The organism is Methanofollis fontis (assembly GCF_004297185.1).
Classification (GTDB): Archaea; Halobacteriota; Methanomicrobia; order Methanomicrobiales; family Methanofollaceae; genus Methanofollis; species Methanofollis fontis.
This window is the reverse complement of record NZ_PGCL01000003.1, coordinates 1-55359: the sequence shown is the minus strand read 5'-3', so window position 1 is coordinate 55359 and position 55359 is coordinate 1. Positions and strand designations below refer to the sequence as shown.

General features: G+C 62.1%; 53 protein-coding genes and 1 other RNA gene (1 of these 54 only partly in view). 31 read left to right on the top strand and 23 right to left on the bottom strand.

Annotation, left to right across the window (positions count from 1 at the left end):
* The 4 genes from CUJ86_RS07190 to uvrA form a co-directional block, all read right to left on the bottom strand.
* Window positions 1-1118, bottom strand: partial view of an MBL fold metallo-hydrolase gene (locus CUJ86_RS07190; protein WP_130646904.1) — the 5' portion only. Its footprint begins 511 nt before the window's first position; 1118 of the gene's 1629 nt are visible here — the first part of the coding sequence; it begins with the start codon at window positions 1116-1118; the stop codon falls past the left edge of the window.
* A gap of 1173 nt (window positions 1119-2291) precedes the next feature.
* Entirely contained in the window at window positions 2292-4229 is a 1938-nt protein-coding gene (uvrB, locus tag CUJ86_RS07185; RefSeq protein ID WP_130646903.1) for an excinuclease ABC subunit UvrB, read from the bottom strand.
* Window positions 4226-5776 carry an excinuclease ABC subunit UvrC gene (gene uvrC, locus CUJ86_RS07180; protein WP_130646902.1) on the bottom strand — a complete coding sequence of 517 codons (1551 nt, stop codon included), beginning with the start codon at window positions 5774-5776 and terminating at the stop codon, window positions 4226-4228. Before uvrC ends, uvrB begins: the two co-directional genes overlap by 4 nt.
* Window positions 5773-8634 (bottom strand): excinuclease ABC subunit UvrA, encoded by a 2862-nt coding sequence (uvrA, locus tag CUJ86_RS07175; protein WP_130646901.1) that lies wholly within the window; start codon window positions 8632-8634, stop codon window positions 5773-5775. Before uvrA ends, uvrC begins: the two co-directional genes overlap by 4 nt.
* A 38-nt stretch (window positions 8635-8672) precedes the next feature.
* On the opposite strand from uvrA, the gene CUJ86_RS07170 reads away from it, so the two are divergent.
* The 6 genes from CUJ86_RS07170 (at window position 8673) to CUJ86_RS07145 (ending at window position 14162) form a co-directional block, all read left to right on the top strand.
* Window positions 8673-10901, top strand: coding sequence for a Tex family protein (locus tag CUJ86_RS07170; RefSeq protein ID WP_207231390.1), 2229 nt, complete (start codon window positions 8673-8675; stop codon window positions 10899-10901).
* Window positions 10888-11067, top strand: a complete 180-nt coding sequence (locus CUJ86_RS07165; protein ID WP_130646900.1) for a hypothetical protein — start codon at window positions 10888-10890, stop codon at window positions 11065-11067. The genes CUJ86_RS07170 and CUJ86_RS07165 overlap by 14 nt, the downstream gene beginning before the upstream one ends.
* Entirely contained in the window at window positions 11064-11561 is a 498-nt protein-coding gene (locus CUJ86_RS07160; RefSeq protein WP_130646899.1) for a DNA-deoxyinosine glycosylase, read from the top strand. Before CUJ86_RS07165 ends, CUJ86_RS07160 begins: the two co-directional genes overlap by 4 nt.
* Window positions 11562-11592: 31 nt before the next feature.
* Window positions 11593-12177, top strand: a complete 585-nt coding sequence (locus CUJ86_RS07155) for a hypothetical protein (RefSeq protein ID WP_130646898.1) — start codon at window positions 11593-11595, stop codon at window positions 12175-12177.
* Between the two features lie 149 nt (window positions 12178-12326).
* Window positions 12327-13337, top strand: a complete 1011-nt coding sequence (locus CUJ86_RS07150; RefSeq protein WP_130646897.1) for a hypothetical protein — start codon at window positions 12327-12329, stop codon at window positions 13335-13337.
* Window positions 13338-14162 carry a mechanosensitive ion channel family protein gene (locus CUJ86_RS07145; RefSeq protein ID WP_130646896.1) on the top strand — a complete coding sequence of 275 codons (825 nt, stop codon included), beginning with the start codon at window positions 13338-13340 and terminating at the stop codon, window positions 14160-14162.
* Here CUJ86_RS07145 and CUJ86_RS07140 read toward each other — a convergent pair.
* From CUJ86_RS07140 to CUJ86_RS07130, 3 genes are read right to left on the bottom strand one after another with little or no spacing between them, the layout of a single operon-like run.
* Window positions 14148-15269, bottom strand: coding sequence for a sugar-specific transcriptional regulator TrmB (locus CUJ86_RS07140; protein WP_130646895.1), 1122 nt, complete (start codon window positions 15267-15269; stop codon window positions 14148-14150). The genes CUJ86_RS07145 and CUJ86_RS07140 overlap by 15 nt on opposite strands.
* Complete coding sequence (locus tag CUJ86_RS07135; protein ID WP_130646894.1) at window positions 15253-16239, bottom strand: homoserine dehydrogenase; 987 nt, start codon at window positions 16237-16239, stop codon at window positions 15253-15255. The genes CUJ86_RS07140 and CUJ86_RS07135 overlap by 17 nt, the downstream gene beginning before the upstream one ends.
* Window positions 16236-16727, bottom strand: coding sequence for an amino acid-binding protein (locus CUJ86_RS07130; protein ID WP_130646893.1), 492 nt, complete (start codon window positions 16725-16727; stop codon window positions 16236-16238). Before CUJ86_RS07130 ends, CUJ86_RS07135 begins: the two co-directional genes overlap by 4 nt.
* Window positions 16728-17165: 438 nt before the next feature.
* On the opposite strand from CUJ86_RS07130, the gene CUJ86_RS07125 reads away from it, so the two are divergent.
* From CUJ86_RS07125 to CUJ86_RS07110, 4 genes are all read left to right on the top strand, one after another.
* Window positions 17166-18260, top strand: coding sequence for a quaternary amine ABC transporter ATP-binding protein (locus tag CUJ86_RS07125; RefSeq protein ID WP_328590960.1), 1095 nt, complete (start codon window positions 17166-17168; stop codon window positions 18258-18260).
* Entirely contained in the window at window positions 18257-19105 is an 849-nt protein-coding gene (locus CUJ86_RS07120; RefSeq protein WP_130646891.1) for an ABC transporter permease, read from the top strand. Before CUJ86_RS07125 ends, CUJ86_RS07120 begins: the two co-directional genes overlap by 4 nt.
* Window positions 19106-19139: 34 nt before the next feature.
* A complete protein-coding gene (locus CUJ86_RS07115) occupies window positions 19140-19994 on the top strand; it encodes a glycine betaine ABC transporter substrate-binding protein (RefSeq protein WP_235855606.1) in 855 nt (284 codons plus the stop codon).
* 1098 nt (window positions 19995-21092) lie between these two features.
* Window positions 21093-21539 carry a hydrogenase maturation protease gene (locus CUJ86_RS07110; protein ID WP_130646889.1) on the top strand — a complete coding sequence of 149 codons (447 nt, stop codon included), beginning with the start codon at window positions 21093-21095 and terminating at the stop codon, window positions 21537-21539.
* Here the strand turns inward: CUJ86_RS07110 and CUJ86_RS07105 are convergent.
* The 3 genes from CUJ86_RS07105 to CUJ86_RS07095 form a co-directional block, all read right to left on the bottom strand.
* Window positions 21536-22246, bottom strand: a complete 711-nt coding sequence (locus CUJ86_RS07105; protein ID WP_130646888.1) for a DUF169 domain-containing protein — start codon at window positions 22244-22246, stop codon at window positions 21536-21538. The genes CUJ86_RS07110 and CUJ86_RS07105 overlap by 4 nt on opposite strands.
* 62 nt (window positions 22247-22308) lie before the next feature.
* Window positions 22309-23127, bottom strand: a complete 819-nt coding sequence (locus tag CUJ86_RS07100; RefSeq protein ID WP_130646887.1) for an NAD(+)/NADH kinase — start codon at window positions 23125-23127, stop codon at window positions 22309-22311.
* Between the two features lie 4 nt (window positions 23128-23131).
* Window positions 23132-23908: a bifunctional fructose-bisphosphatase/inositol-phosphate phosphatase gene (locus tag CUJ86_RS07095; protein WP_130646886.1), complete on the bottom strand. Its 777-nt coding sequence runs from the start codon at window positions 23906-23908 to the stop codon at window positions 23132-23134.
* 67 nt (window positions 23909-23975) lie between these two features.
* Between CUJ86_RS07095 and CUJ86_RS07090 the strand changes: the two genes are divergently transcribed.
* Both CUJ86_RS07090 and speB read left to right on the top strand, forming a co-directional pair.
* Window positions 23976-24356: a translation initiation factor IF-5A gene (locus CUJ86_RS07090; protein ID WP_130646885.1), complete on the top strand. Its 381-nt coding sequence runs from the start codon at window positions 23976-23978 to the stop codon at window positions 24354-24356.
* A gap of 7 nt (window positions 24357-24363) precedes the next feature.
* The gene (gene speB / locus CUJ86_RS07085) at window positions 24364-25221 is read left to right on the top strand and encodes an agmatinase (RefSeq protein WP_130646884.1); all 858 of its coding nucleotides are present in this window, start codon (window positions 24364-24366) and stop codon (window positions 25219-25221) included.
* A gap of 123 nt (window positions 25222-25344) precedes the next feature.
* Here the strand turns inward: speB and CUJ86_RS12280 are convergent, their stop codons facing one another.
* The 3 genes from CUJ86_RS12280 to CUJ86_RS07075 form a co-directional block, all read right to left on the bottom strand.
* Window positions 25345-25470 carry a hypothetical protein gene (locus CUJ86_RS12280; protein WP_268878243.1) on the bottom strand — a complete coding sequence of 42 codons (126 nt, stop codon included), beginning with the start codon at window positions 25468-25470 and terminating at the stop codon, window positions 25345-25347.
* Between the two features lie 233 nt (window positions 25471-25703).
* The gene (locus CUJ86_RS07080) at window positions 25704-27473 is read right to left on the bottom strand and encodes a ribosome biogenesis/translation initiation ATPase RLI (RefSeq protein WP_130646883.1); all 1770 of its coding nucleotides are present in this window, start codon (window positions 27471-27473) and stop codon (window positions 25704-25706) included.
* 6 nt (window positions 27474-27479) lie between these two features.
* Window positions 27480-27857: an EMC6-like membrane protein gene (locus tag CUJ86_RS07075; RefSeq protein ID WP_130646882.1), complete on the bottom strand. Its 378-nt coding sequence runs from the start codon at window positions 27855-27857 to the stop codon at window positions 27480-27482.
* A 52-nt stretch (window positions 27858-27909) separates the two neighbouring features.
* On the opposite strand from CUJ86_RS07075, the gene rqcH reads away from it, so the two are divergent.
* Window positions 27910-29817, top strand: coding sequence for a ribosome rescue protein RqcH (rqcH, locus tag CUJ86_RS07070; protein WP_130646881.1), 1908 nt, complete (start codon window positions 27910-27912; stop codon window positions 29815-29817).
* Window positions 29807-30832 carry an mRNA surveillance protein pelota gene (locus tag CUJ86_RS07065; RefSeq protein ID WP_130646880.1) on the top strand — a complete coding sequence of 342 codons (1026 nt, stop codon included), beginning with the start codon at window positions 29807-29809 and terminating at the stop codon, window positions 30830-30832. Before rqcH ends, CUJ86_RS07065 begins: the two co-directional genes overlap by 11 nt.
* 53 nt (window positions 30833-30885) lie before the next feature.
* Here CUJ86_RS07065 and CUJ86_RS07060 read toward each other — a convergent pair whose 3' ends face one another.
* A complete protein-coding gene (locus CUJ86_RS07060) occupies window positions 30886-31602 on the bottom strand; it encodes an FKBP-type peptidyl-prolyl cis-trans isomerase (protein WP_130646879.1) in 717 nt (238 codons plus the stop codon).
* 55 nt (window positions 31603-31657) lie between these two features.
* Between CUJ86_RS07060 and cyaB the strand changes: the two genes are divergently transcribed.
* Window positions 31658-32179 (top strand): class IV adenylate cyclase, encoded by a 522-nt coding sequence (gene cyaB / locus CUJ86_RS07055; RefSeq protein ID WP_130646878.1) that lies wholly within the window; start codon window positions 31658-31660, stop codon window positions 32177-32179.
* Here cyaB and CUJ86_RS07050 read toward each other — a convergent pair.
* Genes CUJ86_RS07050 through CUJ86_RS07040 form a run of 3 tightly spaced genes read right to left on the bottom strand, consistent with a single transcriptional unit; the run spans window position 32169 to window position 34350 of the window.
* Window positions 32169-32810, bottom strand: a complete 642-nt coding sequence (locus tag CUJ86_RS07050; protein ID WP_130646877.1) for a metallophosphoesterase family protein — start codon at window positions 32808-32810, stop codon at window positions 32169-32171. The genes cyaB and CUJ86_RS07050 overlap by 11 nt on opposite strands.
* A 12-nt stretch (window positions 32811-32822) precedes the next feature.
* Window positions 32823-33932 carry a TIGR04013 family B12-binding domain/radical SAM domain-containing protein gene (locus tag CUJ86_RS07045; protein ID WP_130646876.1) on the bottom strand — a complete coding sequence of 370 codons (1110 nt, stop codon included), beginning with the start codon at window positions 33930-33932 and terminating at the stop codon, window positions 32823-32825.
* Between the two features lie 19 nt (window positions 33933-33951).
* A complete protein-coding gene (locus CUJ86_RS07040) occupies window positions 33952-34350 on the bottom strand; it encodes a DUF126 domain-containing protein (protein ID WP_130646875.1) in 399 nt (132 codons plus the stop codon).
* 44 nt (window positions 34351-34394) lie between these two features.
* Between CUJ86_RS07040 and CUJ86_RS07035 the strand changes: the two genes are divergently transcribed.
* Together CUJ86_RS07035 and CUJ86_RS07030 are read left to right on the top strand one after the other, a co-directional pair.
* A complete protein-coding gene (locus tag CUJ86_RS07035) occupies window positions 34395-35552 on the top strand; it encodes a proteasome-activating nucleotidase (protein ID WP_130646874.1) in 1158 nt (385 codons plus the stop codon).
* Between the two features lie 6 nt (window positions 35553-35558).
* Window positions 35559-35942, top strand: a complete 384-nt coding sequence (locus CUJ86_RS07030; RefSeq protein WP_130646873.1) for a DUF5804 family protein — start codon at window positions 35559-35561, stop codon at window positions 35940-35942.
* Window positions 35943-35980: 38 nt separating this feature from the next.
* Here CUJ86_RS07030 and CUJ86_RS07025 read toward each other — a convergent pair whose 3' ends face one another.
* Window positions 35981-37219, bottom strand: coding sequence for a proteasome-activating nucleotidase (locus CUJ86_RS07025; RefSeq protein ID WP_130646872.1), 1239 nt, complete (start codon window positions 37217-37219; stop codon window positions 35981-35983).
* Between the two features lie 57 nt (window positions 37220-37276).
* Here CUJ86_RS07025 and CUJ86_RS07020 point away from each other — a divergent pair, with 57 nt between their 5' ends.
* Entirely contained in the window at window positions 37277-37756 is a 480-nt protein-coding gene (locus CUJ86_RS07020; protein WP_130646871.1) for a multiprotein bridging factor aMBF1, read from the top strand.
* Window positions 37757-37758: 2 nt separating this feature from the next.
* Window positions 37759-38427 carry a triose-phosphate isomerase gene (gene tpiA / locus CUJ86_RS07015; RefSeq protein WP_130646870.1) on the top strand — a complete coding sequence of 223 codons (669 nt, stop codon included), beginning with the start codon at window positions 37759-37761 and terminating at the stop codon, window positions 38425-38427.
* On the opposite strand, the gene CUJ86_RS07010 is transcribed toward tpiA, so the two are convergent.
* Window positions 38424-38978 (bottom strand): CBS domain-containing protein, encoded by a 555-nt coding sequence (locus tag CUJ86_RS07010; protein WP_130646869.1) that lies wholly within the window; start codon window positions 38976-38978, stop codon window positions 38424-38426. The genes tpiA and CUJ86_RS07010 overlap by 4 nt on opposite strands.
* 123 nt (window positions 38979-39101) lie before the next feature.
* Here CUJ86_RS07010 and CUJ86_RS07005 point away from each other — a divergent pair, with 123 nt between their 5' ends.
* Complete coding sequence (locus CUJ86_RS07005; protein WP_130646868.1) at window positions 39102-39581, top strand: trypco2 family protein; 480 nt, start codon at window positions 39102-39104, stop codon at window positions 39579-39581.
* Window positions 39582-39627: 46 nt separating this feature from the next.
* Here the strand turns inward: CUJ86_RS07005 and rnpB are convergent.
* Window positions 39628-39961, bottom strand: an RNA gene (gene rnpB / locus CUJ86_RS07000) — RNase P RNA component.
* A 36-nt stretch (window positions 39962-39997) separates the two neighbouring features.
* Between rnpB and CUJ86_RS06995 the strand changes: the two genes are divergently transcribed.
* The 6 genes from CUJ86_RS06995 to CUJ86_RS06970 are packed head-to-tail and all read left to right on the top strand — an operon-like array spanning window position 39998 to window position 46371.
* Window positions 39998-40564, top strand: coding sequence for a TIGR00296 family protein (locus CUJ86_RS06995; protein ID WP_130646867.1), 567 nt, complete (start codon window positions 39998-40000; stop codon window positions 40562-40564).
* Window positions 40565-42022 carry a tRNA guanosine(15) transglycosylase TgtA gene (tgtA, locus tag CUJ86_RS06990; protein WP_130646866.1) on the top strand — a complete coding sequence of 486 codons (1458 nt, stop codon included), beginning with the start codon at window positions 40565-40567 and terminating at the stop codon, window positions 42020-42022.
* A complete protein-coding gene (gene arcS, locus CUJ86_RS06985) occupies window positions 42006-43646 on the top strand; it encodes an archaeosine synthase subunit alpha (RefSeq protein WP_130646865.1) in 1641 nt (546 codons plus the stop codon). Before tgtA ends, arcS begins: the two co-directional genes overlap by 17 nt.
* Before the next feature lie 36 nt (window positions 43647-43682).
* The gene (locus tag CUJ86_RS06980; RefSeq protein WP_130646864.1) at window positions 43683-44525 is read left to right on the top strand and encodes a sulfide/dihydroorotate dehydrogenase-like FAD/NAD-binding protein; all 843 of its coding nucleotides are present in this window, start codon (window positions 43683-43685) and stop codon (window positions 44523-44525) included.
* Window positions 44525-45853, top strand: coding sequence for an NADPH-dependent glutamate synthase (gltA, locus tag CUJ86_RS06975; protein WP_130646863.1), 1329 nt, complete (start codon window positions 44525-44527; stop codon window positions 45851-45853). Before CUJ86_RS06980 ends, gltA begins: the two co-directional genes overlap by 1 nt.
* On the top strand, window positions 45850-46371 hold the full coding sequence (locus CUJ86_RS06970) for a class I SAM-dependent methyltransferase (RefSeq protein ID WP_130646862.1): 522 nt from the start codon (window positions 45850-45852) through the stop codon (window positions 46369-46371). Before gltA ends, CUJ86_RS06970 begins: the two co-directional genes overlap by 4 nt.
* Window positions 46372-46847: 476 nt before the next feature.
* Here the strand turns inward: CUJ86_RS06970 and CUJ86_RS06965 are convergent, their stop codons facing one another.
* Complete coding sequence (locus tag CUJ86_RS06965; RefSeq protein ID WP_165394818.1) at window positions 46848-48125, bottom strand: hypothetical protein; 1278 nt, start codon at window positions 48123-48125, stop codon at window positions 46848-46850.
* Window positions 48126-48242: 117 nt separating this feature from the next.
* Between CUJ86_RS06965 and CUJ86_RS06960 the strand changes: the two genes are divergently transcribed.
* Window positions 48243-49319, top strand: a complete 1077-nt coding sequence (locus tag CUJ86_RS06960) for an NAD(P)/FAD-dependent oxidoreductase (RefSeq protein ID WP_165394817.1) — start codon at window positions 48243-48245, stop codon at window positions 49317-49319.
* A 5-nt stretch (window positions 49320-49324) separates the two neighbouring features.
* Here the strand turns inward: CUJ86_RS06960 and codB are convergent, their stop codons facing one another.
* On the bottom strand, window positions 49325-50587 hold the full coding sequence (codB, locus tag CUJ86_RS06955; protein ID WP_130646859.1) for a cytosine permease: 1263 nt from the start codon (window positions 50585-50587) through the stop codon (window positions 49325-49327).
* A gap of 127 nt (window positions 50588-50714) precedes the next feature.
* Between codB and CUJ86_RS06950 the strand changes: the two genes are divergently transcribed.
* On the top strand, window positions 50715-51632 hold the full coding sequence (locus CUJ86_RS06950) for a flavodoxin family protein (RefSeq protein ID WP_130646858.1): 918 nt from the start codon (window positions 50715-50717) through the stop codon (window positions 51630-51632).
* 45 nt (window positions 51633-51677) lie between these two features.
* A complete protein-coding gene (locus tag CUJ86_RS06945) occupies window positions 51678-52163 on the top strand; it encodes a universal stress protein (protein WP_130646857.1) in 486 nt (161 codons plus the stop codon).
* Between the two features lie 19 nt (window positions 52164-52182).
* Here the strand turns inward: CUJ86_RS06945 and CUJ86_RS06940 are convergent, their stop codons facing one another.
* Window positions 52183-53295, bottom strand: a complete 1113-nt coding sequence (locus CUJ86_RS06940) for an aminotransferase class I/II-fold pyridoxal phosphate-dependent enzyme (protein WP_130646856.1) — start codon at window positions 53293-53295, stop codon at window positions 52183-52185.
* Between the two features lie 106 nt (window positions 53296-53401).
* Between CUJ86_RS06940 and CUJ86_RS06935 the strand changes: the two genes are divergently transcribed.
* The gene (locus CUJ86_RS06935) at window positions 53402-54715 is read left to right on the top strand and encodes an acetyl ornithine aminotransferase family protein (protein ID WP_130646855.1); all 1314 of its coding nucleotides are present in this window, start codon (window positions 53402-53404) and stop codon (window positions 54713-54715) included.
* A gap of 12 nt (window positions 54716-54727) precedes the next feature.
* Entirely contained in the window at window positions 54728-55264 is a 537-nt protein-coding gene (locus CUJ86_RS06930; protein WP_130646854.1) for an aldehyde dehydrogenase family protein, read from the top strand.
* Window positions 55265-55359: the final 95 nt, after the last annotated feature.

Below are 55359 nucleotides of genomic sequence, written 5' to 3'. Positions count from 1 at the left end.
GCCCGTCTGATGAGTGACACATCTATTCCCGGCACGTCCGACCCGTTCTTCATCGCCGCCTCGATTCTGCCGACCACCTGCGCCGCCTTCAGCACGAACTGGATATCGATCTTCTCCCCCTCCCTGAACTGCTCGGCGAACGATTGAAACTGCGTGAGGACCTGATCGATTGTATCGTTCTCCAGCAGGGTCCGGTATTTTTCCGCCTCCTCCGTTTCGCCCAGGAGGTCGAGATAATAGGAGAGGTAATAGAGTCTCCCGGCGATGATCGGAAAGATCCGGCCTGCCTCATCCAGGAGATCGACGGCATACCCGGTCGAGGCATCCAGGCGGGCCCGGTCGAATCGGATGATATTCGGGAGGTGTTCTGCCTCCTCTTCCAGCCTTTCGAGGGCCCTGATGGCGTCAGGGACGGCGATCCCCCTGCCGTGCCCGCTCCAGCAGTAGGAGATCATGCCTGATGAGAGGAGGTGGCGCACACCTGCCGCTGTTTCCAGGAGATGCTGCCGGTTCCAGCCGTGGAGACCGGCGACACCCGGATTGGCGGCGAACAGAAGGTCTCCGAGGAAGAGGTGGCCGCCGACCCGGACACAGATCGAGTCCGGACTGTGACCGGGTGCGTGGTAGGCGGTGACGGAGAGACCGGAGGGGAAGAGGATCTCCTGGGAGCGGAGCGTTCCTGCGGTCCCCGCCCCCGTACAGATCGGACCGGAGCAATCTTCTGTGCCAAGGAGCGGAATATCGACCGACACCGACGCTATCTCCGTGCCGAACATATCGGCAAGGGTCGGTGCCGGATCGGCATCCTCCAGAGCGCATGCCCCCTCCTCCTGGGCATAGACGAGAACACCGGCAGCAGAAAAGCGGTCCCGGTGCCGGATCAGGTTGCCGACATGGTCGAAGTGGCAGTGGGTGAGCACCAGATATCCCTGCTCTGACTCCCCGAGGGCCTGCTCTATCGCCGCCATCTGGTCGTCGCCTGATCCGGCATCGATGATCAGGCAGTCCGCATCCCTGCGGATCACGAAGACGTTTGAGCAGGTGACGTCTGGATAGCGTGTCAGGGGGAGAAGACGTGCACCATCGGTGCCGGGTATCTCAGTCCAGTCGGTGTCCATGGGCGATTTCTCTCAGGATCCTCGCACCGGCAGGTTATATCCGCGTCGATTCGGCCCGAACGTTCGAGGGCGGATCACTATTCCCGAAACGCACTGGACGGGGGGTTCCACCCCCCGCTCCCCCCGGTCGATGCGATAGGGGCGGGGGTGGTTCCAGGGGACATTCGGGGATGAAGAGAGTGATTTTGTGCATCCATCCGGAATGCATTCAACCGTTTGCCAGAAACATCTGCATCAACCACTTTTCCATGGTTTCAACGATCCGCTCCCTATCCCATCGAGGGGGAGGGTCGGGAGGGGTCTCCCCTCCCGGTCTGGAGCAGATCACTAATCTCGCAAAGCATTGGACGGGGGGTTCCACCCCCCGCTCCCCCCGGTCGATGCGATAGGGACGGGGGTGGTTCCAGGGGACATTCGGGGATGAAGAGAGTGATTTTGTGCATCCATCCGGAATGCATTCAACCGTTTGCCAGAAACATCTGCATCAACCACTTTTCCATGGTTTCAACGATCCGCTCCCTATCCCATCGAGGGGGTGGGTCGGGAGGGGTCTCCCCTCCCGGTCTGGAGCAGATCACTATTCACGCAAAGCACGGGACCGGGGGTTCCACCCCCCGCTCCCCCCGGTCGATGCGATAGGGAGGGGGACGGTTCTCTGTGAGATCTCCGGATGCGAGAGCGTCCCGGATACCATTCTGGAGGGAAGACACACCCGGGGAAAAATCACATGGAACTCCCCCAAATGCATGATTCCATCAATCCCGCCCCTATCCCATCGAGGGGGTGGGTCCGGGAGGGGTCTCCCCTCCCGGTCTGGAGCAGATCACTAATCTCGCAAAGCACGGGACGGGGGGTTCCACCCCCCGCTCCCCCCGGTCGATGCGATGGGGGCGGGGGTGGTTCCAGGGGACATTCGGGGATGAAGAGAGTGATTTTGTGCATCCATCTGGGGGAGATGCTCCGATCCCGGGAGTGAACAAGAGAGTATTCAGCGCTCAATGCCGTATCTGAGGAGACGTTCATGCGGATCTGCCGTCCAAATCCAGACCTGACGGCGGCGGGGGTGAACGCAAGGGTCCGGCAGCAGGACGGATCACGAGTGTCGGGCGCAATTGAACAGTCATTGAGACATCGCCCCAGGTTCCGGTTTTCATTCCCGTATATCCATCGAAATCATTCTCCCCCACCCCGCTCCTCCTTCAACCGCTGCGCCCGGTCCCGCAGTTCGATCGCCCGCTCGAAATCGAGCGCCTCCGCCGCCTCGTACATCCGCGTCTCCAGTTCGATGATCAGGTTCGGGATCTCCGACGTCGGGACGTGCTTTGTATCGGTGAGGTCGACCTCCTTCTCGGGGACCGGTTTTCTGATCGTCTGCGGGACGATGCCGTGCTCGGCGTTGTAGGCGACCTGCATCGCCCGTCTCCGTTCGGTCTCTGTTACGGCGGTGCGGATCGAGTCGGTGAGGGTGTCGGCATAGAGCACCACATGGGCATCGGCGTTCCGCGCCGCCCGCCCGATGATCTGGATCAGGCTGCGGGCGTCCCGCAGGAAGCCCTCCTTGTCGGCGTCCAGGATGCCGATGAAGCCCACCTCGGGGATGTCCAGGCCCTCCCTGAGCAGGTTGATCCCGACGAGGACGTCGAAGCGCCCGAGACGGAGCTGCCTGATGATCTCGGTCCGCTCGATCGCATTGATCTCGGAGTGGAGGTAACGCGTCTTTATGCCCTGTTCGGCCAGATAATCGGTCATCTCCTCGGCAAGACGTTTGGTGAGCGTGGTGACCAGCACCCGCTCCCCCCGCCCGACCGCCGCCCTGATCTCGCGGATCACGTCGTCGGTCTGCCCCTGGATCGGGCGCACCTCCACGACCGGGTCAACCAGACCGGTCGGACGGATGATCTGTTCGACCACATGGGACGAATGCCGCAGTTCGTAGTCGCCGGGCGTGGCCGAGACGAAGATGGCGTTCTGCATATAGCCCTCGAACTCATGGAACTTCAGCGGGCGGTTGTCGAAGGCAGAGGGGAGCCTGAACCCGTATTTCACGAGCGATTCCTTGCGTGACCGGTCGCCGTTGTACATCCCCCGCACCTGCGGCAGGGTCTGGTGACTCTCGTCGATGACCATCAGGAAGTCGTCGGGGAAATAGTCCAGGAGGCAGTAGGGCTTTTCACCGGGTTTTCTCCCGTCGAAGTGGCGGGAATAGTTCTCGATCCCCTTGCAGCTCCCGGTCTCCTCGATCATCTCAATATCGAAGCGGGTCCGCTGCGCCAGGCGGTGGGCCTCGATCATCCCCAGGGAGGGGAGGGTCTCCTCGAGCTCCCGCTCGATCGATGCGATGGCGCGTTTCCGTTCGCTCTCCGGGGTGACGAAGTGGCGGGCCGGATACACATAGAAATAATCAAGCGTTTCCTTCCGCCTGCCGCTCCGCCGGTCGATCTCCGATATCCGGTCCACCTCGTCCCCGAAGAGTTCGATCCTGATGATATTGTTGAAATACCCGGGGATCAGGTCGATGGTGTCGCCCTTCACCCTGAAGCGTCCGGGCATCAGTTCGATGTCGTTGCGTTCATAGAGGATGTCCACCAGTCGCTCGAGGAGATCGGCGCGGCGCAGGCGGTCGCCCCGCTTCACCTCGAACCCCATCCCCTGGAAGTTCTCCGGGTTGCCGAGACCATAGATGCAGGAGACCGATGCCACGATGATGGTGTCCGGGCGGGAGAGCACCGAGGCGGTGGCCGCAAGCCGCATCTGCTCGATCTTCGGGTTGATCGAGGCGTCCTTCTCGATATACTGGTCCTTTGCGGCGATATAGGACTCGGGCTGGTAATAGTCGTAGTAGGAGACGAAGTACTCCACCCGGTTCTCCGGGAAAAACCCCGAAAACTCGTTGTAGAGCTGCGCCGCAAGCGTCTTGTTGTGCGCCACCACCAGCGTCGGGCGCTGCGCCTCCTCGACCACATGGGCGACCGTGAAGGTCTTTCCAGACCCGGTCACGCCGAGCAGCGTCTGAAAGCGCTCCCCTCCCTCGAGCCCCCCGCTCAGCGCCCTGATGGCCCCGGGCTGGGAACCGGCCGGGGAAAAATCCGCATGAACTGAAAATTCCGTCATTGTATCATCGCCTTCTTCCTGAGCAGACGGTTGTAGGTGATGGCGAACCGGTGCGCCTCGTTCCTGATCTCCTGCACGAACAGGGAGGCCTTCTCGTCCCGCCCGATCGGGATCGGGTGGGGGAAGCCCGGCACAAAGATCTCCTCCTCCCGTTTGGCGATGGAGATGATCGGGATCCTGGTGTCGAGACGTTTCAGTTCTGCCATCGCCGCTCCAAGCTGCCCCTTCCCGCCGTCGATGATGATCAGGTCGGGAAACTCCCCGCCCTCCTCCTTCAGGCGGGTGTAGCGCCGCCTGACCACCTCGGCGATCGCCGCGAAGTCGTCGATCCCCTCGACGTCCCTGATCCGGAAGCGGCGGTAGTTCTGTCTGTCCGGTCGTCCGCCGCGGAACTGGACCATCGACCCCACCATCGCCGTCCCCGAGAGGTGGGAGATGTCAAAGCACTCGATCACGTTCGGCGGTTCAGGGAGGTGAAGGGCGCGCCCGAGCGCCTGGAGTTTGAGGTGGTCGCCGAAGAAGGTGATCTCGATGTTCTTAATTGCAAGGTCAAGGAGTTTCTTCTTGTCGCCGCGCTGCGGGACGGTGACCGTCACCCGCGACCCACGGCGTTCGCCCAGATATGCCTCCAGTGCCGGATCGATCGCCTCGGCCAGGATCACCTCCTTCGGCGGTGTGCGCTCGCCATAGTACTGGACGAGAAACTCCTCGAAATAGCCCTCCGACTCAGGGAAGACATATTCCTGTTTGTCGGTCAGGGTTCCCTTGATCACCGCAAACAGCATCAGATAGACGGTGCCGTCCTTCACCATCGAGGCGATGATGTCCTCGTCGTGATCGGTTCGCCTCACCATCCGCTGTCTGGCGGCCAGGTGCTCGACGGCGGCGATCTCGTCCCGCAGTTCGAGGGCGCGTTCATACTCGAGATCGTCCGACGCCCGCTGCATATCGGCTCGCAGAGAGGCGATCAGGTCACCTGTCCTCCCCCTCAGCACGCTGCGGGCCCGATCGATCCGCTCCCGGTATCCCGCCTCGTCGATCGCCCCGATGCAGGGGGCAGTGCAGGTGCCGATATGGTGACGGAGGCAGGGGCGCTTTGGCATCCGCCGGCAGGAACGCAGCCCGAAGGTCTTTTTGACGACGTTGAGCACATAATCCCGCTCTTTTGCCGAGACGAACGGGCCGAAATACTCCCCCTTGCCCCTCGCCTGCCTGGCGATCCCGATGCGGGGGTAGGGCCCCTCTGTCAGGTGGATATAGGCATAGCTCCTGGAGTCCTTCAGGTCGATGTTGTACCTCGGACGGTGCCGCTTGATCAGGGTGTTCTCCAGGATCAGCGCCTCGGTCTCGGTGCCGGTGACGATATAGTCGGCCGAGCGGATCGACTCCACCAGGCGCTCGGTCTTGGGGTCGTGACCCCCCCTGGTGAAATAACTGCTCACCCGCCGTTTCAGGTTCTTCGCCTTGCCGACATAGATCACCCTGCCGGCGTCGTCCATATAGAGGTAGCAGCCCGGCGCTTCCGGAAAGACGGAGTAGTCGATCATGGCCCGGTTCGGTCTTCGGCAACGGCCATTCTGTGGGTTTTCCGGAGGTGCTGGTCACGGTCCAGCAGGGGGCGGAGGAACCGCCCGGTATGACTCTCCTCCACCGCCGCCACCTCCTCCGGCGTGCCGACGGCCACCACATGACCGCCGGCGTCCCCGCCCTCCGGCCCCAGGTCAATGATGTGATCGGCCGATTTGATCACGTCCAGGTTGTGCTCGATCACCACCACCGTATTCCCCTTCTCGACGAGACTGTCGAGCACCCCGATGAGTTTCTTCACATCATGGAAGTGGAGACCGGTGGTGGGTTCGTCGAGGAGATAGACCGTCCGTCCGGTCGCCCGTTTCGAGAGTTCGCGCGTGAGTTTGATCCGCTGCGCCTCACCGCCGGAGAGGGTGGTCGAACTCTGGCCGAGTTTGATGTAGCCGAGGCCGACCCTGGTGAGGGTCTCGAGCCTGTTGCGGATCGAGGGGATGTTCTCGAAGAGGGCCTGCGCCTCCTCCACCGTCATCTCCAGCACATCGGCGATGCTCTTCCCCCGGTAGCGCACCTCCAGGGTCTCGGCATTGAAGCGTCTGCCCTTGCACTCGTCGCACTCCACATACACGTCAGGGAGGAAGTTCATCTCGATCTTGATGACGCCGTCGCCCTGGCAGGCCTCGCACCGCCCGCCCTTCACGTTGAAGGAGAACCTTCCCGGTTTGTAGCCCCGGACCTTCGCCTCCTTTGTCTCGGCAAACACCTTCCTGATCTCGTCGAAGACCTTCGTATAGGTCGCCGGGTTCGAGCGGGGCGTCCGCCCGATCGGACTCTGGTCGATCACAATCACCTTGTCCACGGCTGCGTCGAAGGCGAGGGCGTCGTGGCGACCGGGCGTCGTCCGTGTGCCGTAGATCTCCCGTGAGAGGGCGCGGTAGAGGGTGTCGTCGACCAGGGTGGACTTGCCCGAGCCCGAGACACCGGTGACGACGGTGAGGGCACCGATCGGGACGGCGACATCGATACTCTTGAGGTTGTTCTCCCGGCAGCCGCTGATCCTGATATAGTCGTCAGAGCGCCGCCTATGCGCCGGTAACGGGATGGAGAGGGCCCCGGAGAGGTACTGCCCGGTGAGTGAGGCCGAATTGGCGGCCACGTCCGCCGGCGTCCCCTCGGCCACCACCTCGCCGCCATGGACGCCCGCACCCGGCCCGATGTCCACCACATGGTCGGCGGCGCGGATGGTGTCCTCGTCGTGCTCGACGACGATGAGGGTGTTGCCGATATCCCGGAGTTTCTGCAGGGTCTCGATCAGGCGGTGGTTGTCCCGCTGGTGGAGCCCGATCGAGGGTTCGTCGAGCACATACAGCACGCCGGTCAGGTTCGACCCGATCTGGGTGGCAAGCCGGATCCGCTGCGCCTCACCGCCCGAGAGGGTGCCGGCGCTCCGGGAGAGCGTCAGGTAGCCGAGTCCGACCTCCCGCAGGAAGGAGAGGCGGGCCCGGATCTCCTTGAGCACCTGCCTGGCGATCTCCGCCTCCCTGGGGGTGAGGGAGAGGTCCTCGAAGAAGGCGATGGCGTCGGTCACCGGCAGGTCGGTCACCTCGATGATGTTCTTGCCGCCGATGCGGACGGCGAGCACCTTCTCCTTCAGCCGTTTTCCGCCGCAGCCCGGACAGGGCAGCACACGCATGAACTTCTCGAGCTCCTGGCGCCGGTATTCGGACTGGGTCTGGTGGTAGAGGCGTTCGGCCTGCGGGAGGAGACCCTCCCATGCGCCGGTATGGGACCACGAGGCGTCCCCGCTCTTCATCTGCATCGAGAAGCGGATCCGCTCCTTTGAACCGTACATCAGGGCGTTGAACTGCCCTTCGGTCAGGTCGCGGACTGGAGTGAGCACCGTGAACCCGAAGTGCCGGGCGACCGCCGAGAGGTATTGCGCACGGTATCCGTCGACATAGTTGCGGTAGAGGGCGACGGCGCCGTCGGCGATGCTCTTCGAGCGGTCCGGGATGATCAGGTCGGGGTCAAACTCCATCCTGATCCCGAGGCCGTTGCAGACCTCGCAGGCGCCGAAGGGCGAGTTGAAGGAGAACATCCTGGGCTGGAGCTCCTCAAAAGAGAGGCCGCAGACCGGGCAGGCCATCGAGGCCGAATAGATCTCCTCCTCCCCCTCCTCCCCCAGGACGATGACCAGACCGCCCGATTTCTGGAGGGCGTTTTCCACCGCCTCGACCAGACGGGAGCGCTCCAGGGTCTCGAAGCGGTCGATCACCACATCGATGTCGTGCTTTACATACCGCTCCAGCGGGTGCTCCTCGTCGGTGCGCACGATCTCCCCGTCCAGGCGGACGCGGGCATACCCCTCGGCGTCGAGGTCCTTGAGCACCTGGGCATAGGTCCCCTTCTTCTGGCGGACGACCGGCGCCAGCACCGTCACCGTTCCGGGAAAGGAGGCGGCGATGGCGTCGGCGATCGCCTCAGGGGATCGCGCCTCGATGCGGGTGCCGTGCTCAGGGCAGTAGGGCACGCCGATGCGGGCGAAGAGGAGGCGGAGATAGTCGTAGATCTCCGTCACCGTCCCGACGGTGCTGCGTGGGTTTTTGGATGTCGTCTTCTGCTCGATCGAGATCGCAGGCGAGAGCCCCTCGATGGCGTCGACGTCGGGCTTCTGCATCAGCCCGAGAAACTGGCGGGCATAGGCCGAGAGCGACTCCACGTAGCGCCGCTGCCCCTCGGCATAGATGGTGTCGAAGGCAAGGGTGGACTTGCCCGATCCCGAGACGCCGGTGAGGACGATAAGCCTGTCTCGCGGGAGGGTGACCGTGATATTCTTGAGGTTGTGCTCCCGCGCCCCTTTGATGACCAGGTTTTTCATTATTCTACCCCAATATTTCTCCACACACCCTATTAGTCATGCGGACCGTGACAGCGGCGTGCATTGAGGGGGACGAAAGGAGCATGGAGGAGACCGACGGGTGCGGCATGGAGGCGATCTGCAGGACCGTAGCGGCGGATCTCGACCTCCGGCCGGATCGGGTGGCGGGTGCGGCCGCACTGCTCTCGGACGGGGCCACCGTCCCGTTCATCGCCCGTTACCGGAAGGAGGCGACCGGGGGGCTGGACGAGGTGGAGATCGCCGCCGTCCGGGACGGCATCGTGCGGGTGCGCAGACTCGAGCAGCGGAAGGCGACCGTGCTCGCCGCCCTTGAAACAGGGGGGCACCTCACGCCGGCGCTGGAACGGCAGATCAGGGACGCCCGCACGGAGTCCGTCCTCGAGGACCTCTATCTCCCCTACCGGCCGCGGCGGAGGACGCGGGCATCGGCGGCGCGGGAGCGCGGGCTTGCACCCCTGGCCGACCTGCTGCTCGGGCAGGGGAAGGAGGACCCGCATCGGGCGGCAACGGCCTATATCAGCCCTGATGCGGGTGTGGCGACTGCAGAGGATGCCCTGGCCGGGGCGCGGGACATCATCGCCGGGAGCGTGGCAGAGGACCCGGATACGCGGGCGGCGGTCCGCACCCTCTTCATGAGAGAGGGGGTGCTCAACACCGCGGTCGTCAGGGGAAAGGAGGAGACAGGGGCGACCTACCAGGAGTATTTTCAGCACGCCGAAACCGCCAGAAGCGTTCCGGCGCACCGCCTCCATGCGATGCTGCGGGGGTCGCGGGAGGGTGTGCTCTCTCTCCACTGTACGCCCCCGCCCGACAGGGCGCTCGCCCTGCTCAACCGCCGCCACCGGAACGGGGCGGGTGCCATGTCGGCGGAGGTGGCGCGGGCCGTCGCCGACGGCTATCAGAGGCTGCTCGCCCCGGCAATCGAACGAGAATGCCTCCGTCTCCTGAAGGAACGGGCCGACCGGGAGGCGGTCAGGGTGTTTGCGGAGAACCTGCGCAGCCTGCTTCTCACCCCGCCGCTCGGGCAGAAGACGGTGCTCGCCGTCGATCCCGGATACCGCACAGGCTGCAAGGTCGTCTGCCTTGACCCGCAGGGCGGGCTGCTTGAGACGGCGACCGTCCACCCCCTCCCCCCGCAGCGGCGGGAGGACGAGGCGCGGCAGGTGCTTACCGACCTCTGCCGACGCCACCAGGTCGAGGTCATCGCCGTCGGCGACGGCACCGGCGGGCGGGAGGCCGCCGCCTTTCTCCGGGGCGTAGCCTTCGGGAGGGCGGTCCCGGTCATATCCATTTCGGAGTGCGGTGCATCGGTGTATTCGGCCTCGGCGATCGCACGCCGCGAACTCCCTGACCAGGACATCACCGTGCGGGGTGCGGTCTCGATCGGGAGGCGGGTGCAGGACCCCCTGGCCGAATACGTGAAGATCGAGCCGCGGTCCCTGGGTGTCGGGCAGTACCAGCACGACGTCGACCAGAGCCTCCTGAAATCCGCCCTCGATGACGCGGTGGTGGCGGCCGTGAACCGGGTGGGGGTGAACGTGAATACGGCCGGTCCGTCCCTGCTCTCCTATGTCTCCGGCATCGGGACCGGGCTCGCGGAGCGGATCGTCGCCCACCGGGAGGAGCACGGGGCATTCGGATCGCGTTTCGGTCTCATGGAGGTGCGCGGGTTCGGGCCGCGGACCTTTGAACAGGCGGCCGGATTTCTGCGGGTGCGGGGCGGGGAGAACCCCCTGGACGCCACTGCCATCCATCCTGAGCGCTATGGTATTGTCGAGAGGATGGCCGCCGACCTGGACCGCCCGCTCCGCTCCCTCATCGGCGACCCCACCCTCCCGGACGCCATCGACCTCACCCGCTACGTGACGCCGGATCTCGGTCTCCCCACCCTCCAGGATATCAGAAGCGAACTGAAGCGGCCGGGTCTGGACCCGAGAGGGACGTATGAACCGCCGGAATTCGATGCTGCCGTCCATTCGATCGACGACCTGGAGGCCGGCATGGTGCTCGCTGGCGTTGTCACGAATGTCACCGCATTCGGCGCCTTCGTCGATCTGGGCGTACATGTGAACGGCCTTGTCCATGTGAGCGAACTCTCGGAGCGGTATGTGCGCGACCCCCTCGAGATCGTGCGGGTCCACCAGCGGGTCAGGGTCACCGTCCTCTCGGTCGATGCCGGGCGAAAACGGATCGCCCTCTCCATGCGGGGGCAGGAGCGGGGAGGCGGCAGAGATGGGACGTGCTGAAGGAAAATGCGCCATCTGTGGAAAACCTGCCATCGGCATGGAGATCTACGGCTGCTGCGCTGCCGAGGTCTGCAGGGAGCATGCGAGCGAACGCCTGCTCGCCCTCTCCCCCGGCGAACGGCGGGACGAGGGTGCGTGCATGCTCTGGAGGTACGAATCAGGATGAGCGGTCTCCCCCCGGCGATCGGGCCGGACCCCGTGGTCCTGATACTCGGCAGTTTTCCCGGCGAAATATCGCTCAGGGCCGGCGAATATTACGCCCACCCGGCAAACGCCTTCTGGAGGGTGATGGAGGCGCTCTTCGGGGTATCGCACGCCCTCCCCTATCCTGAACGGCTCCATGCCCTGACCGAACGGGGTGTCGCACTCTGGGACGTGCTCTCCGGGTGCACCCGGAAGGGGAGCAGCGACGCCTCGATCCGGGATGCGGTCGCAAACGATATCCCCGCCCTTCTGGGGGAGCACCCCACGATCCGGGTCGTCGCCCTCAACGGCAGGGCGGCAGAACAATGGCTCAGGAGAACCCATCCGGAGACCTGGGACCTCCCCGGCGTGACAGTGGTGTCGCTGCCCTCCACCAGTCCGGCGCATGCACGCCTCGGCCTCGACAGGAAGATCGCATGCTGGCGCTCGGCGCTCCCCCATCCGCCGCAACCTTGATGTAGGCTGCCGCCCGTCTGCGGGTGATCCTATGGAGCGGCGGGGGGTTCTGCTGGCAGTGGTGATTGCCGCCCTTTTCGGCATCGTCAGCCTCCAGGCCGTTCTGCGGGGGGCGCCCACCCCGCTGGCACTCCTCGTCCGTCTCTTCGCCCTCAACGCCTTTTGCGCACTTGCCGTGGCCGCCATGATGACGCCGTTTCTCGGCGAGATCAGGGCCGTCTTCGGTCGCCCCTTCATCCGGATGCACCATTTCTTTGTCGCCTTCGGTCTCTCTGCCGCCATTCTCCACCCCCTCTCCGTGGCGGTGCTGGCCGCCAGCCCGTCGGTGTTCATCCCGTCGTTTGCCTCATGGGGGGCGTTCTGGGCCCTTGCCGGACGCCCTGCCCTCTACATGCTGATCATCGCCGCCGGTGCCGCCATCTTCAGGCGCCGTCTCGGGGGGGCATGGCGTTTTCTGCACATGCTCGTCTATCTGGCACTGCTCTTCGCCATCGTCCACGCCAACCTCATCGGCACCGACCTTGCAGACCCGGTGGTGGGCATTATCCTGAATGGCGCCGCCCTCGGGGTTTTTGCCGCCTTTGTGCTGAAACGCTACCGGCGGTGGAGGAGGTGAAGGGGAATCGATCTTCTACTACGGCGAGCTCTTCAGGGTCAACCTGATATTTCCGGCCATTATCGGCATGATTCTCCTCTGCACCGCGGTCCTGATACCCGGACGCCCCCCGCAACCTTCATCTGCCGTTATGCCAGAAACACCATGAGATGAACGACGCAGACGGCGGTGTGCACGCCTCCCTGTTCGCCGACGAGGTGAAGACCCTTGATGAGGCGATCAATGCCGCCGGCACGCCTTCCCCGGCGCATGTCGCCATCTGTGCCGAACCCCATGCCGGCATCGCCCCCCTGATCGACATGCTCCTCAACCGCTATCCTGCACGGATCACCCATTATCCCCTCCTCACTCTCGTTCATGGGGACAGTGTTCTCTCAGACATCCGGCGGATCCATGGCATCTCACTGATCAGCGGTTGCGAGAACCTTTTTGTGCGACGTATTGGCGGGTTCACCTTCCTTGAAGAGTTTCTCTCCCATGTCGCCGCTTCCGAAGAACTCGTGATCACGGCATGGAACATCCATGCCTGGCGCTACCTGGAGGAGGTGTACGGGATCGGTCGCTATTTTCCGGTGCAGGTGCCCCTCTCCCCCCTCGACGGGCCGGCGATAAAGGCATATTTTCAATCTGGAGACGGGCGGGAGATTGGTTTCGTGGACGACGCCGCTATGGTGCGCTCGAGCGCACGGAGAACGATTCACATCCCGTTCATCGATAAGGACTACGAGATCCCGTGGCCAGATATCGACACCGGCGGGGTGCAGGGGAAGAACACCGCTGCTGAAGGGGCAGGCGCACTCGAGGACCGGATCTTCGACCGCCTTGCAGATGTATCGGGCGGCAATACCGGGGTGGCCGCACGGATTCTGGATGATGCCATAAAGGACGGTGAAATCAGGATCAGCGACTTGAAACTGCCGGAGTTCGACCTCGATCTCGATCTCGCCGATGCATTCATCCTGGCCCAGATCATCTCCAGAGATGGGGTGCGTGCCACCGATCTGCAGACGATCTGCGGAGAAGGGATCCAGGAGAGCGCTTCACTCTACAGGCTGGAGACGCTCGGTCTGATCGAACTCCGGGGCGAAGAATATCAGATCTCACCGCAGGCCCTCCAGGCCGCCACGGCCTACCTGCGTCGTATACGGATGGTGTGGTAGATGGCAGACCAGATCTCCCTTCCCTTCAAAGAGATCGACCCGGGAACGATCCTCTATATCCTCATCATCGTCGTCGCCGCCTATGCCATCGTAAAAATCACGGTCTACCTCTTCGGGCTGTTCGCTGAACGGATGGGTCAGCGTCGGTTGCTGGTGGCGACCCTCATCCCGCTCATCAAGGTGATCGTGTATTCGGTCGCCGCATATCTCGTCGTCGTGGCGGTGATCGAACCCACCCTCTCGGAACTGGTGGCATTTGCCGGTCTTTTCGGTGCGGTCCTCGGTTTCGGGGTGAAGGACCTCTTCGCCGACATTGTTGGCGGGCTGATCATCACCTTTGAAAAGCCATTCCAGATCGGCGACAAAATTTCAGTTAGCGGGCAATATGGCGAGGTGACGGACATCGGGCTGAGATCGGTCAGGGTGACCACCCCTGACGACAACCAGGTCACCCTCCCAAATTATCGGATCGTATCTGAGGCCACATCGAGTGCAAATGCCGGCAACACCGCCATGATGGTGGTCACCGACCTCTATATCGATCCAGGGGCCGATGCCGAGAAGGCGGTGCTGATCCTGAGGGATGCCGTGGTGACCTCGCCATATGTGTTCATCTCAGACGACTGCCCCTATACCCTGCTCGTGCAGGTGTCCCCCTGGTATGTGCGGCTGAGGGCGAAGGCATATGTCAGCGACCTCCGCTATGAATTCGAGTTCAGGTCTGATATCGTCCGCCGTGCCAGGATAGAGTTCGGGCGTCAGGACATACCGGCACCCCGCCCGCCCCCCTTTGAGCATTCTCCCGCGGGATCAGAGATCCCGTGAACCCTCGATCCGGGCATAAGGGTCCAGGAGTGTAGTTGTCGGGATCCCGCGCAGTGCAACGGCTGCAAGCGCCCCGATCACACCCCGGCCCCCGCAGAGGAGGATACCGGCCCGTCTGGCACAGGTATGCGCCTCCGAGATGTCGATCCTCTCCGTCCGTGCCCGGACCCCATATGCGGTCAGCTCTGGCAGGATATGGAAGCCCTCCCTGAGGGCGATCCCCCATTCGGAGGATAGCGCCTCAGAGGAGAGAAAACGCTGCGCTCGTTCCCAGATTGCATCGATTGAACCGGGTTCGGCCGCCAGTTCGATATAACTACACGAGTTTCCGGCCGTCCGCTCCGGCAGGTCGGGCTTGAGCATCGCCACCCGGTGACTGATCGGGATCACCTCCGGTTCGGTGCTCAGGTACTGGAGAAGGGCCAGCGCAAGCGCAAAGGTCGCTCCGCCTTCCGGGGCATCGGTGTCGTCGATGCCGATCCCGATATGGGAGAGGGCACGCGTGCGCACCTCCCCCTCGATGATGCTGTCGGTCCGCCTGGTGACGACCGAGCACACCCCCTCGGCCTCGCCCATCTGGTCGGTGAGCGAATGCGCCGGACCGCCGACACAGCGGATCGTCTGGACAATCTCGTCGCCCTCCCTCCTGATGGCGGTCACGCCCACCGCCGGGCGAGGCGGGAGCCCGATCTCGATCTCCCGTGCGCCGATCACCCCGCACTCGCGCAGCAGGGTGCCGTCACGCTGGACATGGATGAGCGCCCCGCCGGCGCGGCCATGATGATACTCGCAGTAGGCGGCGCACCCGCTGCTCAGGCATTCGTGGTAGCACTCCACCCGGTCCCCATCGACCGTGGTGAAGATGCGCCGGCAGGCCGATACCGGGAGGGCGGATTTCGAGACGAAGGTGGCGGGGTGGCGGCCGCGGCGCTCCTCCTTCTGGACGATGCACCCCTCCTCGAGCAGCCTGTTTACCCAGTCCTGGACGGTGCTCCTCGGCAGAGAGCAGGATTCGGCGAGATCAGGGATGGAGAACGATCCCTTCTCAAGCGTCCACCTCCTCATCTCGGCGAGAAGTTCCCGCCTGCGCTCAATTACTCCCGGCATGACAGTCTCTGATAAAGAGGAGATCGCCGATGATGGCGCTGGCCGTCTCGATCGATCCCGCCCCCTTGCCCACCTGCGTGATCGCCCCCGCCATATCGGTGACCACGGTGACGGCGTTCAGGGTGTCTCTCACGACGAGCGGGTGTTTTTTCGGGACGATCCTGGGGGAGACCCGCAGGATCCCTTTTTCCGGCGCCACCTCGCCGATCAGGCGTATTGTGCAGTTCTGGCTATCTGCAAGACTCAGGGCCTCGACGGTGAGCAGATCGATGCCGGTGCATTCGACGTCCTCCAGACGAACGCCATTTTTCCAGATGGTGTTTGCGAGAATGACGCACTTGAGGGCGGTATCGATCCCCTTTACGTCAAAGGTCGGGTCCGCCTCGGCGTACCCGAGTTCCCGCGCCTCGGCCAGCGCCTGCTCATAGGTGAGGCCCTCGTCGGTCATTCTGGTCAGGATATAATTGCAGGTGCCGTTCATGATCCCGTAGATGGCATGGACCGTATTTCCGGCAAGGCCGTGCTGGATGCTCTGGATGATCGGGATCGCGCCGCAGACTGTTGCCTCATAGCGGAGTTCCACCCCGTTTTCTGCCGCCAGGTCCATCAGTTCGGTGAAGTGGAGGGCGAGCGGTCCCTTGTTTGAGGTGACCACATGCCTGCCCATCGAGAGGGCCGTCCTGATCGATGTGAGGGCAGGTTCGCCGGTCTGGATATTGGTGGGTGTCACCTCGACGAGCACATCGTAGTCACTGCTGGCGACGATATCTGCCGCGGTGACCGATGGATCGCCGCAACACCCGGTCGCTCTTTTTTGCTCCAGCACCGCCGGGATGTCGATGCCGGCGGGGTCGAGCACGCCGCCCCGGGAATCGGCAATGCCGGTCACCGTGATCCCCAGCTTCTTTTCGGCGATCATCGAGGCCACACCGCGGCCCACCGATCCCAGACCCAGGATTGCGACTCTCATACGCCCTCCTCCAGCGGTTCGACAAGGAGCAGTTCCTTCTGGTGAGCGACAGAGCGGAGGATCTCCATGGCGGTCTCCATGTGTGCCCGGTTCGTGGCCGATACGGTGAGGCGGGCGGAGGAGCGCTGGGTGATCCCCGGCATTGTCATATGCATCTCCACCACCTCCGCAAATCCGGTCTGGTCGATCCGGTCGACGGTATCAGAGATGTCGGTGTGCAGCAGGTGTCCGATCATGATCACGCTCCGTTTCATCAGGAGGCGCTCCTCCCCGATCCTGAGGATCGACACCCCTCTGGACTTCAGAGAGTCTGCCAGACCGTCCACCCGCTCGCCCGGGACGTCCAGCACGACCTGGACGATTCGGGTCTTGGAACGGAGCGTCGGGTCCCACTCATGGATCACCGCAATGATGTTCCCGCCAACCTCGGAAATCGGCTTCAGTGCCGCCACCAGTTCGCCGGGTGCATCCTTCACCTCGATCTTCATGGAAACCTGCAATTAACCACCGCTGTAGTATTCAATCCGTGGTATGATAAGCTTTATACTTTCGTAGCGGATGTTTTCGTGGGGGGATCGATGAGCGCATCTATGAAGTGTATAATATATTTATGGGATGACCGCACACTACTGGTGAACAGTTTGCGTGGTCCCTGCTTACCGCCTGAATACAAGAAATATCTTGTTTCTGAGGTCAATCAAAAACCTTACACTGATTCCGGCGGGGTTTCGGCAGAATAGCGAATAACTGGAAATGACTTCATTTCCTGGGGATCTCACAATAAGCCCGGAGAGGAGGCTTTCATGGATCAGGATATATCACAACCGAAACTTGTCATACATTCACTTTATAAAATTTTTGGTAAACGGCCGAAGGAGGGGCTCCGTCTCCTCAAAGAAGGCAAATCCAAGGGAGAAATCCTTGAGGTGACCGGCCAGACCGTCGGCCTCCAGGATATCGAACTGGAGATCATGGATGGGGAGACCTTTGTGATCATGGGTCTCTCGGGATCCGGAAAATCCACCCTGCTGCGGTGCCTGAACCGCCTGATCGAACCGACGGACGGCGAGATCATCCTGGACGGCACCGATATTGCTTCCCTCGATGAGGACCAGTTGAGGGAGGTGAGGCGGAAGAAACTCGGTATGGTCTTCCAGAACTTTGCTCTTCTCCCCCACCGGAGCGTGGTCGAGAACGTCGCCTTCGGGCTCGAAGTGCAGGGAGTTCCCGAAACTGAACGGCTTGAAAAGGCGAAAAACACCCTCAAAATGGTCGGACTCGAGGGATATGAGGAGAGCATGCCCGACGAACTCTCCGGCGGCATGAAGCAGCGGGTCGGACTTGCCCGGGCGCTTGCCAGCGATCCCGACATTCTTCTCATGGACGAAGCCTTTTCAGCCCTGGATCCCATCATCAGAAACGGGATGCAGGACGAACTCCTCGACCTCCAGAACGAACTCACAAAGACGATTGTGTTTGTTACCCATGACCTGGACGAAGCGCTGAAGATCGGGACCAGGATTGCTCTGATGAAGGATGGCCGAATCGTGCAGGTCGGCACTCCCGAGGAGATCCTGACCGCTCCGGCAGACGAGTACGTTGCCAGTTTCGTATCCGGGGTCGACATGACAAAGGTGCTCACCGCCGAAGGCGTCATGAAACCTCCGGAACCGGTCGTTTGGGTCCAGTCAGGACCTCGCGTTGCCCTGAGATTGATGGAAGAGCACGGCATCTCATCAATCTTTGCTGTGGGCAGGGGAAAGGTCCTCAGGGGCCTGGTCACCGTGGAAGATGCTGTTTCTGCGGTTAAATCCAAGAAAACACTTGAAGAAATTATGATTACCGACACGCCGGTCACCACTCCCGACACACCGGTCAGGGACCTTCTCGGGCTTGTGGCCACGACAGCGTATCCGGTGGCCGTAGTTGACGAGCGTCAGCGCCTGAAGGGCGTCATCGTGAGGGGATCCATGCTCGGGGCGCTTGCGATCACCGAGACCAACGAGGAGGAGTCGGCATGAACCTTCCCAAGATCCCGCTGGGCGATGCCGTCGAAGTTCTCGTCGAGTGGATCGAGATAAATCTGGGCTTTCTCCTGGACGGGATCAGTGAAGTGCTGGAATTTCTCATCGAAGGATTGAGGGATCTCCTCCTCCTGCTCCCTGCCCCGGTATTTATCGTTCTGGCGGCTGTTGTAGTGTGGTTTGTCAGCAAGAGAAATACCCTACTCGCCATCGGTGCGGCTCTCGGTCTCCTGCTCATCTGGGACCTGCAGCTCTGGTCGCTTGCCATGGAGACCCTGGCACTGGTCATCGCCTCGACGGCACTGGCCCTGATCATCGGCATCCCGGTCGGTATCATGGCCGCCCGCTCTGAGACGGTGCATGCCATTGTCAGGCCGATGCTGGACTTCATGCAGACGATGCCCGCCTTTGTTTACCTGATCCCGGCGGTCATCTTCTTCGGCCTCGGGAATGTGCCCGGCATGATTGCAACGGTGGTGTTTGCGATGCCCCCGGTGATCCGTCTGACGGCCCTGGGCATCCTGCAGGTGCCGGTGGATTTGATCGAACTTGCCGACGCCTTCGGGACCACAGAGCAGCAGAAGCTCATCAAGGTACAGCTCCCCCTTGCCATGCCCACGATCATGGCCGGGGTGAACCAGTGTATCATGATGGCCCTCTCGATGGTGGTGATCGCCGCCATGATCGGGGCGCGGGGCCTGGGCTTCAAGGTGCTCGAAGGGATCCAGCGCCTTGATATCGGTGTCGGGTTTGAGGGCGGGCTTGCGATCGTGATCCTCGCCATCATCCTGGACCGGGTGACCCAGAGCCTGACGGCAGAGCAGAGAACAAAAAAACAGTAAGGAGATTGATATGAATCATACAAAAATTACCGGAATGATTCTGATTGCCATTCTGGCCGTAGGAGTGATCTTCACGGCAGGATGCACCGGATCTGACGGCGGCGCCGCCCCGTCTGAACAGAAGGAGATCAGCATCGGCTATGTGCTCTGGGACTCCGAGATCGCCAGCACGAACGTCCTGAAGCAGACCTTCGAGCAGGCCGGATATACGGTCGATATCATCGCCGTTGACGCCGCCCCGCTCTACCAGGGTCTTGCCGCGGCCGACTTCGACTGCACGATATCGTCATGGCTTCCGGCCACTCACAAGGCCTACCTGGAGGAGTACGGCGACCGGTTCGTGGTCGTGGGCAAGAACCTCGAGGGAGCCAAGGTCGGTCTTGTCGTCCCGTCCTATGTGACCATCGACTCGATTGCCGACCTCAACAATGAGACCGAGAAATTCGACGGCAAGATCATCGGCATCGAACCTGGTGCAGGCATCATGGCGATGACCGAGAAGGCGATCGAAGAATACGACCTGGACTATGAACTTGTCGTCAGCTCCAGTGCGGGCATGGCCTCCGAACTCCGCAAATCGATCAATGATGAGGAGTGGGTCGTGGTGACCGGGTGGACGCCGCACTGGATGTTTGCCCGCTGGGACCTCAAATATCTCGACGACCCGAAGGGTGTCTATGGCGGCGAGGAGTATATCGCCACGCTTGCCCGGGCAGGTCTGCAGGAGGACAAGCCCGAGGCCTATGCGATCCTTGAGCGTTTCAACTGGACGGCGGCAGACATGGAGTCTGTGATGCTCGATATCGAGAACGGCATGTCTGAGGATGAGGCCGCCTCGAAGTGGATCAATGAGCACCAGGACCAGGTAGATGCCTGGATCGGTGCCTAATTTTTTTCTTTTTTTCTGAATATTCGTTCAGGGGCCCTGATCTGGAGAGGGGTCACCCTGTAACTCGACTCTTCAGAGAGGGGCATGGAACCTCTGGAGGGAGGGATGATTTTGCGTGCGGAGAGTGCGGACGGTGTTTACTTGATTCTCCGACGGAACGGCCCCACATCAAAGGATGCCCCTGAAACTGTCCCGGTCCCTATCGCAATGACCGGGGAGGAACGAGGGGCGGAACCCCACGACCCGTGTGTACTCCAGCGTTCGATCTGCCCTCTGACCGGGAGGGGAGACCCCTCCCGGACCCGCCCCCGTCAATGGGATAGGGGCGGGATTGGTGGACTGGTAGAGGTGGGGGCGTTCAGGAGGTTTTTCCCCGGGTGTGTCTTCACTCCAGAATCGTCTCAGGGAGGTTCTCGCATCCGGAGATATCACAGAGAACCGTCCCACTCCCTATCGCAATGACCGGGGGAATGGGGGGTGGAACCCCCCGACCCGTGTGTACTCCAGCGTTCGATCCGCCCCTGACCGGGAGGGGAGACCCCTCCCGGACCCACCCCCATCAATGGGATAGGGGCGGGATTGGTGGACGGTGGAGATGGGGGCGTTCAGGAGGTTATTCCCGGTGCCTCTTCACTCCAGAATTGTATCAGGGACGTTTTCGCATCCCAGGATATCACAGAGAACCGTCCCACTCCCTATCGCAATGACCGGGGGAATGGGGGGTGGAACCCCCCGACCCATGCGATCCGGGGTTCGATCCACCCCTGACCGGGAGGGGAGACCCCTCCCGGACCCGCCCCCGTCAATGGGATAGGGGCGGGATTGGTGGACGGTGGAGGTGGGGGCGTTCAGGAGGTTATTCCCGGTGCCTCTTCACTCCAGAATTGTATCAGGGAGGTTCTCGCATCCCAGGATATCACAGAGAACCGTTCCCCTCCCAATCGCAGTGACCGGGGGGAACGGGGGGTGGAACCCCCCGACCCATGCGATCCGGGGTTCGATCCACCCCTCCCCTCCCGATCGTATTGACAGGACGATCAGCCTATCTGCATACCCTCTCCGGCAAGGCATAATACTCCAGACACCCCCAATTCTTGTATGAAGGTCAGGGTCATCGCCTGCGGCAACCCCTATATGGGCAACGACGGCGCCGGTTTCGCGGTGATGGAGCGTCTCAAAGGAGAGCATCCCGGGATCGACGTCGTCGACGGTGGTCTTGGCGGGTTCGGGCTGATACCGCTGATGGAGGACTGCGATCGCGTCGTTATCGTCGACGCCTCCACCGGCATGGGGGCGCTGGGGGAGGTGCGGATCTTCAGGGAGGTGCCGTCATCCTCCCTCTTCCCGATGTCCCTCCATGATTTCGGGATCGCCGAGACGATCGCCTTTGCACGCGAGATCGGGATCTCTGCGGAGATCGTTGTTGTGGCGATCGAGGGAGGGGAGATCGAGGCATTCTCACAGGAGATGAGCCCGGAGGTCAGGGCGGCGATCCCCGAAGCGGTGAGAATGGTCCTGGAAGAAGTAAAAAGAGAAGAAGATTAGACCGATCCCGGCGCACCGGTCACGATTTTTATTGCCTCGACGATCTCCGGGAGGAGTTCCACCGGGATGCCCATGACCATCTCTTCCTCGGCGATCCCCGAGAACTTCCTCGAACCGTCGCAGCCAAGGGAGAAGTTCACCCGACCGTTCAGGTAAGTCTGGGCGGTGGTGTCGGCGCAGACCGACTGGATGCCGGCGAAGTTCGACTCGATCCGTCCGCCGAGTTTGTAGAGCACGCTCTGGGCAAGTTTGAGCATCGCCCGCGGCGTTGTGACGATGAGCACCACCGTTGGCGTGAAGGGCGTCTTCTCGAGCGGTGCATAGAGGGTCGCATAGGTCGTTCCTGATTCGACATGCGGCACACGGTCGATGGTGCGCTTGCAGGCGGCCCAGGTGTCGAATTTGCCGAGCTTGAAGTAGAATTCGCCGGTCTTCAGGCTTGGCGTGAGTTCCTTGAACCCCAGCGCCCATGCCCCACCCTGGCAGGCATGCTTGTCTGCGCTCGCATAGAAGATCTTACCGTCCTTTCTGGCCCAGCTGACCATCTGGCAGTGCCGGGTCGGTTCGGCAAGCGCCTCCATTCCCTCGGGGATCTGCTCTGCGGTCTGGGCGAACTTCACCGCCACTGGAGACCCGGAGAGACCGAGATAGTGCTTCAGCGTCTCTGATACTTCTTCAAAATTGATTTCTGTCCTGATATCACTCATTTCAATTCCTCCACTCTCTATGCTCTCTTTCACATGAGATAAACCTGTGGTTGTGAGCAGTTTCAAAGGTTATGGAGTTTTTCGCGCACTTTCAGGAAAAAATTCTTGCCGGCATCGACAAAGAGGGCCGGAGCGTCGGAACGGCACACCATGATCTCCGTCCCGCTGCCGATGGTGGTGCCGCCCTGACCATCGAGCACGATCTGGGCGGGTTTGAAACTCTCGAGACGGATGCGGAGGTTTCGGCTGCTGTCGATGAAATGCGGGCGGTTCGAGAGCATGTAGGGGGCGAGCGGGACGAGGAGGAATCCGTCACATTTCGGATCGACGATCGGACCGCCGCCGCTCATGGCATAGGCGGTGGAGCCCGTGGGTGTGGCGATGATCAGACCGTCCGCCCTGAACTCCTCGACCTCGACATCGTCGATGATGATCGTGAACCTGAGCATCTTGGCCGGGCGGGCGGTGACGATCACCGCCTCGTTCAGGGCGTCGCCGATCGTTTTCCCGTCCATCGAGAGGGATATCCGCATCCTTCGCTCGATCCGCATTCTCTCCTTCAGACCGGAGAAAAATTCCGGCACCTCCGCCGCCTCGAGTTCGGCAAGAAAACCGACATGCCCCTTGTTGATCCCGATCACCGGGATCTGGCGGACCATCTGCTGGACGGCCAGAAGGACCGTGCCGTCGCCGCCGAAGGTGACGATGATGTCCGCATCGGTCCTGTCAAGCCATTCGCCCTCGTTCTCCCGCCCAAGTGCAATGGCCGTTCCTCCTTCAAGCCTGACCTGATAACCCATCGAGATGAGGAGTTCTTCGATCTCCCCGGCATAGGCGAGAACATCCGGATTGTCGATCCTGGACATCAGAAGCGCTTTCATCTCTTCACCTCAGGTATTCGACGATCTTGGAATGGAGATTCCCGTTTGTGGCCACAAGGCACCGGCCGACACGCACATCGTCTGGGAAATGCACCGCTTCGCCACCGGCACCGCTCACCATGCCTCCGGCCTCCTGGCAGAGGACGATGCCGGCAGCGGCGTCGGTGACCCTCAGGGTATTTCTCACGTCCACAAAACCGTCGAGACGTCCACAGGCGACATAGGCGAGTTCAAGGGAGGAGGCGCCGAGGAGACGCCACCGCCGCACCTTTTCCCCGAGGTGGAGCACGGTGCCGGGGTCGAACTTTCTTCCGTAGACAGAGAGGGCGCTCTCCTCCAGGAGGGCGGTCTTCGAGACGGTGATCGGTCGCCCGTCCAGGTACGCACCCTCCCCCTCGACGGCCGAGAAGGTCTCGCCGTTGCAGAGGTCCCGGATATAACCCTTCATCAGACGGCCGTTCTCACCGTATGCAATCGATATCGTATAGAACGGGATGTTATGAACTGCATTGTAGGATCCGTCGATCGGATCGAGATAGACGGTGCCTCCCTCTCCCCCGATCCAGACCCGCCCGAGTTCCTCAGAGAGCAGGTGGCTGCAGAAGGGGTTCTCCCGCAGTCCTTCAAGGACGCACGCCTCGGCAGCCTCGTCTATCCGCTCGGTCGGGGTGCCGTCGGCGCCCATCCTGATATACCTGCTGCCCTCCGTGTTTCCGGCGAGATCTTTGATCGTATCGCTGACCTGATCGGCGATTTCACCGCACCATCTAATGAAGTCCATGCAAACGCCCGTGCGTTGTATTTATCTATTGCCGTAAAGATAAATTATTACTGCGAGCGTGAACTCGATGAAGGAACAGACTGAAACTGGAAAATTAAAGGAAGGCCGCTACGTTGTGGTCGATGACGAACCCTGCAAGATCCTCTCCATCGCCACCTCAAAGCCCGGCAAACACGGCGCGGCCAAGGCGCGTATCGATGTCGTCGGCATCTTTGACGGACAGAAACGCTCGATCGTTCAGCCGGTTTCGGCAAAGGTCTATGTGCCGGTCGTCGAGCGCAAGATGGGACAGGTCATCTCGGTCGCCGGAAACACCGTCCAGCTGATGGACATCAAGGACTTCGCCATGTTTGAGATGGTGGTCCCTGACGACGTTGCGGCAACGATGGAAGCAGGCAAGGAAGTGCCGTATATCGAGGCACTCGGCAAGAAGAAGCTGGACCTCTGATCCCGGTATGGAAGTTTTCTCCAATACTCTTTTTGCGGACGCATCGGCTGAATACAGCGATGCAGATTATGTGATCTTCGGCGTCCCGTTCGACGGAACCTCCTCGTATCGTCCGGGATCGCGCGCCGCTCCCCGCGAGATCAGGGCGATCTCCTATAACTTCGAGACCTATCTGCCGGCAGTGGGCGTGGACCTGATGGACGTCGCAATCCATGACCTGGGCGACCTCGAGGTGTATGCCGTTCCCGAACCGGTGCTGGAGAGCGTGCGTGAGACGGTCGCCATGATCGCCGGCGACGGCAAGGTGCCGGTGATGATCGGCGGCGAGCACACGATCACCCCTGCCGCCGTTGAGGCGGTGGGAGCGGATTGCTTTGTCGTCCTCGACGCCCATCTCGATCTCAGGGACGAGTATGGCGGCACGCCCTGGAACCATGCCTGCGCCACGCGGCGGGTGATGGACCTCGGTGTGGAGGAGATCGTTATCATCGGCGCACGGAGCGGCACTCGCCAGGAGTTTGAGCTGGCGCAAGACCTCCATCTCTTTACGGCGGACGATGTGCGAAGAGTCGGGATCGAATCCGTTCTAAAGGAGGTGCGCGGGATCGTCGGCGACAGGAGTGTGTATCTCTCTATCGACGCCGATGCCATCGACTGCTGCCTCACTCCCGGACTCGGGACGCCCGAACCCTTCGGGCTCTCGCCGTGGGACCTCCGATCGGTCGTCCGCACGTTAGCGGCGCAGGCAACGGGTTTTGACTACGTCGAGGTCTGCCCGATCGATGACGGCCAGACGGCGGCGGTGGCAGCAAAACTGATCCGGGAGTTCATCGCCTGGAACCATTCTGGACAACGCGACTTTTAAGAAGAATGATCCGCCCCTGACCGGGAGGGGAGAACCCCTCCCGGACCCGCCCCCGTGCGATAGGGCCAGGATTGATGGAACCATTCAGGTGGGAGAGTTCAGGAGATTTTTCCCGGTGCCTCTTCATTCCAGAATTGTATCCGGGACGCTCTCGCATCCAGAGATGTCGCAGAGAATCGTCCCGGCCCCTATCACATTGACCGGGGGGAACAGGGGGCGGAACCCCCTGTCCCGTGCGTACTCCAGCATTCGATCCACCCCTGACCGGGATGGGAGAACCCCTCCCGGACCCATCCCCCGTGCGATAGGACCAGGATTGATGGAACCAACGATTCGGGGGAGTTCAGGAGGTTATTCCCGGTGCTTCTTCACTCAAGAATGGTATTAGGGACATTCTCACATCCAGAGATGTCGCAGAGAATCGTCCCGGTCACTATCGCATCGACCGGGGGATCTTCAAAAAAGGATAATCGCTTGAGCCGCTACTCATCGGCCCTGGCGTAATAGTACTCGCCCTTTGAGCGCTGCTCGCGGTCCAGGAACGATTCGGGTTTGTTGATGCGGGGGCGTCCGCTCTTGTCCCGGCGGAAGGTGACGCCGAGATTGGAGAGGAAGAGGTTCATGCCTTCCCGCATCGAGAATGGCCCCTTGGCCTCGCCAGCCACACCGGGTTCGCCGTCGAAGACCACGATACGCTCAGAGATCATATCGATGAGATAGATGTCGTGGTCGATGACGAGTACACCGCACTCCTTTCCTTCGGCATGGTGCTTGAGCACGCGCACCAGGTTCATCCGCTGCTCCACGTCCAGGTGGGCGCTCGGTTCGTCCAGGATATAGAGGTCGGCATCGCGCGAGAGGCAGGCGGCGATGGCCACACGCTGGAGTTCGCCGCCTGAAAGGGTGTCGAGGGGCGACTGGAGGATCTGCCTGAGGGCCAGGGGCTCGATCACCTCGTGCTGGTAGTAGGAGGAGTCGAACCGGTTGGTGATGCTCCTCAGCGTAAACTCGACGGTGTCGCCGGAGGTCGCCTTCACATACTGCGGCTTATAGGAGATCTTGATGTTCTCCTCCAGCGGTCCGCCGTCCGGTGCCTCGACTCCGGCCAGCAGTTTTGCAAAGGTCGACTTTCCGATACCGTTCGGACCCACGAGGCCGAGCACCTCACCCTTCCGGATCTCGCCGCCCCTGACCGTGAGCCTGAAGGGGTCGTAGCCCTTCGTCATCTCCGGGAACTCGAAGAGGGGTTCGCGGGTGGTATCGTCGGAATGGGCACGCTTCTCAAAGACAACGGCGTACTCCCTGAAGCGCACGTTCTCCTCCGGGAGATACCCTTCGAGGTATTCGTTGATCCCGATCCGCACACCCTTCGGCCCGGTGATCACACCAAAGACCGCCGGTTTGCCGTAGCCGATATGCACGGTGTCGGCGAGCATATCCAGGATGGCCAGGTCATGCTCGACGATCACCACCGGGCGGTGTGTCGCCACCTCCCTGATCAGGTTGGCGGCGGCCATCCGCTGGTAGATGTCCAGGTATGGCGTGATCTCGTCGAGGAAATAGAAATCGGCCTCCCGAGCCAGGCAGGCGGCGATCGCCACCCGCTGGAGTTCGCCGCCAGAGAGGTTCGAGATCTCGCGGTCCAGGATGGACGAGAGGGTGAGTTCCTCGATAAGATGGTCGAGCACACCCCGTTCATCGGTCCTGGTGAGCAGGGAGCGCACCGTGCCTGAGAAGGCCTTCGGGATCTGCGTGATATACTGCGGCTTGACGGCAACCCGGATCTCCTTGCCTGAGATGTGCCTGAGGTAATCGAAGAGTTCGGTGCCGGTGAACCGCCTGAACACCTCGTCCCAGGATGCCGTCTCCTCGAAACGCCCGAGGTTCGGGCGGATCTGTCCGGAGAGGATCTGGAGGGAGGTGGACTTCCCGATACCATTGGGGCCCAGGATCCCGGTCACCTTCCCCTCGACCGGGATGGGAAGACCATAGAGGGCAAAGGTGTTCGGGCCATAGCGATGGGTCGGATACTCGAGTTCTTCAGGGAGGTTTACAATATCGATTGCCTCAAAGGGGCACTTCTTGACACAGATGCCGCACCCCACACAGAGTTCCTCGGATATCGAGGCCTTGCCGTCCTCTCCCAGGAAGACGGTCTCATCACCGCTCCTGACCCGCGGGCAGTAGATGATGCATTCGGTTCCGCACTTCTTTGGATGGCAATTGTCTTTATGAACGACGGCGATTCGCATGGGTGATCACTGGGTGGTTGTGGTGAGCATGACGGACCACGAGATAAACCAGAGGGCGAAGGTCATGAATGCCTGATAGAACCAGTCCTTATTGCCCAGTTCGGTGTAGTCGATCCGGATCAGCATGAAGATGTGTTTCTGGAAGACGACACCGGCCATCAGGAAGAGGACACCGATGATCTGGTTCGGCTGCATGCCGGTGGCGGGATCAACACTTCCAGAGAGGTAATATGAGAGCAGTCCGGCGGCGATGCCCATGAAACAGGCGACCAGTGTCCGGTGTATGCGCTGTATGTGTTCCGCCTGTTTCTGCTCCCGATTCTTCTCACCCTTTTCTTTGCGCACTTCAGGCGCCGTTTGCACAATCTCCGCCTCACTCATCATGCATCAGTAGAGTATTTTTTGTGCTCGGCCCATATTTAAGTTGGTATAACCGATGGCAAACATACAGGGTATGAGCGGCATGGACGTCAGGGCAATGACGAGTGAACTCTCTGAAATGCTCCCGCTCTGGATTGGGAAGATCTATCAGTACGATTCAAAAACACTTGGAATCCGGCTCAACGGCGAGGGAGGCGCGAAATATCATTTTTTCATTGAGGTCGGGCGGCGGGCGCACCTGGTTTCGTCGCTTCCCGAATCGCCGAAGATGCCCCCGAGTTATGCCATGCTCCTCAGGAAACATCTGGAGGGCGGACGGGTCACCGCCATCGGGCAGTACGGCCTCCAGAGAATCTTCTATATCGACATCGGCAAGAAGGGAGGGACGCTGAGGCTTGTGGTCGAACTCTTCGATGAGGGAAACGCCGTCCTCCTCGACGATGCCGGGGTGATCATCAAACCGCTCTGGCACCACCGCTTCAGGGACCGGGCCGTTGTTCCGGGGGAGGTCTATGCGCTTCCCGAGGGGACGGACTGCAGCGGGCTTGACCTGCAGGCATTCGGGGAGATGTGTGCGGCCTCAGAGCGTGATATCGTCCGCACGCTTGCCGTTGGGTGCCTGCTCGGTGGCGCCTATGCCGAACTCGTCTGCAGCACCGCAGGCGCCGACAAAAACACACCGGCAGTATCTGTCGATGCCGCCGTTATCCATGCGGCCCTCGGAGAGGTGATCGGGAGGGTGACGGCGATGCGCGAACCGGTGATCACCGATAGCGGGTGCTGGCCCATCGCCGGCATTGGCGAGGTGAAACAGCGTTTTTCGAGATACAATGAGGCACTTGAGGCCTACTATCCGCCCGTCCCCCATGCGGAGGTCAGGGCCGCTGAAAAACGGCCGAAGCTCACGCGGGAGGAGGTGATCCGTCGGCAGCAGGAGGAGGCGATCAAAAAGTTCGACGCAAAGATCGCCCGCGCCGAGCGGATTGTCGAGGCGGTCTATATGCACTATCCCCTGGTGCAGGAAGTGATCACGACCCTCGATCGGGCGAGCGCCGGCATGTCCTGGCAGGAGATCGAGGGCGTGCTGAAAAAGAGTGACCTTCCCGCTGCCCGGACCATCATGGCGGTCCACCCGGCAGACGCCGCCGTCGATATCGATATCGGGGAACGCGTGACGATCCGGGTCCACGAGAGCGTGGAGGCAAACCTCGAACGCTATTATGCCCAGATAAAGAAGTTCAAAAAGAAGAAGGAGGGCGCCATTGCGGCCATGGCGCGTGGCGCCCCGAAGCGGAAGGAGAAGCCAAAAGAGGTGCTCCGCCCCATGAAGAAGAAATGGTTCCACCGCTTCAGGTGGTTCTACACCTCTGACGGCACCCTCGTCATCGGCGGGCGGGACGCCTCCCAGAACGAAGAACTCGTCAGGCGTTACATGGAGGGGAAGGACACCTTCGCCCATGCCGATGTCCACGGCGGGTCGGTGGTGATCATCAAGGGCGAGACCGGGCATCTTGAGGACGAGGTGGCCCCGTTTGCGGCGTCATACTCCAATGCGTGGAAGGCGGGACATTTCTCCGCCGACGTCTATTTCGCCCGCCCGGACCAGGTGAGCAAGACCGCCGAGGCCGGCGAGTTCGTTGCACGGGGCGGTTTCATCGTCCGCGGCGAACGGCGTTATGTGCGGGACGCACCCCTGGGCGTGGCGATCGGGGTGCAGGTGCAGCCCGAGGTGGCGGTGATCGGCGGTCCCATCCAGGCGGTGAAGGCCCGCACCGACCAGTATGTGGAGCTCCTCCCCGGCACCTTCGGCCCCAACGACGTGGCGAAGAAAGCGACCCGCATACTGAAGGAGCGGGTCGGCGACGCCGTCTGGAAGAGCATGCGACCGGTGCTGAACACGGAGGCGATCGCCGCCTTTGTCCCGCCCGGCGAGTCCGATATCAGGGGAGAGAATGAAGGCTGAATTCGGCGAACTGAAACGCTCATACGGTGAGATCCGGCTGTTTCCGGAATCGCTCGACGATCTCTGGCACCTGAAGCACCTCATCGCCCCGGGCAACCTGGTGTTTGCGACCACATTGCGCACCGTGGATTCGGCCACAGACAAGATCAGACCGGAAAAGGCCGAAAAACGCCCGGTCAGACTTGGTCTCAGGGTGGAACGGGTCGAGTTCCACCCCTCGGCGCAGCGCCTCAGGGTCGGCGGGGTGATCGAGTCCGGTGTGGACGTCTCCTCCTATCATACCCTCAATGTCGAACCCGGTTATGAGATATCGGTGATCCGGCTGTGGCGACCCTACGACCTTGAACGGGTGGACCGTGCGGTCTCTGCATCGCTCCACAATGTGATCCATGTGCTGACGGTCGAGGAGGGCGAGGCTGAGGTCTTCAGGATCAGGCAGTACGGCCCCGAGCGGGTGGTCACGATCACGGCCGGCAGCGGGAAACGGGCGGATATCGACGGGAGAACGCAATTTTTCACTGACGCCCTCGCCTCCCTCAGGGACATCACCGGTCCGGTGGTGATCGCCGGTCCGGGGTTTGTCAAGGAGGACTTCCTGCGGTTTCTCAAAGGGCGGGACCCCGACCTTGCCGAACGGGTGGTCACCGTCGAGACCCGGCGGATCGGCCGCGGCGCCGTCCAGGACGTCATCGGGCAGGGGGTGCTCGAACGACTCGCCGGGGACCTGCAGCTCGCCCGGGAGGTGACCCGGATGGACGAGGTGCTGAAACGGATCGGCAGCGGGGGTGCGGTTGCCTACGGGCGGGAGGAGGTGGCCCGTTCGATCGACTATGGTGCGGCAGAGGAGGTGCTGGTGCTGGACGAACTCGTCAGGGACGCATCAGTCGCCGGGGTTCTTGAATCCGCCGAACGGATTGGTGCAAACGTGGTCGTGTTCAGTTCAGATTTCGAGCCCGGCAGCCGCCTCGAGGCCCTCGGCGGCATCGCTGCCCTGCTCCGTTATCCACTTGCCTGAACCGGGCACACACCCGTTTTTCTGAAATAAAAAAAAGGTCCCCTGGGGGGAGGTTATTCTTCTGCGGGTTCGGTCTCAGCAGGTTCTTCGGCCGCTTCCTCTTCCGGGATTACCGGGCGGTGGAAGGTCTCGACGAAGACGATGTCCTGCACTTCAGGGATGAACTCGAAGACCTGGTGGACGACGATGCCGCGGGCCATTGTCCAGCGGCGGTCATAGTTGATCCCGGCCGGGAGGTTGATCGTGAGGTTGCCGTCGATGAAGACCATCTCCATGTCGCGGCCTGAGAAGAGCTTGACGAATCCCTGCGCCTTCTCGATGACGTCCTCGACGATCCCCTCGACGGTGAAGGTGTAGGCGAGGTCCTGCCCGGCGAATGGGTGGTTGAAGTCGACAACGGCGCGCTTGCCGACGACGTTCACAACAACGCCCTCGCGTTCACCGGTCTGGACGCGCATGCCGACCTTCGGTTTCTCCCTGAACTGGGTGGCGTTCACCGATTCGACGAGGTCCTTGTTGTGGGGGCCAAAGCCCTTCTCGGGCGGCACATCGACGGAATAGTTCTCGCCGATCTCCTTGCCGATAAGCGCCTCGTCCAGCCCCGGAATCACGTGACCGCTGCCGACTCTGACGACAATCGGTTCGTAGGTCTTCTGCTGGCTCTTGATTCCCGCCTCTTCGGCATCCGCCTCAATCGTGGTGTCGAAGATGTCGCCATCCACACGGGCGGTATAATTGAGTCTGATGATGTCTCCTTCCTGAATTGCCATGGGATACACCCTGTCTATATCAAGTCACGACGAAGATACTTAAAGTGGTGACATTATGTACGAGATAGAGGCAAAGATCCGGGTCGCCGATCTGCCGAAGGTGCGGGCGCGGCTTCTCCAGATTGGAGCGTCATCACCCACATTCAGCGATCAGCGGGACGTCTATTACAACCACCCGCAGCGGGACTTCGTCGCGACCGACGAGGCGCTCAGGATCCGGTATGAGGGGGAGAGGTGCACGATCACCTACAAGGGCCCGAAGATCGTGACTGCCGGCGCCAAAACCCGTGAAGAGTTCAATCTATCGGTCGAATCCGGGGAGGTGGCCGAGAATATCCTGCAGCGCCTCGGGTTCCTCCGGTCTGCAGAGGTCTATAAAAACCGCGAGGAGTTCGCCCTCGGTTCTGCGACCATCGCCCTCGACCAGGTCGAAGGACTCGGCAGTTTTGTCGAGATCGAGGTGATGGCCCATCAGTGCGATGACGAGGCCGAACGCCGGATCGACGAGATAAAAGGAGAACTCGGGATCGAAGGCGAACACATCCCGCAGTCCTATCTCGAACTGCTCACAGGGTGAGCAGTTCGATCGTGAAATCGCCGGGTTCGTCGCCGAAATGGATCATGGCGCAGTTCCCCTCAGACGCCGGTCCGGGGTTGACGATCCTGACGCCATCCAGTTCTTCGACCCCCCGGTGTTCATGCATATGGGCACAGCAGACGAGATCGAAGGCCTTGATGTGGTTTCTGACGCTGGTGCTTCCCACATGGGTGTCGCCGGCGAGGTCGAGCGCCCCATAGGGAGGGGCATGAGTGACCAGCACGTTATGGATGTTTCTGTCCATGTGTGCGATCGCCTTCTGGAGCATGCGGTCGATCTCCTCCTCCGGGAGTTCGAAGGGCGTGCCGAAGGGTGTCGGGTTCGACCCGCCGATGCCCACCATCGAGATCTTCCCGAGGGTAAAGGCGGATCCATGGAGATTGACGAAATCGGAGTGGTCGATGGCGTTACAGATGTCGCATGGATCGCAGTTTCCGGGCACGGCGAAACACGGCACATCGATGAGTGAGTTCAATGTTTTCACCATCTCGCATGGCCCGAACTGCGTGAGATCGCCGGCGATGATGACAAAATCCGGCTGGAGGTCCATGAAAGATTCCAGTTTGCCGAGGTTGCCATGAAGGTCTGCCAGCAAAAGCACATCCATCATGATCAGACATCACTAACGATTGCTATAAAATCTTCTGCCGGGATCACTCCAGGATCCCGATATCCTGCCCGCGAGCGCAAGTCTGCCGAGATCGCGCTGGACCTCAGGGAGGAGGGGGCGGGGACGCATGCCCGCCATCGGCGTGCCGGGCAGGGGGATGAAGAGATGGACGTGTGCCCGCCCCCGCCGCACGACCTCATGGACAAGATCGAGGGTGGCCAGCTGGTCCCCGTCCTCCTCGCAGGGCAGACCCACGATGAAATCGACGACCGGCATCATGCCGTGGTCACGGACGGCGTCGATCGCCCGCCGCACGTCCGCGACGGTGTGGCCGCGCCTGAGGGACCTGAGCACGCGGTCGCTGCCCGACTGTGCGCCGAAATGGAGGCGTTTGTTGGAGCAGTAGCGGGTGATCAGGTCGAGTGACTCATCGGTGACGAATTCGGGGCGCACCTCGGAGGGGAAGGTGCCGAAATAGATCTCGTTGTTCTGGAGGGCGCGGAAGAGGCGTTCGACCCGGTCAAGCCTGGGCGTGATCCCGTCCGACCCGTATGCGAGGGCATTCGGGGTGACAAAACGGGCGTCCCGGTAATGGGCCGCAAAGCGTGCGATCTGGTCCACGGGGCGGTGCCGCATCCTCCTCCCGAAGATCGAGGGGGTCTGGCAGTAGGCGCACCCGAAGGGGCAGCCGCGGCTGATCTCGATATAGCCCTTCATCCGCGAGAAGGGGGGATAGGCCGGGAGGAAGACGGTGTGATCCACCGGACAGAAGGGAGAGCGGCGGTGCATGACCCCGGGAACTGCTCCCGTCATCCCGCTCTCGATCGCCCTCAGGAGGCGGGGGAGGGCGTACTCGCCCTCGCCGGTCACCACATAGTCCGCATACTCCGCCACCCTTGCCGGGCATGCGGCGGCATGCGGTCCGCCGACGATCGTGGTGCACGCCGCCTCCCTGATCTCCTCCTCATACAGGGGTGCGCTGATGGAGTTCAGGCTGTAGCAGGTCACGTCCCCCTCGGGCGCCTCCACCGGGCGGAGGATATACCCTTCTGTCTCGCATGCGGCATACAGGGCGGCATACGAGTTTTTTGCCGCCGTGATCAGGCGCCAGTTCACCTGCATTGGCACAAAAAGGGGCCTATCACCCCTCCCAGGAGACGGTGCCCGCATCCGCATCGACGCTGACCGACGCCCCATCAGGCAGATCGGAGAGGGGGAGGTCCAGGTGGTCGATCATCGGGATTCCGGCGATGATCGCACCGGTGGCAATGATCGGTTCGGCCTCCTCGTTGATGATCGCCGCTGGCGCCCTGCCGTTCCGCGCAAGGGCATAGATCACATATGAACCCACGGTCGACCCCTTGCCGTGGGGAAAGGCGAAGATCCGCCCTGCTATCGATTCGCCCTTCAGGGGGTGACCGTCCTCGATGATCGTCCCGGTCTCCGGGTCCACACCCGAGAGAAAAGAGATGGGTGCGTCCGAGATCAACAGGTTTCCGGTCGCTGATCCCCGTGCAATGCCACGTCCTTTTGTTATCACATCCACACCACATAAATGTATACAGCGCGTAGTATAAGAGAGACATGGAAGACTCCGTGATAAACGTCAGCAATGACAATGATCTGTACAAACTTCAGGTCCAAGAGATGAAGGCGAAAGTCCTCGACCTGAAGATGCAGAACGAGTTGCTCCAGAAGGAGGTGAATCAGCTGAGGCGAGAGAACAACCAGCTGAAGCGTGTGCCTCTTTTCGTCGCCGCTGTCGTGGACAAGATGGGAGACGGCGAGGTCTATCTCAGGCAGATGGGCAACAACCAGGAGTATATCACGAGGGTAAATCCGGAGACCTACGACGATCTCCGGCCCGGCATGAAGGTCGCCGTCAACAACGCCCTTTCCATCGTCAAGGCTGTCGGCACGATCTATGATTCCCGGGTCCGGGTCATGGAACTCGACTCGTCCCCTGACGTCTCGTTCGAGCAGATCGGCGGGCTCTCAGAGGAGATCGAGGAGGTGCGTGAGGCGGTCGAGTATCCCCTCACCCGCCCGGAGGTCTTCGAACGGGTCGGTGTCGAACCCCCCAAGGGCATTCTCCTCCACGGCCCCCCGGGCACCGGCAAGACGCTCATCGCCAAGGCGGTGGCGAACAATGCCCATGCCGATTTCATCAGGATGTCGGGGTCTGAGCTGGTGCACAAATTCATCGGGGAGGGGGCGCAGCTCGTGCGCGAACTCTTCACCTTCGCCCGCGAACACGCACCGGCGATCGTGTTTATCGACGAGATCGACGCCATCGCAAGCATGCGCACCAACGATGGCACCTCAGGAAGCGCCGAGGTGCAGCGCACCCTGATGCAGCTCCTGGCCGAGATGGACGGTTTTGACAACCGCGGCAATATCAGGATCATGGCGGCGACAAACCGCGTCGATATGCTCGATCCCGCAATCCTCAGGCCCGGACGCTTCGACCGGATCATCGAGATCCCGGTGCCGGACGCCGATTCCCGCCGTGAGATCTTCAGGATCCATACCCGCCGGATGAACCTCTCGGGGGTGGACCTGGAGTCCCTGGTCCCGCCCACCGAAGGGATGACCGGCGCCGAGATCCAGGCGATCTGCCGCGAGGCCGGGATGCGGGCGGTCAGACGGAGTGCGGATACGGCGGACCAGAACGACTTTGTCGAGGCCGTGAAGAAGATCTCCCGCAAGGAATCTGCGGGCGATCTCCGGATGTATATCTAGGACGATATGGAACTCCTCCTCATCGGGAAGGACGGGACCGACCTCTATCATACCCTTTTTTCATCAGAGACCAGCAGAGAGATCCTCAGATTTTATCGCCCGAAGCGAAGGGGCTTCGGCATCTCCGTGACGGTCATCTCCCTGGGCGCCGCCCTCTCGCTGGCATCCGAACTCCGCTGGTATATCCGCCGGTATGTGCGCCTGGCGCTCATCGAGGCAGAACCCGGCACCTACTGGACGCTCGGATATGCCAGGGCCATCGACGGCAGGGAGGGAGACCGGGAAAGCCTTGAGGGTAGAACAACCTTATTCTCTCTGGACGAGTCCCCGGAAACAGGCGGGACAGAAAAGATCCGCGTCCGAACGCTCCCTGACGAGGAGATCGGATAGCATCATCAGGGGAATGAGCGGGAAAAAATAGGGATGCTTCAGGCGAACATCTCGCCGACGCCCGTCTTCATCGTCTGCCGGTCGTAGCCAGACGAGACCTTGTGGAGGGCGTTCATGAAGTCCTCGTTCGTCACCTTTGAGCGTTCCTGCCTGATGGCGAACATCCCGGCCTCCATGCAGATCGCCCGCAGGTCGGCGCCGTTCCGGCCGTCGGTCTGCCGGGCCACCTCCCTGAGGTCGATCTCTGAGGCCAGGTTCATGCCCTTGGTGTGGATCCGCAGGATCGAGAGGCGCCCCTCCACGTCCGGCAGGGGGATCTCGATGATCCGGTCGAAGCGTCCGGGTCTGAGGAGGGCGGGGTCAAGGATATCGATCCGGTTCGTGGCGCCGATGATCTTCACATCGCCCCGCGCCTCAAAACCGTCCATTCCCGCCAGGAGCTGCATCAGGGTCCTCTGCACCTCACGGTCGCCCGAGGTGACCGATTCGGTCCGGTGGGCCCCAACGGCATCGATCTCGTCGATGAAGATGATCGCCGGCGCCTTCTCCCGCGCGATCTCGAAGAGCTCGCGCACGAGCCGCGCCCCCTCACCGATATATTTCTGCACGAGCTCCGAGCCCACCACCCTCAGGAAATGGGCATTCGTCTCATGGGCAACGGCCCGCGCCAGCAGGGTCTTGCCGGTGCCGGGGGGGCCGTAGAGGAGGACACCCTTCGGCGGACTGATTCCGACCTTCTCGAAGAGATGGGGTTTGGTGAGCGGGAGTTCGACCGCCTCCTTCACCTCCTGCACCTGCGCCTCAAGACCGCCGATATCCTCATAGATCTCGGACGGACGCTCCTCCAGCTCCATCCCATAGATCTGCGGGTCATAGTTGTTCGGGAGCACCTCAATCAGTGCAAGCGACTGCTGGTTGAGGGTGCACCGGCTTCCGGACCGCAGGTCCTTGGGATCGATAAACTGGGAGACCCGGACCAGGAATCGGGGACCGGCACTGCTCCTGACGACGACCCGGTTGTTGTCGATGATATCGATGATCTCTCCGACGACAAGGGGCGGACTCCTCAGCTGCTCGATCTCGCTCCGGAGCTTGCGCATCTCTCGTTCGTAGCGGATCTTCTGCGTCTCGACATACCGCTTCTCCGACTCCATCTGCCGCATCCGCTCTCTCAATTCCAGATTGCGGTTTTCAAGATTCGAGATGCGTTCCAGCAGGTACTTACAGAGTTCCTCGCTGTTCTGCGGTTCGATTATATCTGCGCCGCTGTCCCCCATCAGTCCTCCTCGAATAGGTATATAGTATAAAATGACTTAAATGTGTTTGCGAGTAGTATGCAGTGCGAATTATGTGGGGCGATTATCCGTGGCGCCCCGAAAAAAGTCCAGATCGAAGGTGCGGTCCTCCAGGTATGCCCGAAATGTGCACGATTGGGCGTCGAGGTGGCACAGCCCCGTTCGATCGAACCAAAACGGAGAGTACCGACTGCACCTACCGCTCCGCAGCGAAGGAGCCGCGATGTCTTCGACATGATGATCGGGGAGATCGTCGACGACTTCGGCGAGCGGATCAAACGCGCCCGCCTCGGGAAGAGCTGGACCCAGAAGGATCTGGCCAACGAGATCAAGGAGCGGGAGATCCTCATCAAGAAGATCGAGAAGGGCGACCTGATCCCTGAGGACGATGTCAGGGTAAAGATCGAGAAGGCGCTCGGCATCTCACTCCTCGACGTCACCGAAGAAGAGGTGAAGGCCCAGAAGCGGGGGAGCATGGCGACTACGTTTGGCGACCTCATCAAGATCAGGAAGGAATAAAAATGGCCAGCCCACTGATTCTCGTCAACCTGAAGGCATATCTGGAAGGGATGGGCGAGGGTGCGGCCCGCATCGCCGCCGCCGCAGAAGAGGTCGGGGCGGAGAGCGGGGTGACGATCGCCGTCGCCCCGGCCCCCACCGACCTCCAGCCCCTTTCAGCCCGCTTCAACCTCCCGCTCTATGCCCAGCACATCGACGGTGTTTCAGCCGGCGCCCATACGGGGCATGTGACCGCCGAGCAGGTCCGTGCCGCCGGCGCGACCGGGACGCTGATCAACCATTCAGAGCGGCGCCTGACGCTTGCAGGGATCGAGGCCTCGGTTGCGGCCGCACGAAGATCCGATCTCCGGACGGTGATCTGCACGAATAACGAGGCAACGACGGCAGCAGCGGCCGCCCTTGCGCCCGACTACGTGGCGATCGAGCCCCCCGAGCTGATCGGAACCGGCGTATCGGTCTCAAAGGCCGATCCGGGCATCATCGAACGCTCGGTGGCGGCAGCACAGGGCGTGAATCCAGGCATGCGGGTGCTCACCGGCGCCGGGATCAGCACCGGCGAATGCGTCCGGATCGCCCTCGAACTCGGGACCGACGGGGTGCTTCTCGCATCCGGCGTCGTCAAGGCGAAGGACCCCGCCGCGGTCCTGCGTGACCTGGTCTCGCAGATCTAGACGATCAGCATTATCAGGTCATGCTTGGTGATCACGCCCTGCACCGTCCCCTCGCCGAGGACGAGCACGGCGTGATGCTGCTGGAGCAGGTGAACGACCGTCTCGATATCGACGTCTGGCGGGACGGTCGGAAACCCGGACTCCATGAAATCCTTTACTTTTCGGGTATGCGCCCGGGCGATGCCGATCTGCTCGATGGCGTTCACGATCGCCGATTCTGACACGCACCCGACCGGGATGCCGTTCTCGATCACCGGGATCTGCGAGACGTCCTCTGTCTCCATAATCGCAACCGCCGTCGTGATGGCGTCCCTCGGGGAAACGCTGTGAACCGGCGCATGCATCACCTCTCTGGCAGTCATCGTCGGGCGTTCGGCCACCTTCAGCACATGGATGATCTTGTTGAGGGTGCTCACCCGGGGATCGACGGTCCCCGACTCGATCCGCGCCACCATTGACTGGGATATCCCGGCCTTTCGGGCGACATCGGCCTGTCTGAGTCCGAGCATGATCCGCTTCGCCTTCAGCTCGGCAGGCGTTGGGATATACATTATATTACTCAAGGTGATTTTAGGAGATAAGAATATTCGCCGATCTGGCGGCATAAAGGCTATCATATCAGAACGCAACTCAATCGCTGGATCCCGCATCGGGCGGGAGGGGAGGACGTGAATATGAACAGCAATGATGATATGTCGGTTGTGGATCTGGTCAGGGACGTAAAAACAGCGATTCTTGAAGCCCAGGACCGACTGGACGAACGCGGCATCACGATCAGCAGGGTGGACCTTGAGGTGATGACGGCTTTCGTCACCTCTGCGGGTGGGGAGATCGGATTGAAGATTATCCCGATCGAACTCTCCGGCCAGTATTCCCGGTCGCAGATGAACACCATCCATCTCTCGCTGACACCGCTCGTCCCCGAGCAGGTGGAACGCATATCAGAACTGGGGAGCGAACTGGTGCGTGCGATCGAGGTGATCAGCACCGCCGCGCATGAGGCGCCGGCCACAAAACCCGAATTCCTGCTTGACCATGCAGAGGTCATCCTCCAGTTTGCCACCGATGTTTCGGGGCATATCCGCCTGTTTGCCGGTGCCGGTCAGGAGGCCGGTTGGGCGCATCTGATACGCATGACACTGCTCACCCGCTGATACGGGGCGCCGGAGCTCCGGGCTGTCAGGATGCTCGAAAATGGTGGAGTCGGAGGAGTAAGCCCCCTTCTGTTCGGTGCGGCATTCAGCTACGCGCCATACCCGGGCAGGCCCAGGCGCCCTCTGCCCTGTTCTGGCTTGCACCCGCAGGGATTCGCCGTTTCATCGGTTCCCGCCGCTACACTCAACGGGTTAACTCGCGCAACATCAGCGCTTCTCGCCCGGAGGCTCAGCCGTATCATCATTGACGGCGGGGCGTGTCGTTTCTGTGCCATTGCCATGACTCTCGCCATCCGCACTTGCATGCGGCTGCGTGCCTGGTCGGTGGGGGGACTTTCCTCAGCGGCCCGAAGGCCACCGTCGGCCGCACTCTCCCTCTCCTCTTAATAGTATAGGCGCAATTGAATATATCACTAATGTTCGCGCTGACCCGTGATGAGGGCGAAACCGCCGTGCGTCTGGCACGCACCGCCCTCGAAACAGAACTCCGGGGGCAGACCTTCACCCTGCCTCCGCTCCCACCGGTTTTTTCGGAACAACGCGGTGTTTTCGTCACGATCACGCGGGACGGCGACCTGAGGGGCTGCATCGGCCTGCCCTATCCGGTGATGCCCCTCAGCGAGGGGATCGTGCATGCCGCCCTCTCCGCCGCCCGCGAGGACCCGCGGTTCCCGCCGGTCCGGCCCGCCGAACTCCCTGACATCAGGATCGACCTGACGGTGCTCTCGGTGCCCGAACCCCTCGAGTGTGCGCCGGACCGCCGGGCCGACCATGTCGAGGTGGGGCGGCACGGGCTGATCCTCTCCGGTCAGGGGAGGAGCGGACTTCTCCTCCCGCAGGTGGCAACAGAATACAACTGGAATGCGAGAGAGTTCCTGGACCATACCTGCCTCAAGGCCGGGCTCTCGCCCGGGTGCTGGACTGATCCGGAGGTCGCAGTCGCCACCTTCGAGGGGCAGATCTTCTCAGAGGAGGAGGCCTGAATGGCGATCTCGTTTGAGGTCCTCCACAAGGATATCGCCGCCAGGATCGGCCGTCTCCGTGTCGGTGAGAGGACCGTCCGCACTCCGGCCCTGCTGCCGGTGGTGAACCCCCACCTCCCCCTGATCACCCCGCGGGAGATGCAGGAGATGGGGGTGGAGGCGATCATCACCAACGCCTACATCTTCTCGAAGAGCGCCGACTACCGGGAGCGGGCCCTTCAGGAGGGGCTTCATTCGGTGCTGGACTTCGACGGCGTGATCATGACCGATTCGGGGTCGTTCCAGCTGATGGTCTATGGCGAGGTGGAGATCTCCAACCTCCAGACGATCGGGTTCCAGAAGGATATCGGCTCGGATATCATCGTCCCCCTCGACATCCCGACCACGCCGGACGCCGATCAGGAGCGCGCCGAGCAGGAACTGGCCGTGACCCTCGGGCGGATCCGGGAGGGGCACACCTTCCTGGGACCGGACGCCAACCTGGCCGGACCGGTGCAGGGCGGCGTCTACCCGGCCCTGCGCGAATATGCCGCCCGGACGGTGCAGGATATCGGTTTCTCCTTCTGCCCGGTCGGGGCGGTCGTCCCCCTGATGGAGACCTACCGCTACAGCGATCTCGTCCGGGTGGTGATGGCGGCAAAACGCGGCCTCTCCCCCTCGACCTGCGTCCACCTCTTCGGTGCGGGCCATCCGGCCATGCTCGCCCTCGGGGCGGCGATGGGCTGCGACATCTTCGATTCAGCCGCCTATGCCCTGTTTGCAAAGGACGGCCGTTATCTCACGACCCACGGCAGCCTGAAGGTGGAGGAGCTCTCCGAACTCCCCTGCCCCTGCTCGGTGTGCCGGAGCCATACCGCCGAAGAACTGAAACGGAGCCCTGAACGCGAACGGCTGCTGGCACTCCACAATCTCTATGTGACGCTGGCCGAGATCGCCAGGATCCGGCAGGCGATCACCGACGGCACCCTCTGGGAACTGCTCGACATCCGCTGCCGCACCCACCCGCGCCTCCTTGACGGCTACCGCGAGTTCCTGCGCCATGCGGTGGACCTCGAACGGGTGGACGGCGTCTCCAAACGGCGGTTCTTCTACCAGAGCGCCGAGAGCTGCGGGCGCACCGAGGTGCTCAGGTATCAGAATATGATCGGCCGTTTCTCTGTCGGGGAGAGGGTGCTGGTGACGATGACCGGGAAGGTGCTGGAGGGCTATGACAGCGTGCTCCTCTATAAACCGCCGTTCGGCCCCTATCCCGTGGGACTCTCCGAGACCTTCCCGATCGGGCAGTCCGAGGTGCCGGAATGGGACGCGGATATGATGCAGGCCGGGTGCCGGGGGATCCGGCGACTTGCCGACGCCAACCCAGAGAGTCGTCTGAGCGTGCTCGCCCCGCGCAGATGGGTCGAACTGGTGAGGGCCGAACTGGCGGATATCGAGGTGCTGGATGCCGATACAGTTTGAGGTGAAGGCACGAGACGCTCTTGCGCGGAGCGGGGTGTTCTCCTGCAACGAGCAGAAACTCGCCACGCCGTGCGCCGTGGATGCCGGAGAGGCGTTCCCGGAACTCGCCGATCTCCGGCATGCAAACGTACCCCTCTCGGCTGATCCGGATTTTGTCGAGGCCTATCTGCCTGATATGACAGGCGAGGCCTCGATCGTCCACCCGCTGGGCGGCGACGCCGTTTCCGGCGGGTGCGCCGTGGTGGCGAACTGGCATACGACGCTGGCAGACCCACGGGCGTACGTGGAGCACCTTGCCGCCCTCAGGGGGCATGTCGCACCCGATGCGGCATGTTACGCCCCTGCCGCCGCCCTGCCGTCGAACGCCTGCCTGCTTGCCTATACGGGATTCGACCTCTTCGACTACACCGCCGTGGACCTGATGACGGCGCGGGGGATGTTCTGCACCCCCGAGGGTGAGTTCCCGGTCGAGGAGGCGGGTGAGGGCGGATGCGGGTGTCCGGGCTGCGAGTCCGGCGATCTCGCCCTCCACAACCGGTTCATGCTGAACGCCGAGTGCGCCACCATCCGCCGCTTCATCGCCCGGGGCCAGATGCGCGAGCTGATGGAGATGCGGTGCAGGATGGACGCCGCTGCCGTCTCGGTCATGCGTTTCCTGGACCGAGAGTATGTCATGGCTGAGGCGGCGGCACCTATCGTCCGTTCGTCGCGGATGCTCGCCAACTCCGCCGAGTCCCTGAACCGCCCGGAGATCCGGCGCTTTGCCGAACGCATCTGCGAACGATATCGTCCGCCCCGGAACGACATCGCCGTGCTCCTGCCGTGTGCGGCGCGAAAACCCTACTCATCATCGCAGAGTCATCAGCGTTTTGTGGCGGCGGTCGGCGGGCGCGCTCATGAGGTGATCATCACCTCGCCCCTCGGGGTCGTGCCCCGCGAACTCGAGGCGATCTATCCTGCCGGACACTATGATGTGCCGGTGACCGGGTACTGGGACCGGGAGGAGTGCGCCGTCCTCTCCGACATCCTTGTCCGCTATCTCCGGGCCCACCCCTACGGTCGCATAATCGCCCATCTTGAGGGTGGGGCGCTCCAGGTCGCCGAGATGGCCGCAGAAATCTGCGGCATCGAAATGGAATGCACCGTTGTCGGCCACCCAACCTCCCCGGCCTCGCTCCGGGCCCTTGACGAAGCGCTGGCCGGCGAACGGAAGGGCCGGTCCTCCCCGGTGGCAGGCGTTCTCGGCTGGCAGTTTGCCAAAGAGGTCGAGACGAAGGGGATGCAGGTGAAGGGGAAACCGGGTCGTCGTGCCGTGATGAAGGGGAAGACCATCCTCTTCAACATCGACGACCGCACCGGCCTCTACAAACCCACCTTCGAGGGGTGGCGGCACCTCTCCGGCTACCGGGTGGAGATCGACGACTTCGTGCCGCGCGGCGATGTGCTCGCCCCGGGCGTCACCGATGCCGACCCGCGCATCCGTGCGGGCGACGAGGTGTTTGTCGTCGGTCCCTCGGCCATTGCCACCGGACGGGCGGCGATGGGGGCCGCCGAGATGATCCGATCGCGGCGCGGCGTTGCTGTGAAAGTGCGTAAAGTAAAGTGCACGGACGACAAACCGTGATGGAACAATCGAAGTTCCGAATTGGAGTGGTGGAGTTTGTATCTGGTTGAGGAGGCAACGCAGCTCGCTGACAGGGTTTTTCAGATGTGGATCACCGCACCGCAGGTGGCGCGGCATGCACGGGCAGGACAGTTCCTGATCATCAGGCTGGACGAGACAGGAGAGCGGGTACCGCTCACGATATCGGCGGTCAGGGGAGATCAGGTACGGATCATCTTTATGGCGGTCGGAAAGACGACAGAGCACCTCTCCTCCATGAAGAAGGGTGACGCCATCTCCGATGTCGTGGGACCGCTCGGCACGCCGAGCGAGATCGAGCGCTACGGCACGGTCGTGGTCATCGGCGGCGGCGTCGGGATCGCGAGCACCCCCATCATCGCCCGCGAGGCAAAGGAGGCGGGGAACCATGTCATCGGGATCATCGGGGCGCGGAACAAGGACTTCCTCATCCTCGAGGACGAGATGACGGAGATCTGCGACGAACTCTTTATCACGACCGATGACGGCAGCAAGGGCGTCCACGGTTTTGCGAGCACGGTTCTGGACGAACTCTGCAAGAATCAAAAACTCGACTGTGTCTGGATCGTCGGTCCGGCCATTATGATGAAGGTCACATCGGCGGTGACGCGGCCCTACGGCGTGAAGACCTTCGTCTCCTTGAACCCGATCATGGTCGACGGCACCGGGATGTGCGGGTCGTGCCGGGTGACGGTCGGCGGGGAGACAAAGTTCGCCTGTGTCGACGGTCCGGAGTTCGACGCCCATCAGGTGGATTTCGACGAACTGATGTCCAGGCAGCGGACCTATACGGATGAGGAGAAGGCCTCGCTCGAGCACTACCATCATGGCGGGTGCGGGTGCTGCGGGGGCGACCACTGATGAGCGGCAGCGTGAAGGATTTTTCCGAGGTGAACAGGGGGCTTTCCGAGGAGAACGCCGTTTTTGAAGCCCTCAGGTGCATGAACTGTGTCCGCCCGACCTGTATGAAGGGGTGTCCGGTCTGCATCGATATCCCGGCCTTCATCCAGCAGATCGCCGAGCGGGACTTTGCAGGGGCGGCGGCCACCCTCAAGAAGGACAATATGCTCCCGGCGATCTGCGGCCGCGTCTGTCCGCAGGAGAGTCAGTGCGAGGGCGCCTGTATCCTTGCAAAGAAGGAGAAGCCCGTGGCCATCGGCGCCCTCGAGCGGTTCGTCGCCGATTGGGAGCGCAAGCACGGCATGACCCTTCCCGAGATCGCCCCGCCGAGCGGCAAACGCGTCGCCGTCGTGGGATCGGGACCGGCGGGCCTGACCGCCGCCGCAGAACTGGCAAGACTCGGGCATACCGTGACGGTGTTTGAGTCATTGCACGAGGCGGGCGGGGTGCTGACCTACGGCATCCCCAACTTCCGGTTGCCCAAGGATATCGTCCGCGCCGAGATCGAGCAGGTGAAGGCGCTGGGCGTGGAGATCAGGCTCAATCACCTCGTCGGCAGGAGCGTCTCGACCGACGAACTCCTCTCCTATGACGCCGTCTTCCTGGGCACCGGGGCGGGTCTGCCCTATTTCATGGATATCGAGGGGGAGAACCTCAACGGGGTGTATTCGGCTAACGAGTTCCTGACCCGTGTGAACCTGATGCACGCCGACTGCTTCCCTGAGTTCGATACGCCGGTGAAACGCGGCTGCCGCGTGGTCGTCGTCGGCGGCGGGAACGTGGCGATGGATGCGGCGCGTGTGGCCCGCCGTCTCGGCGGCGAGGTGACGCTCGTCTACCGCCGCCGGAAGGAAGACCTGCCGGCCCGCGCCGTCGAGGTGGCGAATGCGGTCGCCGAGGGGGTGCAGTTCGTCTGCTGTGCAAACCCGGTCCGGGTCATCGGCGAGAAAACCGTCGAAGGTGTCGAGTGTGTGCAGATGGAGATGTGCGATCTCGATGAGAGCGGTCGGCCGAAACCATCATGTATTGAAGGGAGCAACTTCGTGATCGAGGCAGATGTCTTCATCGAGGCAATCGGCCAGGGCCCAAATCCCCTCCTCATCTCCATGCTCCCCCATCTCGACCGCGCCCGCCGCGGGAATGTGGTCGTGGACGACGATGGCATGACCACGATCGACGGAGTGTATGCAGGCGGGGACGTCGCCACCGGGGCGGCAACCGTCATCTGGGCGATGGGTTCGGCCAAGAAAGCCGCTGCCGCCATCGACAGGCACCTGAGGAGAGAATGAAAGAATACGAAAATATGGAAGAACGAAAGGCCGTTCTCGGTCTGGCCGGCGTCAACGACAAGGAGATCCTGGATATCGGGGCCGGCCCATTGGCCATCCTTGCCGCACAGGAGTATGAGTGTTTTGTCACCTCCGTCGATATCGACACGGTGAAACTACGCGAGTTCGAGGCAGAGGCGGAGGCGGCAGGTGTCGGGGAGAAGATCAGCTTTGAGGAGGGTGACGCCTCAGATCTCCCCTACTGCAAGGACGCCTTTGACATCGGGATCTGTTTCGGCGCCCTCCACCATGTTCCGGGAGATCTGCGGGAGCAGGTGATCCGCGAACTTGCCCGCGTCTCCTATGAACGCTTTGTTGTGGCCGAATATACGCCTGAGGGATTTCAGGAGATACACGGGGGCGACGAACGCTACAGCCCTGTCGATCTTTCTGATCTTGAGTCCCTCCTTGCAGGTGCCGGGAAGGTCGCCATCCACCGCCTCGATTCGATGGTGGTGTATGTGATCGACCGGCGCTGATCTTTTTTTCGCGTCCCCGGGTCCGGGGCGAATAACCCATACAGTGCAGGATTACCGGACGTCTGCCACCGTATCGAACAACACTTCGCCCTTTCATGGGCGCACATTCCAGGCACCGGTGCGCCCCCGCCGTCCATGACCTCCCGATCACACAGAATAGCAAAACCGGACGAAGGGATCGATTTGAGCCCATGAGGTTCTCCCTCCGGCGGTAGGGGAAATCTATCCAGGCAATGCAGGTTCAGCCCTGATCGAGTTTCGAAGAAGAGGGATATAGACATTCATATGAGGCGATATGGCTCGGGGGAACTCATTGTTCGCCTTATGTGTTACCAGTCCAGGCCATATCGCATCAGGGGGTGGGTCAGGGAGGGGTCTCCCCTCCCGGTCGGAGCATCGCCGGCAGACAGTCGTTTCCGGCAGACCCCTTTCAATACCTTCCAGAAAAGAGTGGTGGTGTCTCTAAGGCACCGCCCCTATCTCCGCCGCAGCCCCCTGTGCAGGAGAGGGGCAATGGCGATGGCCGCACCGGCGGAGATTATCAGAAATCCGGGTGTTGCCGTCGGCGCGGGTGATTCAGGTGTCGTGGCCGAAGGTGAAAGTCCGGCGAGGGAGACCGCCCATCCCTCTACGGCACCGCTCATCCGCGACCATCCTGTGGTGACGGCGCCGCCGTCCTGGGTGGCGAAAATGGCACTGAAACGTCCGTCCCATCCGTCCCAGACCTCGCCGCCGAGGACGGCGCCGTTTCCGTCGATGATCTGCACCTGCGGCGAGTCCCCCCAGCGCCCTGCAAGGATATACCCGGTGCCCGGGAGGGTGGCAGCGCTGTTCATCTCGACGCCCGGCAGGTCGGTCTCCCATATGAGGTCTCCTGCATCGTCGATCTCCGCCGCCCATGCGGTGGTCAGGAGCATGGTGGTACCATTTATATCCTGGGGTCCGCTCATCGATCCGGAGAGCAGACACCCATCATCAGAATGGAGAGATGTGAAGAGACTGCGGTCAGGAAGTTCGTGCGTCCAGAGCGAATTGCCGGTGCTGTCGGTCCGCATGATCCATGAGGTGCAGGGGGGGTCGTCCAGCACACCGAGCGTGCCGCCGATATACAGCGACCCGTCCGGTGCGGGTGCAAGCGTCCGGGCGGCGCCCGCATCATAGGTCCGCGTCCAGGTCTCCGTGCCCGAACCGTCATAGAGGGCCAGGAAGGCACCGACACCGTTGCCCGGGTTCCATACCCACCCGGTCACGGCAATACTCCCGTCCGGGAGGGCGGCAACATCAGTCACCCGCTTTCCTTCAAGGGTCTGGTCCCAGACGGTGGTGCCGTCGGGTCCGATCAGGGAGAGATGGGAGAGACCGGTGGCATTGGCCGGGTCGGAGTTGGAGAGAAAACCGCCGTCGACGGAATAGGTCGCCACTGCATATGCATCTCCGTCCAGGGGGGCAAGCGCCGCAACGCTGTCGCCGCCCATTCGCACCGTCCACTCCACAGCACCGGACCCATCGGTCCTGATCAGCACGGCGCTGTCATCCTCAACACCGTAACCGAATCCGCCGAGCAGATATCCGCCGTCATCGGTCCCCTCGACCGCAAAAAAATCGGTGAATGTACCTTCATTGAAGGTGGCGTTCCATTGCTCCATGGGCGAAATGGGTGCCGCCCCGCCGGCCCCCACCAGCATGGCGCTGATCAATACCAGAGAGATCGCCCATTTCAGATATCCGTTCATCCAGCCTTCACCTATCTGCATAGTGTTTCCCCTGTGGTCGAGCGGACCACTCTGCAGAGTAGTGGTCCTCCTTCATGGTTAACTCCGGCGGTCGGGGACACGGTATTTTTAATATCCTCCGGGATGACCGGTTCAGGCATGGAAACGGTGCGCATCCTCGGTGCCGGACCGGCGGGTCTGACGGCGGCGATCACCCTTGCCCGCGCCGGGTTTGATGTCGAGGTCATGGAACAGCGGAACGGTGTCGGAACCCGCTTCTCCGGCGACCTCCAGGGGCTTGAAAACTGGTCGAGGACCACCGACATCCTGGACGAACTCGGGGAGATGGGGATCGAGACCGATTTCGATCACGCCCCCTACACCGACCTCTTGATCTCGAACGCTGAGGAGGTGCTCCGCTTCTCCTGTGCCCGACCGGCATTCTATCTCCTCAGACGCGGCCCCTATGAAGGGAGCCTCGACCTCTCCCTGCTCCGTCAGGCAACAGACGCCGGCGCAAATATCCATTTTTCCCGGTCGATTCCCCCAGCAGATGCCGACATTGTCGCCACCGGTCCATCACGCGAGGGGATATTTGCGGTGGCAAAGGGGTTCACCTTCACCACCGATATGGAGAATACCGCCATCGGACTCATCGACCCGACCTCGTCCAGAGGGGGATATGCCTACCTCCTCGTCATGGACGGCATCGGGTGCCTCGCCACGGTGCTGATGCACTCCTATTCCGACGTGGCGGTCTGCCTCCGACGGGCAGAGCACCTCTTCGAACAGATGACCGACCTGGAGATCCGTGACCCGCACCCCTGCGGCGGTGTCGGCAGTTACATGACCGAAAGGCGGTTTATGGACGGAACCTGCCGGTTTGCCGGGGAGGCCGCCGGGCTCCAGGACCCGATGTGGGGGTTCGGGATCCGGTTTGCGGTCCGTTCCGGGTATTGTGCGGCACAGAGCATCATAGAAGGATTCGAGTATGGCGATGCGGCGTCATCGACATTTGAACCGTTGATGAGGGCAGGGACCGTGAACCGTTATCTCTGGGACCGCTATGGCGTCAAAAACTACAACCATCTCTTCGGGAGACTGAGGGGGGTGCAGGACCCCCTCAGTCACCTCCATTCATTTCATTCTTTCAATATCTACCAGCGGATGCTCTATTCCCGCGCCGAACGCCATCTCAGGGACCGCTATGCCCGCGGCTCAACACCCCCGGAATAATTTTTTCATCGTGAACGCCGGTTCGCCATGATCCCGGTTCCGATCCAGTAGAGCACGAACGCGGCGACGATTCCGTTAAGCGGCGGGATGCCGGGGGAGAATGCGGCGATGACCGATGCTGCAATATATGCCAGAATACCTGTCGGATGGACGGCGGACCGGTCCGCCTCATCCAATGGCGGATACCCCCTCCTGTGGACACAGCAATAATCCGCCAGGATGATCCCGCCGATCGGCGGGATGACGGTGCCGAGCATCTGCATATAGGGAACAAGCCAGTCGTACATCCCCAGCAGGGCCAGCGCCGTGCCCACCGCCGCCCCCAGGAGGGTAATCACCCTGCGCCGGTTTGTCCGCGCCAGGTCGCAGCCGGCCACCGAGAAGTTATAGATGGTGTTGTCCTGCGTCGTCCAGAGGTTCAGGAAGAGCATCGCCACCCCCAGTCCAAGCATGCCCTGGAGCTCGAGCACCCGGACGATATCGCTCTCCCCGTAGACGAGAGCGCCATAGGCGCCGACCAGGACCATCAGCCCGTTTCCGAGCAGAAAGGCGAGCAGTGCCGCACCCACGGCGGTGCGCGGTGTGTCTGAGAAGCGCGTCCAGTTGGTCGCCTGTGTCCCGCCGGAGATGAAGGTGCCGACCACGATCGTCACCGCTTCCCCGACACCCATGGTGGTCGCCGGCACGATGGCGGCAATACCCGCGATTCCTCCCCCGTCCCGCGTGGCAATCGCCATGCTCACGACTATCAGGGCGCACATCAGGGGGACGGAGACCATCGAAAGGCGTTCGAGGCCGCGGTATCCGATGAACGCCGTCCAGCAGAAGGTGAACCCGAAGAGGATCATGAGCGGTGCCCTCCAGCCCGCCTCGAGGTTCAGGAGTTCGGTGAACAGAATGGCGATCGTCGCCGTCCCCCATGCATACCAGCCGACCTGGGTGAAACCCAGCACCAGGTCGGGCCATCGGCTGCCGATCCGACCGAAACAGTAGCGCCCCAGGAGCGCCGTGTTCAGCCCGCTCCGCTGGGAGACGTATGCGAGCCCCGCAACATAGCCGGCGAGTAGAAGGTTTCCGAATACGATGATGGCGATCAGGTCCGGCCAGAAGGGGAAGGCGACACCGATGGCGCCCCCGCCCCACATGGTGGCCGAAAAGAAGGTGAAACCGAGGAGGATCACGGAGGTCGGGAAAAAACCCCGGCGTGCATGGGAGGGGACCGGAGACTGGGGGTAATCCTCCACGATCTCCTGCTGGTGTCCTCTCATCCGGGCCCGTCCTGCTGTCTCTACAGAAAGTGGGCGTGAAGAATGCTTCAGGATTCTGATCCGGATCGATTGAGGGGCGCTCCATCCTATCGGTGGCTATATCCCGCCCGCCCCCCATCTCATCAGCATGGCGGAGGGCCCTGACCTGATCCAGGAGAGGGAGGTCGAGACGGCGGAGGGCACCTATGCCCTCAGGCTCAGCTCAGAGGATCTTTCGTTCCTGTATCCGGGAATGCACCGCTACACCCTCAGACTGACGCTCGGGGATGCGGTCATCGGCACGTTCCGCACGAACACCTATGAATATTCCCCGACCGTGCCGCTCAATGCCGCCGATGCCGCCCGAAAAAAGATGGACGAGTGGGAGACGGCGCTGGTGACGAGCAGAGAGCGCTTCCTTCCCCTCCTCACCCGTCCGGCCCCGCTTGCAGCCCCCATCCACACCACCGACGTGGTGGTGATCCAGGGAAGCCCCCGCCCGGACGGCAACTGCAGCATCTATGCGTCCTGGGTGGTGGACGAGGGGCGGCGGATCGGAAGATCGGTGCAGGTGATCTATATCGATGATCTGGCGATCAGGCCGTGCATCGGGTGTTACCGGTGCTATAATACGGGCTTGTGCACATTCCGCGACGATATGGCCGGGATCATCGGGGCGGTCCGGGCCGCCTCCCTGCTCGTGATCTGTTCGCCGGTCTATACAGGCACCGTTCCCGGCGGACTGAAGACGGTGCTCGACCGCTTTCAGGCGCTCCATGCCGGGCAAAACCTCTTCGGGGGCAGACCCCTGCCGCCGGCGCTGCTCTGCGCCGTCTGCGGGAGAAGCGGCATGGAGAATTTTGCCTGCCTCAGAGAGGTGATCCGGTCCTGTCTCGGGAACCTGGGTATCAGGGGTGCCGGGGAGATCTATGCGGACGGCATGGACCGGACCGGCGGGATCGGGGAGGTCGAGGGCCTGGAGGAGCGGGTGCGAACGGCGGTCAGGGATTTTTTTGCGAGAAAGGGGGGCTCCGGCCCTCCCCTGCAGAGGAAAACCAATCATTAATCACCGATGCCCCCGTGATCTCTGTATTCAGGTGGGAATAGACTGATGTTCAGGAAGATCCTGTTTCCGACCGATTTTTCGGACTGCTCCTATAAGGCGCTCGAGTGCGTCAGGAAGATGCGGGATGCCGGCACCGAGGAAGTGGTGGTGATCACGGTGCTGGACGACCGGGACGTGGACCTGGTCACGACCGGCATCGGCTGGCTTGTTGGTGACCGCATGGTCGAGTACGATGCGAAGATCGAGAAGAGAATGCGGGAGAACGCCCGGGAAAAACTGGAGGGCATCGCCCGGGTGATCGGGGACGCCGGTCTGCGGGTCAGGACCGAGGTGGCGAAGGGGCTTCCCTCGATGGAGATCTGTGCGATGGCAAAACGGGAGGGAGTGTCGCTGATCGTGATGGGCTCGCACGGCAGGAGCAACCTTGCCGGCGTGGTGGTGGGTTCGGTCTCTGAGGACGTGCTCAGGAAGGCGAACGTGCCGGTGCTGATCGTGACCAGGGAGATGCCGGGCGGGTGCTGCGAGACCTGAACGATCCCAAAAAAAATGTTCAGCGGATCTGCTCAAGATATGCGGAGAAGGCCGCCAGGGCCGGTCCCATATCCGAACGCGCAAACCCGATCCTGAAGTGGCTGTCGCCAAAGTCATAGACAGATGAGGGAAGGAGGAGCACACCGGACTCCTCGACTACGGTTCGGCAGAAGCCCTCCGCCCCGCCGGACAGAAGCCGCGGGAAGGCGATCGCCCCGGCGGTCGGTCTCACCCAGGAGAAGAGGTCGGCATGTCCGGCAAAGAAGCGGTCGAGGAGTGCAAGGTTGTCCCCGATGATCGCGAGGTTCTTCCCGACGATCTCCTCCCGGTGCCTGAGTGCGACGGCCGAGAGGAACTCCGAGGGGGCACTGCAGCAGATGGTGGTATAGTCCTTGAGCGCCGCCATCCGGTCGAGGAGGGCGGTGTCCTGTGCGGCCGTCCAGCCGATCCGCAGACCGGCAAGCCCGAAGGCCTTGGACATCACCCCAACAGAAACCCCTTTTTCATAGATGTCGGCCATGGGCGGGAGGCGGCCGGCGGGGTCATACTCCAGGAAACGGTAGACCTCGTCGGAGAAGATGTGTATATCCCGTTCGGCTGCGATGTCGCGGACCGCCAGGTACTCCTCCCGGGTCATATGGCATCCGGTGGGGTTGTGGGGGGTGTTGATCACGATCGCCCGCGTCCGATCGGTGACACGTTCCTTGAGGCGCTCGATATCCGGCCTCCACCCTGTTGCATCGGCGAGGGGCCAGGGGACGACCCGGCAACCGGCGCCGCGGGCGATCTCATGAAGCGACTGGTAGGCCGGCATCTGTACGATGACCTCGTCGCCCGGTTCCAGCAGTGCGTTCATGAACAGGAAGATCGCCTCCTCGGCACCGGCCGATACCAGGATGCCGGAGGTGGGGACGGCATCATAGAGCCCGGCGATCTCCTCCCGCAGGTCGGGGGCGCCCCTGGACTCGGTATAGCCGAGGCCGTGGTTCATGAACCGCTCACCGGCCCCCTCCTCATGGGCGAGCAGGTCGCCGACCGATATCGACTGGCAGTCCGATGTGCAGAGGAGATGGGGTGCACGGAACTCATACTCTGCCAGATAGCGTTCAAGCCTGAATGGAGGCAGATCCATGAGAAATTGTGTGTCCGTCAGGGCATTAAGAATTCCGTAGATTGACGGGGAGATCGATCTTCCCACCGGGCGGGCCACATTTTATATCAGATATATTATCTCTATCATGGAACCTCTCATGCAGGTGCCGCCGCCCGGGCCCGGGGCACGCGCTGTTCTCGAACGGGACGCGAGCGTGATATCACAGTCGATGGTGCGGGAGTACCCGCTCGTCCTCAAGCGTGCAGAGGGCACCAACCTCTGGGACGTCGACGGTAACCGCTATCTGGACTTTACGGCCGGGATTTCCGTGATGAATGTGGGGTGGAACCATCCGGCGGTGGTGGAGGCGGTGCGGGAGCAGGTCGGAAACCTGTCTCATGCCGCCTTTCTTGATTTCTGTGCCGAGGTGCCGGTCGCCTTCGCCGAAGACCTTGTGCAGATGATGCCGCCCGGTCTGGACCGGGTCTACTTCTCCAACTCCGGCGCCGAGACCGTGGAGGCGGCACTCAAACTCGCCCGGCGCCATACGAAACGGAACTACTTCATCTCGTTCTATGGCGGGTTTCACGGGCGCACCTATGGTGCCCTCTCCCTCACCGCCGCAAAGGTGATCCAGAGAAAGCACTTCGGCCCGTTCCTGCCGGTGGTCCATGCACCCTATCCTGATCCCTACCGCCCGCTCTGCCCGGAGAGCGACGAGTGCGCCCTCGACACCCTGGCCTATATCAGGGAGGAGATCTTCAGGACCGAGGTCTCGCCCGAGGAGGTGGCGGCGATCGTTGTCGAACCGGTGCTCGGCGAGGGGGGCTACGTCGTCCCGCCGCGATCATTCTTGCGGGAACTCCGGGACCTCTGCGACGAACACGGCATCCTTCTCGTTGCCGATGAGGTGCAGAGCGGATGCTATCGGACCGGACGCTTTCTGGCATCCGAACACTCGGACATCGTCCCGGATATCGTCACCTGCGCCAAGGCGATCGGCGGCGGTCTGCCCCTGGGCGTGACGGTGGCGTCCGACGAGGTGATGACATGGCCGCCGGGTTCTCATGCAAGCACCTTCGGCGGGAACTGCGCCGCCTGCGCCGCCGGGCGTGCGGTGCTCTCGATTCTCCGGCAGGAGGGATTCGGGGAGCGGGTGGCGGCAAACGGCGAGCGCCTGCTCGACGGTCTCCAGAGGCTGCGGGATCGGCACCCGATCATCGGCGATGTGCGGGGGATCGGGCTGATGGCGGCGATAGAACTGGTGCAGGACCGGGAGACGAAGGTCCCTGCACACGAGGAGCGCAACCGTGTGCTCGTCCGGGCATTCGAGCGGGGGCTGACATTGCTGCCGGCCGGTGAATCGGCGATCCGCTTCTCGCCGCCGCTCATCATCACGGCAGAGGAGATCGAGTGCGGACTGGAGATCCTGGACGCCGCTCTCGGCGGCACGGAATAGGAGGGAAGAGAGATGAACGGAAAAATCACCTATGTTACCCTGGAGTCGGATGCGGGGATGCACACCTCATATGAGGTCGCACTCCCTGCGGTCGAACGCATGCTCGGGCACCACCACCCCCTCTATATCGGGGGGAAGGGGTTTGAACCCACGGGGGAGTTCGAGGTGCGCTCCCCGGTCGACCGCGACATCGTGATCGGCCGGTTCCAGAGCGGGGGGGAGAAGGAGGCCCATGCGGCGATCCGCGTGGCGAAGGACACCTTCCCCCGCTGGAGCGGCACCGACCCGGCCGAACGCCTGAAGATCCTGCGGCGGGCGGCCGACCGGCTCCAGGAAGAGATGTACTCTCTGGCCGCCCTGATCACCCTGGAGGCCGGGAAGACCAGGACCGAGGCGGTGGCCGAGGTGGGGGAGGCGATCGACCTGATCCGCTACCACTGCTCGGTGTATGAGCAGAGCGATCATTTCACCGTCCCGATGGGATCGGGCCGGGCCGGCAGGAGCCGGAGCGTGATGAGACCGTCAGGTGACAGGTCGGCGGGAGCATGACGGCATCGATCACATGGATCACGCCGTTCGAGGCCTCGATATCGGTGACCACCACCCGCGCCCCGTCGACCATGACATCCCCATCCTCCACGGTG

What these genes read in the sequence shown, in the direction of transcription:
- uvrB (WP_130646903.1), bottom strand. Translation starts at nt 4,229, where the DNA reads ATGACGGAATTTTCAGTTCATGCGGATTTTTCCCCGGCCGGTTCCCAG.
- uvrC (WP_130646902.1), bottom strand. Translation starts at nt 5,776, where the DNA reads ATGATCGACTACTCCGTCTTTCCGGAAGCGCCGGGCTGCTACCTCTAT.
- uvrA (WP_130646901.1), bottom strand. Translation starts at nt 8,634, where the DNA reads ATGAAAAACCTGGTCATCAAAGGGGCGCGGGAGCACAACCTCAAGAAT.
- CUJ86_RS07170 (WP_207231390.1), top strand. Translation starts at nt 8,673, where the DNA reads ATGCGGACCGTGACAGCGGCGTGCATTGAGGGGGACGAAAGGAGCATG.
- CUJ86_RS07165 (WP_130646900.1), top strand. Translation starts at nt 10,888, where the DNA reads ATGGGACGTGCTGAAGGAAAATGCGCCATCTGTGGAAAACCTGCCATC.
- CUJ86_RS07160 (WP_130646899.1), top strand. Translation starts at nt 11,064, where the DNA reads ATGAGCGGTCTCCCCCCGGCGATCGGGCCGGACCCCGTGGTCCTGATA.
- CUJ86_RS07155 (WP_130646898.1), top strand. Translation starts at nt 11,593, where the DNA reads ATGGAGCGGCGGGGGGTTCTGCTGGCAGTGGTGATTGCCGCCCTTTTC.
- CUJ86_RS07150 (WP_130646897.1), top strand. Translation starts at nt 12,327, where the DNA reads ATGAACGACGCAGACGGCGGTGTGCACGCCTCCCTGTTCGCCGACGAG.
- CUJ86_RS07145 (WP_130646896.1), top strand. Translation starts at nt 13,338, where the DNA reads ATGGCAGACCAGATCTCCCTTCCCTTCAAAGAGATCGACCCGGGAACG.
- CUJ86_RS07140 (WP_130646895.1), bottom strand. Translation starts at nt 15,269, where the DNA reads ATGCCGGGAGTAATTGAGCGCAGGCGGGAACTTCTCGCCGAGATGAGG.
- CUJ86_RS07135 (WP_130646894.1), bottom strand. Translation starts at nt 16,239, where the DNA reads ATGAGAGTCGCAATCCTGGGTCTGGGATCGGTGGGCCGCGGTGTGGCC.
- CUJ86_RS07130 (WP_130646893.1), bottom strand. Translation starts at nt 16,727, where the DNA reads ATGAAGATCGAGGTGAAGGATGCACCCGGCGAACTGGTGGCGGCACTG.
- CUJ86_RS07120 (WP_130646891.1), top strand. Translation starts at nt 18,257, where the DNA reads ATGAACCTTCCCAAGATCCCGCTGGGCGATGCCGTCGAAGTTCTCGTC.
- CUJ86_RS07115 (WP_235855606.1), top strand. Translation starts at nt 19,140, where the DNA reads ATGATTCTGATTGCCATTCTGGCCGTAGGAGTGATCTTCACGGCAGGA.
- CUJ86_RS07110 (WP_130646889.1), top strand. Translation starts at nt 21,093, where the DNA reads ATGAAGGTCAGGGTCATCGCCTGCGGCAACCCCTATATGGGCAACGAC.
- CUJ86_RS07105 (WP_130646888.1), bottom strand. Translation starts at nt 22,246, where the DNA reads ATGAGTGATATCAGGACAGAAATCAATTTTGAAGAAGTATCAGAGACG.
- CUJ86_RS07100 (WP_130646887.1), bottom strand. Translation starts at nt 23,127, where the DNA reads ATGAAAGCGCTTCTGATGTCCAGGATCGACAATCCGGATGTTCTCGCC.
- CUJ86_RS07095 (WP_130646886.1), bottom strand. Translation starts at nt 23,908, where the DNA reads ATGGACTTCATTAGATGGTGCGGTGAAATCGCCGATCAGGTCAGCGAT.
- CUJ86_RS07090 (WP_130646885.1), top strand. Translation starts at nt 23,976, where the DNA reads ATGAAGGAACAGACTGAAACTGGAAAATTAAAGGAAGGCCGCTACGTT.
- speB (WP_130646884.1), top strand. Translation starts at nt 24,364, where the DNA reads ATGGAAGTTTTCTCCAATACTCTTTTTGCGGACGCATCGGCTGAATAC.
- CUJ86_RS12280 (WP_268878243.1), bottom strand. Translation starts at nt 25,470, where the DNA reads ATGCTGGAGTACGCACGGGACAGGGGGTTCCGCCCCCTGTTCCCCCCG.
- CUJ86_RS07080 (WP_130646883.1), bottom strand. Translation starts at nt 27,473, where the DNA reads ATGCGAATCGCCGTCGTTCATAAAGACAATTGCCATCCAAAGAAGTGC.
- CUJ86_RS07075 (WP_130646882.1), bottom strand. Translation starts at nt 27,857, where the DNA reads ATGATGAGTGAGGCGGAGATTGTGCAAACGGCGCCTGAAGTGCGCAAA.
- rqcH (WP_130646881.1), top strand. Translation starts at nt 27,910, where the DNA reads ATGGCAAACATACAGGGTATGAGCGGCATGGACGTCAGGGCAATGACG.
- CUJ86_RS07065 (WP_130646880.1), top strand. Translation starts at nt 29,807, where the DNA reads ATGAAGGCTGAATTCGGCGAACTGAAACGCTCATACGGTGAGATCCGG.
- CUJ86_RS07060 (WP_130646879.1), bottom strand. Translation starts at nt 31,602, where the DNA reads ATGGCAATTCAGGAAGGAGACATCATCAGACTCAATTATACCGCCCGT.
- cyaB (WP_130646878.1), top strand. Translation starts at nt 31,658, where the DNA reads ATGTACGAGATAGAGGCAAAGATCCGGGTCGCCGATCTGCCGAAGGTG.
- CUJ86_RS07050 (WP_130646877.1), bottom strand. Translation starts at nt 32,810, where the DNA reads ATGATGGATGTGCTTTTGCTGGCAGACCTTCATGGCAACCTCGGCAAA.
- CUJ86_RS07045 (WP_130646876.1), bottom strand. Translation starts at nt 33,932, where the DNA reads ATGCAGGTGAACTGGCGCCTGATCACGGCGGCAAAAAACTCGTATGCC.
- CUJ86_RS07035 (WP_130646874.1), top strand. Translation starts at nt 34,395, where the DNA reads ATGGAAGACTCCGTGATAAACGTCAGCAATGACAATGATCTGTACAAA.
- CUJ86_RS07030 (WP_130646873.1), top strand. Translation starts at nt 35,559, where the DNA reads ATGGAACTCCTCCTCATCGGGAAGGACGGGACCGACCTCTATCATACC.
- CUJ86_RS07025 (WP_130646872.1), bottom strand. Translation starts at nt 37,219, where the DNA reads ATGGGGGACAGCGGCGCAGATATAATCGAACCGCAGAACAGCGAGGAA.
- CUJ86_RS07020 (WP_130646871.1), top strand. Translation starts at nt 37,277, where the DNA reads ATGCAGTGCGAATTATGTGGGGCGATTATCCGTGGCGCCCCGAAAAAA.
- tpiA (WP_130646870.1), top strand. Translation starts at nt 37,759, where the DNA reads ATGGCCAGCCCACTGATTCTCGTCAACCTGAAGGCATATCTGGAAGGG.
- CUJ86_RS07010 (WP_130646869.1), bottom strand. Translation starts at nt 38,978, where the DNA reads ATGTATATCCCAACGCCTGCCGAGCTGAAGGCGAAGCGGATCATGCTC.
- CUJ86_RS07005 (WP_130646868.1), top strand. Translation starts at nt 39,102, where the DNA reads ATGAACAGCAATGATGATATGTCGGTTGTGGATCTGGTCAGGGACGTA.
- CUJ86_RS06995 (WP_130646867.1), top strand. Translation starts at nt 39,998, where the DNA reads ATGTTCGCGCTGACCCGTGATGAGGGCGAAACCGCCGTGCGTCTGGCA.
- tgtA (WP_130646866.1), top strand. Translation starts at nt 40,565, where the DNA reads ATGGCGATCTCGTTTGAGGTCCTCCACAAGGATATCGCCGCCAGGATC.
- arcS (WP_130646865.1), top strand. Translation starts at nt 42,006, where the DNA reads ATGCCGATACAGTTTGAGGTGAAGGCACGAGACGCTCTTGCGCGGAGC.
- gltA (WP_130646863.1), top strand. Translation starts at nt 44,525, where the DNA reads ATGAGCGGCAGCGTGAAGGATTTTTCCGAGGTGAACAGGGGGCTTTCC.
- CUJ86_RS06970 (WP_130646862.1), top strand. Translation starts at nt 45,850, where the DNA reads ATGAAAGAATACGAAAATATGGAAGAACGAAAGGCCGTTCTCGGTCTG.
- CUJ86_RS06965 (WP_165394818.1), bottom strand. Translation starts at nt 48,125, where the DNA reads ATGCAGATAGGTGAAGGCTGGATGAACGGATATCTGAAATGGGCGATC.
- CUJ86_RS06960 (WP_165394817.1), top strand. Translation starts at nt 48,243, where the DNA reads ATGGAAACGGTGCGCATCCTCGGTGCCGGACCGGCGGGTCTGACGGCG.
- codB (WP_130646859.1), bottom strand. Translation starts at nt 50,587, where the DNA reads ATGAGAGGACACCAGCAGGAGATCGTGGAGGATTACCCCCAGTCTCCG.
- CUJ86_RS06950 (WP_130646858.1), top strand. Translation starts at nt 50,715, where the DNA reads ATGGCGGAGGGCCCTGACCTGATCCAGGAGAGGGAGGTCGAGACGGCG.
- CUJ86_RS06945 (WP_130646857.1), top strand. Translation starts at nt 51,678, where the DNA reads ATGTTCAGGAAGATCCTGTTTCCGACCGATTTTTCGGACTGCTCCTAT.
- CUJ86_RS06940 (WP_130646856.1), bottom strand. Translation starts at nt 53,295, where the DNA reads ATGGATCTGCCTCCATTCAGGCTTGAACGCTATCTGGCAGAGTATGAG.
- CUJ86_RS06935 (WP_130646855.1), top strand. Translation starts at nt 53,402, where the DNA reads ATGGAACCTCTCATGCAGGTGCCGCCGCCCGGGCCCGGGGCACGCGCT.
- CUJ86_RS06930 (WP_130646854.1), top strand. Translation starts at nt 54,728, where the DNA reads ATGAACGGAAAAATCACCTATGTTACCCTGGAGTCGGATGCGGGGATG.